This window comes from Prochlorococcus marinus str. MIT 1214 (assembly GCF_027359355.1).
Taxonomy (GTDB): Bacteria; Cyanobacteriota; Cyanobacteriia; order PCC-6307; family Cyanobiaceae; genus Prochlorococcus_B; species Prochlorococcus_B marinus_F.
In genome coordinates, this window is sequence record NZ_CP114777.1 from 1,016,832 (window position 1) to 1,073,540 (window position 56,709).

A 56,709-nucleotide genomic window follows, 5' to 3' on the forward strand; every position below is an offset into this window, starting at 1 on the left:
TGCAAAAAAGTTCTTGATCGCAAGTGTCTTTTGAAAGTTACTAAAGATTTTCAGAATGGAGTAGTTCTCTCAGGAGGAATGGGAAGATCAGCCTATCTATGTCCAACTGAATCATGTTTTGAAGAGGCTTTGAAACGTAAACGATTACAAAAAGCTTTGAGAAGTGATATTCACTCAAGCGTTTTCAAAATGCTCCAAAAACAACTTAATGCCTGCATTGATTCAGATACTGAGGCATGATGTTAATAAAGAGAACTCAGTCAACTCAAAAACCAAATCTAAAGTTCAAGCACAACATTAATGACCAGCAGCGGCAAAATCAGAATTTATGAATTGTCCAAGGACTTAAGCCTTGACAATAAAGATGTGCTAGACGCAGCTCGAAAACTTGCCATAGCAGCAAAGAGCCATAGCAGTTCTATTAGCAGTCTTGAGGCAAATCAAATTAAAGATTTTCTAAAAAAAGACAATAACGGAAGAACGGCCAGCAAGCCCAGTAAAAAATTAGACAAGGAAATTCTTTCAGTTAAAAAAAGCGCTGGTAAAACTCAAAAAAATCAGAGACCTGAACTTAAGCAAAACTCTCCTGATCCTTCAGAGCTCTCCAAGGCGAAGTTAAATGTACCTTTACAGCCAAGTCAAACATTAGTTAAAACTCAACAATCTACTCAAGCAAATAAGCAAAAAACTTTAAAAAATACATTTCCTGCACAACAACAAATAAAAGAACCCTCTAAACCAAATAAACCCCTGCCTCCTAAGCGAAGAGAAGAAGTAAAACCAACTATATCTAAACCCTTGATTCAAGCTGAGAAAGGAATTCCTCTTGGCGAACCAAAAAAAGATAAGAAATTCATAAATCAACCAAAAAGTTCTGAATCAGAAAAATCAGTTAATAAACCGCAACCAACTTATCGTCAAGAGCCTAAGAGACCACTAGCGCCTCCAAGTAGACCAAAAATAAATATTCAAGATAAAAAACACCCTAATAACCAAAAACAAAAAGGAAGGATTAATCAAGGTGGTATTTCTTCTCAGAAGATTAGTTCAGGGAATTTTCAAAAAATCAAAAGTCAAAACAAACAAAATTATCCTTCAAGAACACCTCAGCCCCCAACAAAAGGAAACACCCTTGAACTTGTAGGTGCCCCTATAAGGAGAGAGAAACCTATAAATAAACCACAGACTAATGAAGCAAAAAACAAACCATTAACTCCAGCGAGACCTGGAGCGCCAAACCCGCCAGCATCTGCAAATCGTCAAAGATTATCTAATCGACCTGTTCCTAATAACAGAGCAGGAGTAGGAGCAAGTCGCCCTGGGGCGCCAAATCGGCAAGGTCCTAGTCGAGGTGGAGTAGCCAATCGACCTATTCAAGTTCAAAATCGTCCAGGGTCTAATAATCGAGCTGGAGCACCAGTTCGTTCTGGATCTCTAAATCGAGGCGGTGGACAAAATAGGCCTGGAGTCCCTAGCAGAGCAGCTGGTGGGCCAAGTCGTGCAAATAATCGTCCAGGTGTTCCATCTGGCATGAGAAAACCAGTTGCACCAAGCGAATTGATGCAACTGCAAAAGCCACAAGCCAGGCCTAGTGCTCCTCAAAGAAAGTCGGATTCTCCAACGAGTCCTAGACCCAAAAGAGAAAACTCAACTGGAGGAGCAAGGCCACCTGTTAATAGGCCAACTCCAGCAGCTCCTAAAAAGCCAGCTCATAGGCCCGGTGGTTCCGCCGCTGCTCCAAGAAGGACAGGCAGACCTGATTGGGATGACAGTGCAAAACTCGATGCTTTAAGAAATAAATCGCCTCAAAAGCAACGTCAAAAAGTCCACATCATTGGGGAAAATGATGATGCACTAACTGCAGAGACGAGTGGATTTGCAGGAGAACAACAAGCAGTCGTTCTTTCAGCAAGCTTGGCTCGACCATCGAAGCCTAAATCTGGGAAAAGAAACAATGGCAAGCCTTTAACCGCTCTAAAAAAACGTAAGAAAGAAACAACTCGTCAAAGACAACGTAGACGTGCCATGGAATTAAGGGCCGCAAGAGAAGCAAAACTTGTAAGACCTGAGATGATTGTTGTTCCTGAAGACAATCTCACAGTTCAAGAACTTGCTGACATGTTGAGTGTTGAAAGCTCTGAGATTATAAAATCCTTATTTTTTAAAGGTATTACTGCCACTGTCACTCAATCACTAGATCTAGCAACAATCGAAACAGTTGCTGAGGAATTCGGTGTGCCCGTACTGCAAGACGATGTTGAAGAGGCTGCGAAGAAGACTGGTGAGATGATTGAAGAGGGAGACTTGAAACATTTAATCAGAAGGCCTCCCGTAGTTACTGTGATGGGTCACGTAGACCATGGGAAAACATCTTTACTAGATGCGATTAGAAAAGCAAGGGTCGCAGCAGGAGAAGCTGGAGGTATCACTCAACACATTGGTGCTTATCAAATTGAGACTGAACATGATGGATCAACTAAGAAACTAACTTTTCTTGATACTCCTGGCCATGAAGCCTTCACAGCAATGAGAGCTAGAGGGACAAGGGTTACAGATGTTGCGATTTTAGTGGTAGCTGCTGATGACGGTGTTAGGCCTCAAACCCTTGAAGCTATTAGCCATGCAAGAGCAGCAAAAGTCCCCATTGTCGTAGCAATTAATAAAATAGATAAAGAAGGCTCTTCGCCCGACCGTGTAAAACAAGAGTTATCAGAACAGGATTTACTATCTGAAGAGTGGGGAGGAGACGTAGTAATGGTTCCCGTTAGTGCCATCAAAGGTGAAAACATAGATAAACTTTTAGAAATGGTTTTGCTTGTAACTGAAGTAGAAGATTTACAAGCCAACCCAGATAGATTGGCAAAAGGTACGGTTATAGAGGCACACTTAGATAAAGCGAAAGGACCAGTTGCAACATTACTGGTGCAAAACGGTACTCTTAACTCAGGAGATGTAGTTGCAGCTGGACCAGTGCTGGGAAAAGTAAGGGCTATGGTAGATGAAAATGGATCACGAATCAAAGAGGCAGGTCCATCATGTCCAGTAGAAGCACTTGGATTTAGTGAAGTCCCAACAGCTGGTGATGAGTTCGAGGTTTACCCAGATGAAAAGGCTGCCAGAGCAGTTGTTGGAGAACGTGCATCAGATGCTCGGGCAGTAAGACTTGCTCAGCAAATGGCATCCAGACGAGTATCACTTTCTTCGATTTCCGGCCAGGCAAGTGAGGGAGAATTGAAAGAATTAAATATCATCCTCAAAGCTGATGTGCAAGGAAGCTTAGAAGCAATACTTGGTTCTTTAGAGCAGCTTCCTAAAGACGAAGTCCAAGTAAGGGTATTGCTATCAGCTCCTGGTGAAATTACTGAAACTGATGTTGACTTAGCAGCGGCCTCTGGTGCAGTCATCGTTGGATTCAATACTTCAATGGCATCGGGTGCCAAGCGCGCTGCTGATGCGAATGGTGTTGACGTAAGAGATTACGAGGTTATTTATAAGCTTTTAGAAGATATCCAATTAGCCATGGAGGGTCTTCTAGAACCAGAAATGATAGAAGAAGCCTTAGGTGTTGCTGAAGTTAGAGCAATATTCTCAATTGGCAAAAGTGCCGTTGCTGGTTGCTATGTAACAAATGGAAAAATACAAAGGAATTGTCGAGCCAGAGTCAAACGAGGAAAACAAATCGTTTTTGAAGGCGATCTAGATTCACTGAAAAGAAATAAAGATGATGTGAAAGATGTATCAACAGGCTTCGAATGTGGAATTGGATGTGATCGCTTCGCTAACTGGGAAGAAGGTGATCAAATAGAAGCCTTTAAGCTTGTAACTCAAAGAAGAAAATTGACTAATTAACTTAGCTACTTAGTTCAATAAAAATCTGAATCACTTTAATCATTTAAATCAAAAAACTAATCATCATCTTGTTTATTTCTATCTTTAAATAATAAAAAACCAAGAATTAATAGTGCTGAGGTTTGGATTGCAAGATCATTAATAGAGACAGTATCTCCCCCAATAATATTAGTAACCATAATAAAAAATCCTAGAGCAGCTGACCCGAAAAGCGCTATCCAAACAGCTCTTCTTAATCCCCGATAAGGATTTTTTGACTCTTTCAAAAGTCGATCTCTTAAATTTGGATCCAAGCTAGATCCAGGCTTATTAGGATAATTCAAAAAACAAATCAAAAGATGATAATTTAATTCTAATGCCGGTGTAGCTCAGGGGGAGAGCAACTGATTCGTAACCAGTAGGTCGGTGGTTCAATTCCACTCATCGGCATAAAGTTATTAAATGGCTTTAGAGAGAAGTTTCCTGTAAGTAGATCAGCTCAAAAACCACTTTTTAAGATATTTCTTCATTAATGAAAACAAAGATAACTACTGAAATAACTGAGACTTTTCCCCTAGAAAATAACTGTGACCAATGATTCAAAGAAAAGCGCCTAGGTATTCTGTTCATAACGAAAGTGATCTCGATATGTTAGGGTCTTAGCGCTCTAAATGTATGTCACCGGTTTTTACCCTTACAAATAAAGGTTATGACTTCTACCGCTCCTAATGAGAATGTTAAGGATAATTTAAAAGATCAAATTTCTTGCAAATTAGTCTCAGAAATAATTCGCGAACGTATACAAGCAAATGGAGCCAGATTCCACGCAAATGATAATATTTCCGATTTCATTCAGCCTGGTGAACTAGAAACTCTTGAGAGAGAAGTTGCCACAAGAGTTAGAGAATTACTGAAAACTTTATTGATTGATGTTGATAATGACCACAATACTCAAGAAACTGCAGAACGCGTTTCGAGAATGTATCTAAATGAAGTATTTAAAGGCAGATATCACCCTCAACCCAAGGTTACTAATTTCCCTAATGACAGAAATTTAGATGAAATTTATACACTTGGACCAATTACTGTACGATCTGCATGTTCTCATCACTTTGTTCCAATTCTTGGTGATTGCTGGATAGGAATAAAACCTGGAGAAAAAGTTATTGGAATCTCTAAGTTTGCAAGAGTAGCTGATTGGGTCTTTTCTAGACCACATATTCAAGAAGAAGCCGTAATGATTCTTGCTGATGAAATAGAACGATTATGCGAACCCAAAGGTCTAGCAATTCTAGTTAAAGCGCAACATTATTGTATGAAATGGCGAGGAGTAAAAGAACCCGAAACAAGCATGATCAACTCAATCGTTAGGGGTGATTTTCGCCACGATACAAGTTTGAAGCAGGAGTTCTTCGAACTCGTGAAACAGCAGTCAAACTTCGGTAAAAACTACTAAACCAACGTATAGAGTGTTTAGTTATTACAACTTTTGAAAAATCTCTCTTAGAGAAAAGAGGGGTCTAATAAAGATGGAGGATAAGTAAGCAAAAATAGCCTGTTATTGCTCTTAACTGCGACAAACACACCCTCCATGGTGTGCTGTAACCATTGTTCTTGATAAGAAATCTCTGCAAAATCAACATTTGTTCCAACTGGAGGGCAAAACCGATACATGAGTCCTGATAAGACTTATCTCATGTTGTTGTCGATTTCATAAGCAAGTTGACTTAATCCCATCCTTTTTTTCAATTCGAACTCTATGAGCCTCTACATGTAAACCAAATTATTGAATATTTTTCACTGTAAACAAATTCTGATTTGATTTTTCCTTAATAGGCATCAAAGATGTACCGATATGACTCTCGACGTTCGAAAGATCCATTCCCCATTCCAAGCCTTCAACATATGCAAAAACTTATTGAGAAACAACTTGAACCACAAAAGCACAAACTAGAATTAAAATATGTTTAGGAGCCTTAGACATTGATAAGATTTCAACCCTTTTTAAATTTGTTAATAGAAATCTATGTATGAAAATTCATTGTTTTAGCACTTCATTAGTTCAATCTCTGTAATTTAGCAATTTTTATATTGACTACTCAATTAGCTTAATCGAGGGAAAAACAAAAATTAGTATCAGAACTTGAAAGTAGTTTTTACAAAAGCTCCGTTAATGTCTTCACAACCATCTTTCTCTATAACAAAGATAGCTGGAGTAACTGTGACGCTATCGTTCACCATGAAATCATAAAAAGCTTCCCAAGCCAAAGGATCATCATAACCAGTGTCATCTCTATGAGTTTCGGCTGTTCCAATGCCAAATCCAAACTTATTCCCCTCAATAAACGCATCATTCCATAGGAAGCCAACAGACCATGTATTGCCATCCTCCACCTTATTCATTGCAGTATCAGGACTATCCTCGTTTTCAGGATTCTTCCAACCAATACCAGCACTCAAGCTGTAGTCGTCTCCAAATTTATAGCTACCACTAATTCCATAAGAAGAGTAATCATTAGCGTCAGGAGAATCATCAGTATTCCCATTATCCGCTTGGGTATAGGCAGCCGCAAGAGTAAATTTCTCATCAACCCAGGCCAACTGAGTTGTTAGGTGGTCTTTGGCTACATCAGTTAAAAACCCAATAGAAGAATTTGATGCGTCTTCTGAAACGAAGAGTGCAGAAGCAACTAATTTGTCATGGGACCAAGTAATGCCAGCACCAGCTCCCATTTTTTTGGAATAAGTATCATTCGCTCCTGCCTGGTTTAGGACAAATAAAACCCCATCGCCTGGGTAAGCACTTGGCCACACACCAAGTAAATCATCTTGACGAAGCTTGGGGCCAAAAGTTACTTGAATATCGTCTCCAACAGGGAATTGGTAATAAGCCTTGTGAAGTTCTAACGAATCACTACTACTAAAAGCAGTCTCTAATCTTGCCTCACCCATCATTCCGAAGGGCTCCATCATCCCAAAATTACCTACGCGAACAGCAGTCTTAAGCATGTCTTGGCCAGTAAAACTGGTCATAAACATCAGCTTTGTATCGTAATGAAAAACTGTCCCATCCTTTTCCTCAGAAGTAGACATTCCACCCATTCCACCCATTCCACCCATTCCAGAATCGCTCACGCCATCTACTCCACCCAAAACAAAGGTCGTCTTACCCATAAACATAGTTGAGGGGTATGAATCTCCCATATTCATATGACTACTATGGTGATCATGATGACCTTTATGATCGCCACCTCCTGCTTCAACAGCCATTGGAGCCATTAAGCCTAACGCAGCAGGAACCAAGAGTAATCGCGAAAAGAGCTTCATAGATCTCACAAATACTAGTTAAACTAGTAAAACTATATATAGATGCAAATATAACCTCAAACACTTGCGAGAGCGATAGCATATGTGCTTTTCGCTACAAAGATTATGTGTGTTTTGCTACAAATATTCAAGGTCTTTTGCTGACAACGTTCACTATTTAATTAACCTAAAGCTAGACGAACTAGATGAACCTAGAAAGATGAGCAATCTCAAGCCTATTTTCACCGCCATCATAATTTTCATGTCGTTTTCACTGATGGGATGCTCAGGTAATTCCCAAACAAACGGAACTCCTGCACTTTTTGAAACGAAAGCAGAAGCTGAAAAAGCAGCAAAAAATTTCAATTGCACTGGAGCTCATAAGATGGGAGATAAATGGATGCCTTGCAAAAGGCATACAGATCATGAATCTCATGATGGGCATCACCATCATCACTAAAATTGTTAAATAATGACAAATTCAAATAGTACCGATCAGAACAATTCCGAAAGTCCTTCTCATTGCGGAAGTAAACCAAAAAAAATTGCATTTGGGATAGCACCACTCGGATTTATATCCATTGGAATTGTTCCCATGGGAATTGTTACCATTGGGATTGTTCCCATGGGCGTCGTTTCTATAGGCGTAGTAGCTATGGGAGTCGTGAATGCCTCAATAGTAGGAATGGGAATATTTTCTGCAGGAATAACAACTATGGGTCTAAAGGTGTGGAGTCCGGACAATAATGCTATTCACGAGTCAATCAATCGTTCACATTCTCCTTCTTCAAAAAATATATATGCATATCCAACTAAAGCTCAGGCAGAGATCGAAGCCAAAAAGATCGGATGCAATGGTGTCCATAAGATGGGTGCATTATGGATGCCTTGTGCAATCCATATCAACCCTAACTAATATTGAAGTAATTAAGAATTTTAAAGTTGTGAGATAAATTTCTTGGAAATATATTTACAAAAGACTCAATCAACCTCCCTGTTTTTTAACAAATTAGGATTTAATTAACTTTCAAAAATTGATCTTAATTGGTCTAAGAATATATATCTTCAACTAACTTTGAACCCTTTTCGCAAATTTGCTCCTGTGAAGGGAACTCTTTATCGGAGCAACAACATTCTCCTCTATCTGAATTGTTGATCCAATTAATAATCCCTGTTCGGATTGGTTGAGGACATACGTCTCCTTCTTTGAGGTGATTAATTTCTTCGCTTGTTAAAGGATCAGCATGTTCAATAAAAAGAGACTCTTTAAGTCTAAAAGAACATGTCTCATCCCATTGTTCAAAACAATTTATATGGTTTATAAAATCATTCCATGCCTCTTTCATTGATCTATATCCCTTTCTTTGTAATTCTTTTCTAAAAACAGCTTTGATAAATTCATTAAAATTTTCTAATTCTTGAGATGTAAAAGGTTGAGTTCTTTGAGCTTTAAGTGCTGGCAATTGAAGATTATTTTCAATTAATTGAAGCCTTTGTTCAATTTTTTGAAATCTAGAATCTATCGATTCAGCCGGAAGGTTCTCTATTTGATTAACAAAACAATCAGAGACAAAACCAACCAATGATTTACCAGAAATCCTGGCATTCTCTTTAATCTTTTCTAAGAGTTTTGGATCAATACTTACATTAAGTTGCGTTCTCTTCATGATTCAATCAATAAAAGGACGAATTAGAAATCAACTTGTTCTATTTTATTCAAACTAAAATCAAATCGTTGTTATTTTCAGATTTCTTGATCTAATCCTAGATTCTTAGAGTCTCATCAAATATAGCCAAAAAAATTATGAAAATTTTGTATTCAATTCTAATTATTCCTTGGAAGCAAGATCAATGAAATTACACAAAGAACACTAATAAGTGGGCCTGGAGGCAAATTCATAAACATAGCGAACGAAAAACCAACGATCGATAAAACTAATCCAAATATGGAAGATCTAATCATCGCAACCCATAGAGAGCTAGCTTTCTGTAAACCCAACAAAGTTGGAGTTGAGAGTAACGCAATCACAAGGATGACCCCGACTGCTGACATTGAGCTCACAATGACAAGTGCAGTGGTAAATCCCAGAGCTAAATTTAAAAAAGACACATTAACGCCACTTGAGGCAGCTCCTTCTGGGTCTAAACCAATATGAACAAGCTTGTCGTACCCAAAAAGCATTAGGCAAATGAATGCCGAGAACGCAATCAAAGTTCTTAATAAATCGCTCAAATTTGCAGTTAATAAATCTCCAAACAAAACAGCCTCTAAATCAATCCTGATTCCAAGTAAAGGTATAAGCAAAACTCCAAGTCCCATCGAACCAGCAAGAATTGTATTCATTACAGCTTCATAATTTTGATTTTTCTTATTTGTCAAACTCTCTGCTGCAATAGCTCCCACTAATCCGCTTAAGACACCTCCAATAGATGGGTCAATGCCAAGCGCCATAGCCAAGGCAAGTCCTGGCAAAACACAATGTGAAATTAAATTGACTTGAAGAAGCCTTTTATGAGTTATCAATACTGTCCCCATGGCAGGACAAAGCACTCCTGAAAAGGAAGTTATCAGAAGAGGAATTATCCACCAATTTGTATTGATAAAAGACATTAAGCAAATGATTCAGTATGTTCAGTAAAGAGATCAAATTAAGATCTTGCTAATGAATACAAGCAAGCCTGACATCACTAAGAGACAGCAACAGCTTCTCAATGAACTCAAAAAATGTACTGATGAATTGAGTGGACAAGAACTGCATAGAAAACTTCATAATGGTGAAAAGGCAATGGGTTTAACGACTGTATACAGGAACTTGCAAGCGTTAGTAAAGCAAGGCTTGATACGCTCGAGGCATCTCCCGAACGGTGAGGTCTTTTATGCCCCAGTTGAAAGAGATATTCATCATTTAACTTGCGTAAGCTGCGGAGAAACCACTCAATTGCAGGGATGCCCCGTCAAAACAATGCACGCACCCCCTAAAGCCTCTAAAAAATTTGAGCTGTTGTTTCATACTCTTGAATACTTTGGTCTCTGCCAAAATTGTTCCCAAGAATTGAATGCTTGATTGAAATGCATAAAGATAAATCAGAACTATATTTTCCATCTCAGATAATTAATTGAACTAAGTTTTTCCTGCACCTCTTCGGGGTTGCCAGAAGCTAAAATAATCTTATCTAGAACAACAACCTTGTCATAAGCATTTAAGGACGTCCCCCAATCGTGACTACTAACGAAAACCGTCAGCCCCGAATCAGCTAACTGACGGATGATTAATAGGAAGTCTTCTTTTGCAGGAGGATCAAAGGCGGAACACGGTTCATCAAGAAGAAAAATTTTGGCAGGATTCATCAAGGTTTTGGCGAGTAATGCTCTTTGTTGCTGACCACCAGATAAAGCATCAAGTCGCCTTTTTGCCAAATGAGATATTCCAACACGTTGAAGAGCCGCTTCTAATTCACAACAAGTGGATTTAGAATGATTTACTCGGCCCAAAGCAACTAATCCTTCAACAGTAATTGGAAAATTCCAATTCAGCTTTCCCCTCTGAGGCATTAAAGCCACTTGAGATCGATTATTATTCAAAGGCTTTCCGTCAACAGTAATTTCTCCTTGATCCGGCTTGCTACTACCTTGCAGCAAGCTTAATAATGTAGACTTACCAGCGCCATTCGGACCAACAAGAGCAGTCAAAGTACCTTGCTCAAGCTTTAGAGAAACCTTGCTTAAAGCAGGTTTGATATTACTCGAATAGGAATATGTCACATTTTCAGCAATCAAACTAGACATCAATTAGAGGATTTGCTGACAAGAAACATAATATACTTGCCAAGACCAAATGAAAATGATTATCGTTTTAGATACGCTTAATATTTTTGATGTCGAATTTTTCTAATCAGTCCAAAAAGGCTAAGCCCATAATCAATAAAACAGTTCTCAAAAGTTCTCTTGTTGCTGGAGCATTTTTATTTTCTGGAATTAATCAAAGTGCACAGGCAAATTCAAAACCAATTGTTGCCGTAGAGCCATTAGTCTGCGATGTCGTTTCTGCGATTGCACCACCTTCAACACCTATAACCTGCTTAATTGATAGAAAACAAGATGTTCATGATGTCAAAATCACTCCAAGGCAAGCTCAAACACTAAAAAGTGCAAACCAAGTATTTACTCTTGGTTCAGAGATGACCCCTGCAATGAAAAAATGGTTAGATAATCCTTTAACTGTTGTTGTAGGCGTAAGTGCAATAGAAATAGACGATCATCATGACGATCACGATGATCATTCAGCTGCTAAGGATGATGACCACGACGATCATTCAGCTGCTAAGCATGACGATCATGACGACCACGATGATCATGGCGATGCCCATGGAGAGGGAGCTTTTGAATGGGCTGGTGTTTTTGATCTTTCAGCAGGAACATACAAATGGTCTTTTGCCAAAGTCGATGGAGACTATGCTGATCCTGCAATGAAAATGGTTATTCTCAACTCTGGTGATATTGAAGCATCAGAAGAGCTTGCTAAAGAATTATTAGGGTCTCAGAATTCAGAAACTAAACGCAATAATGACAAACTTGTTGCGCAGGAAAAAGCATATTTTCTCTCATTTAATGAGAAGAAAGACATCACAACATTTACTGTAGAAATCAAAAAAGCTGGTAAATATGCATTCTTTACTGAGCATATGCCTTTTGAATTTGAAGCCGACGAACATTTCTTTAAGGATATTTCAGGCGACGATGTTGAACCGATTGCTCAAGTCCCAGATGAAGGCGATCACCATCATCACCATGACCATGGTGGGCTAGATCCTCATATCTGGCATGACCCTCATAACATCATCAAGATGGGAAATGTCATTTCTAAAAATATCAATAAGAAAATTTCCTTCTTTGACAGAGAAACAAAAAAAGTTTTAAAAGAGAGGACTCAAGCCGTTAATTCTATTTTGGAAGATCTCGATTTATGGACTCAAAAACAAGTTGCCACAATTCCTACTGATCGAAGGACAATCGTTTCTAAGCACAAAGCGATGGAATATTACGGTGATGCATTTGGCTTGAAGACTTTAAGTCTATTAGATTACGTTGGTGATTCTTCCAGCCTCAGACCAGAGACTATTTCAACGGTAATAGCTGAGCTGAAAGAAGAAAACGTAAAAGTATTATTCGCTGAGCAAAAGCCTCCTTCCAAGCTATTGAAAAACCTGAGCAGACAAACTTCCACCCCTATTGCAAGAAATCAGATCTTTGTTGATGGTCTAATGCTAGAAGGGAATACTGTTTCAGTAGCAGTACACAACACATGTACAATTGTTGATTCGCTTGGTGGAGAATGTGACGAGAAAGAGGGTGATGAACTTGAGAGTAAATGGAGTGATTTAACTAACCCTTAACTTTTACAGATGCAATCCTGTCTACATTGATAAAATGCAGACCAGGATTGCAACAACAATGTTTCCATCTAAAGGGTTTAACGCCTACAGACAACACTGGGAAGATCAGGCAAGTTTTATGGATCAAGCCCCATGGGATAGAGATAAAATCTTAAAACTTACTATCTCAACTGACTTCGATGACAATTTAAAAGAACTTCAATTTTCAAATCATTCGCTTAAGAAAGAAAATGGAAAAAATACAGTAAAATTAAAAGTTCCTTACAATTATTTTGAGCTAGATGATTTTGAATCAAAGTCACTAGATTTATTGGGAATACAAGAGAATTGGCTAACTGATATTTCTCTTGACAACTCTCATTGTTCACATTATTAGTTAAAGGAAATGAGCATTAAGGAAAAAGTACCGGTGACCATATTGACTGGTTTCCTAGGATCTGGCAAAACTACTCTACTTAATCGAATCCTGAGCGAAGAACATGGTAAAAAAATAGCTGTTATTGAAAATGAATATGGTGAAGTTGGTATTGATCAAGGATTAGTAATCAATGCTGACGAAGAGGTCTTCGAGATGTCCAATGGTTGCATTTGCTGCACCGTTCGGGGTGATCTTATTCGTGTACTTGGAAACCTCATGAAGAGGCGAGACAAATTTGACTATGTATTAGTTGAAACTACTGGCCTTGCTGATCCTGGTCCTGTCGCTCAGACATTCTTTATGGACGATGAAATCCGTGAGGAGTTTTCACTTGATGGAATAGTCACACTTGTTGATGCAGCCCATATAGAGCAACAACTTGGTCGAAGTGATGAGAGTTCGGAGCAAGTTGCCTTTGCTGACGTCCTTGTTCTAAATAAAACCGATCTAGTTTCAGATGAATCACTCGACAACTTAGAATCACGGCTACGCGACATGAATCGTATGGCTCGTGTCATACGCAGTAAACAAGCAGACGTCTCAATTGATACTGTGCTAAATCTAAGTGCTTTTGATCTAGATCAAGTACTTCAGCGTCGTCCAACTTTTCTTGAACCAGAATACCCATTTGAGTGGACAGGTGTTTTTTCACTTGAAAAAGGTCGCTATGAGCTTACGCTCGAAGAAGGTCCAGACCCCACAATGTCTCTTGTCCAGTTATTAGACCAAGGTAAAGACGAGACAGCTCTTAACACAGGTGCTGAATCATGCGTGAGACTCTACGCAGAACAAGAACAACTTATGAATCCAGGGGATTTGGTTCCAGTCGGCAAGCATGTGAGCCTTCAACTTCAATCCGAAGGGACTAAGTCCTTCTTCATAGATGTTGATAAGGCAAGGGATATAGGTCTATTCACGCAACATACAGCCGAAGAATTTAATATGAAATTAACGAAAGTAAATACTCCTTCTACAGACGAGATAGATAATGATCAGAACATCTCTACAATTTCTCCAATAGCTGAGAGGGTTTGGGTAGCTGAACACGAACACGATGACGAAGTAGGTTCATTCGCTATCGAGCGAGAGGGTAATGTAGATCCGGAGAAACTCAATAGATGGCTAAGTCGACTTTTGTCTGTGAAAGGTGTGGATATATTTCGCACTAAAGGTTTCATTAGTTATGCGGGTGAATCTAAGCGAATAGTTTTTCAAGGAGTACACATGCTCTTCACAGCACAACCTGATAAAGAATGGGGCAATGAACCTCGCCGTAACCAACTCGTCTTTATCGGTAGAAATCTTGATGAAGCAGAAATGATCAAGGAGTTTGATAAATGCCTGGTATAGAAGCATTTAGTCCCAAGGGAATGCTTCATGAAAGTTGGTCTGCTCAAGCTAACGACTACGCGATTGTCTGCGGCTGGGCACTACAAGGTAAAACTTTTTTAGTAGGTGATGTCGCTGGTGGGCTTTATGCATTTGAGGGAATATCTGGAAAGCTCATTTGGCAAATAAAAGACATACATAAAGGTGGCTTACTCGCAATGTCTATACATCCAAATGGAAAGACTTTTGCAACTGCTGGGCAAGATGGACATGTAAATATATGGGAAAGCCAAAAGGGTACGTCAACTAAAACTTTGGAACTTGGGAAAGGATGGGTTGAGCACATCAAGTGGTCCCCAGACGGAAAATTTTTAGCTGTAGTTTTTACTAAATACGTCTATGTTTTTGATGATAAAGGTCAAGAACATTGGCGATCAGATGAGCATCCCAGCACTGTCAGCGCGATTGCTTGGTCTAATTCAAATGAATTAGCAACAGCATGCTATGGCCAAGTCACTTTTTTTGATGTAGTAAACGACAAGATCAATCAAAAGTTGGAATGGCGAGGCTCACTAGTATCGATGGTGCTTAGTCCAGATGGAGACATAGTGGCATGCGGCAGCCAAGATAATTCTGTTCATTTCTGGCGTCGTTCAACTGATCAAGATTCAGAGATGACAGGCTACCCAGGTAAACCAAGCCACCTAGCTTTTGATCAAACCGGCACAGTCCTTGCTACTGGGGGTAGTGATCGCGTGACGGTTTGGAGTTTTCAAGGCGATGGTCCTGAGGGAACTGTACCAGGAGAGTTATTGCTTCATACGGAACCCATTTCATGTCTTGCTTTCTCACACAGCGGGATGCTTTTAGCTTCTGGCGCGAGAGATGGTTCAGTTTTTTCTTGGTTTCTCCAAAAAGATGGTCAGGGTGATCCAGTTGGTGGTGCATTTGCCGGTGACCTTGTAAGCCAAATCGCTTGGCACCCTGATGACACTGCCTTGGCTGCAATAAATGCAAACGGAGGAATTACTGTTTGGGAGTTTAAGGTTCGGACGAAAACGTCAGCTCAAGGATTCGGATAAGGTCAAAATTTCTTATTTCCAATAGATTCTCGAGAGCTACTCGATTGCTATTGGCTAGAAAATTAAAAACCCAACAAGAGGAGTTTTTACTGATGTATAAATATTCCACATAAATTATATATGGTTATATCCCACTAGAGGACTCAATGAAAAAAACAATTCTTTGGCTTCAAGAATTACTCATTTCGATGGGAAATGCTCTATTTCATCCCTATAAAGATAACTCACCTCCAAGTTTTGAGGCACAGCCTTTCAGAGATGACCCTTATAAGAACCGAGGAATTGCATAGTTAAGGTCAAAATTGTTTTAAATTTCAAAGAGAGGTTCAACTGGGCCTCTTTTTTATTATCTATTTACGAGAAGAGAAAGTAACGACCGAACCATAAAGAATTAGAGAATGTGCTTTAATAAGCGCATGAAAACACAGATTAAGAAGAAGTTAAGCACAAGTAATTCTGGCGTTAACTTAAAAAAAACCGACAAAAAACAACCTACTTGGCATTTTGAAGTTGAAGGTAGCGGTCAAAGAAAGAGATATTTAAGATCTCTGAAAGACAAAGCTGTAGCTTAATTTATAGCCTTTTAAGAAAACAACTTCATCTAAATCAAACACAACCCCTAGCCAACTAAAAGAGGGTAAAAGTCCCTATATGATTTTTATTGAATTAGTACTTTCACGGGATTTAAAGTATCCAGAGATCGAAAAACCCTTAAAAAAAATCCTATGAATTTAATAGCTAGTTATAGAAATAAAGGTTTTGAATCTGTTGCAGATGGTGTGATGTCATTTTTCGATCGTCGCACAGACTTGCATCGCAATGGAATCGCCTTCAGCAATGGATCAAATAATGATTCAGATCCTGCAAAAATTTCTACTGATATCAGCCTTGTAGCCATAGATCGTAGCGACCCAGAAGCATTTGCACTCTCTGAGGTCATTGTAAGAGGCGTCGATGCTGGGCTTCAAAAATACCTTCAAGATCGTCCTCTTTTTAGTAAATGCTCCCCAGAACAATCACTATTTATCAATCCAATTTTCAACATACAACGTTACGCCCCTGGAGAAGGATTTAAAAAATGGCATTGTGACTGGACGATTAGCGAAGAAGCAACCGAACCGGTTCATAGAGTTTTAGCCTGGATTCTCTATTGCAATGATGTCGAATCTGGAGGTACAGAATTTCACTGGCAGGAATATCATGAAACAGCTGAACGAGGAAAATTAGTTATTTTCCCTGCTGGTCTTACACATATTCATAGAGGTCGAGTTAATAAGACTCATCCAAAAACGATCGCGACCGGATGGATCAATGCGGGTTCAAGAGATTCATATATTTCTAGACTAGCTCGATAGTTAATGACTAATTTCATTCATTTAATAAGACCTCTCATTAGGAATATTCAATCTAATTGCCACTAATTCTTTAATGAATCACGAGTTCAGATCTAGATTAATAATAATTTTTGAAGAAACTTCAACAGATTGGGAATGTATTGTGTATCATCAAACGACGTTCAGCTCAATTTGAGTCGCAGTTAGATTCAAGCCATGGAACGGGGACTTGAACATTGAAAATCATTCCAATGGCTGAGCTAACTTACAGAGGACTTAAGTACACTCAAAACAAATCTGCTAAAGGGTCACAAGAAGTGCACTTGCAATATTGTGGTCATGAAATCATGAGTAAAAGAATCCATGAAGCAATGAAAGCAGAGATGGGTTAATAAATAAAGTCCAAAAACTGAATTTCTAAAACATATTAGAATTTTTAATTATATATTATTAATTTATAATTTTTTAAAAATAAATAACCAAGTAGATTTAATTATTTGAATCAACATATACAGATTTAATTATTTGATTCCTTTATTTATATATTCTTTAATTTCCAACATGCAATACGAGCCAGGAACGATAGATTGTCATATTTTCTTAGAATGCAAAGAGCAAATAGAGAAAATGCTCCTCAGATTAAACAAAGTAGAAAATACTGAACATATTTGCGATCAACTACAGTCTATTTACAAACAAATAGAAGGTATGCACGAGTTGAAAAAAGTCAAACGAAAAAAAATGCTATCTAATAAAGAATTGATTAAATAAATTCAGAAGATATAAAAATTGTTCATAAATTTCTGATTTTGTATCAATTAGTTCTTAACTTATTCAACTAAATTCCTATAACTATTTTATCAGAAAACCCGTTCCAAAGTTTTCTGTAGGGAGGTCACCACTACTGGGAAGGGTGTTGACCTCCCTCCCAAATCCACTAGAAAAACAAGTTTATCTAGTGGATTTACTAATTAAATCCTAGTTTCAAAGTTCCCCAAAGATCAAATGCGCCAAATAAGAAAGCTATAAAAACCAAGTCCCATGCTTTCTGCTTAATAGCCCATGGGGCAAAAAAGACCTCACCAATCCCATGAAGCGCTGCTCCTACTCCTAGATGATTTAAAACCAAAAGGCCATGTGATAATAAAAATAATCCGCTAGCGAAGTATCTCAAAAATATATCGCAAGTTATGAGTTTAATTTTTTTTTATGTTCGAAAAAGTTATCGCTGTTGCGGGGATAGATTTAAAGGTTTTAATCATTTCATCAACCAAAAGTTTTTTATTTTTAATAGGTGATTTAGCCATGACTTAATAATATTTTACATGATCTAACTTATTAATATTTTTCATAATCTTTTGTATCATTAATTGCTTTGTGAGCTAACTAGAACAAATCATATTTGATGCCTTTTAGTAAAATTAAATACTCTTCTTCTTGCCCAAAAGATAATTAATTCGCTAAAAGTGAATTAATTAATACAGTTAGATATATTTATTCCAGTAATGTTTGAAAAAAATAAATTTTTTGATGAAACTCAATTTTGTGCCGGTTAATATTTTTCGAGAGACTCCTGAAGTAACTTTTTTAGATGCCAGTGTTGAAGGTTCAAATGGTAGTGATGTCGTTATTCATAGAGGAGGAGCAACTTCACCTCCTGATTTAAATGGCTTTGAGCAATATTATGTACACCATCATCAAATAGATAATAATCTTGTAGTTGAGGGAGATAGAACCTTCACACTATTAAATCCTCTTTGGGATGAACCCCATCACATAATTTATCTTCATAGATTCATGGGTGCACTTCAAATACCTATCGGTACATTTCATAGATCAATATCAGGAAAAGATGGAAGTATTGTTATCAATCAGGCAATTAGAGACAAACAATTTGAATCGAATACAGAATTTAATCCTATAAGTATTGAAAACAGAATTGATCTAAAACAAGCAAAATCTACAGAGCCTATTATCTGGTTATGGAAAGATGGAGAAATTAAAAGAATAAAATATTCTCTATTTTTAAAAGTAGCTTAATTTAAGTAGGTTTTATTAAAACCTACTTAAATTCATATATATAATATCTAAGCAATACTTAACTTAGATACTATTTCAAGTAATAAAATAACTAATACACCTGACATTGCAATTCTGCCATTAACTATCTCAGTTTTGCTTAATCTTTCGAAGGACATGCAATAGACGCGCTTGATCCACTTATAACAAACTAAATAAATAGAGCAAGTATCAAAAAATGCTTTTTAATGTTAATTAAATAAATTAGTATTATCTTTAAAAATCAAAGTCTACAGCCCAAAAAATCTTGTATCTATCAAGACAGAATGAAAATAGTATGATAAATAACTATATAAAAAAGATTCAGTAATAAATGAGTCCGCTCTTCAAATGCCTTGGCTGTGGACAAAATATCGAAAGGTCAACAAAGACTTTTTGGAAAAAAAAAGGTCATATTCTTTGCTCTACTTGCCAAGACAAAATAGAGCAAGAAACTGCTTTTACTCAAACAAAATAGACTTAAACACTAAGGAATTTCTCTACCACAGCTTTACTTAATTCACTAGTTGGTCCATTTGCAACTATGCCTCCGCGTTGCATTGCATAATAACGATCTGCTTGCCTCACAAAATGCAGATGTTGCTCTACCAATAAAACCCCAACACCAGTCTCACTAATGATCCTTTTAACTGCAGACTCAATATCTTGAACGATATTCGGTTGTATTCCTTCAGTTGGTTCATCAAGTAAAAGCAACTTTGGTTTCCCAAGTAATGCTCGAGCAATTGCAAGTTGTTGCTGCTGCCCTCCGCTTAAGTCACCTCCTTTACGAGATAGAAATTGTTTTAAGACAGGGAAAAGTTCATATACCAATTCATCAATCTGTTTATGCTTTGCTAAACCTCCTGGTAAAGCTTCCAATCCAAGTTGAAGATTTTCCTCGACAGTCAAATAAGGTATTATTTCTCGTCCTTGGGGAACATACGCAATTCCGGAACGAGCCCTTTGATGAGGTGGCTTTCTATTAACCAAATCTCCATTAAAAACAATCTCTCCACGCCGTGGAGTTAATAATCCTATTAAAGATTTAAGCAAAGTTGTTTTACCTACTCCATTTCGACCTATAAGACAAATCATCTCAGCTTGGTTGATATGCATATCAACATCTCGAAGAATATGACTTTCGCCATAGTAGGTATTCAAGCCTTTTATCTGAAGCATAGTCATTGTTCTTCCTCATCAGTTTTTCCAAGATAAACCTCTATCACTAAAGGGTCTTTTTGTATGTCACTCATGGAACCCTCTTTCAATACATGACCTTGGTGTAAAACACTAACAGGGCAATCAAGTCTACGAATAAATTCCATATCATGATCAATGACTAAAACTGTATGATCACCCGCTAAAGATTTAAGAAGATCAGCAGTTAAATCTGTTTCTTCATCAGTCAAACCAGCAACAGGTTCATCAACAAGTAAAAGATCAGGGTCTTGTCCCACTAGCATCGCAATCTCAAGCCATTGTTTTTGACCATGAGAAAGCGCTCCGGCCCTTATATTGGCTTTTGATTGAAGGTTAACAATACTCATCAAATGTTGAATTTGATCTAAATGCTTAACCCTTAAACTATTCATCAACAAAGACAAAGGAGTTTTAGGTCTACTCACTGCTAGAGCTAGGTTTTCTTGCACAGATAAATTCTCAAATATCCTAGGACTTTGAAATTTTCTTCCAATCCCTTTACGCGCTATGCGAAACTCTTTTTGACCAATCAACGATTTTTCTTTAAAAATCACGTCACCCTTTGTAGGTGCTACTTTCCCTGTAATGACATCTAAGAATGTTGTTTTACCTGCACCGTTGGGACCAATAACTGCTCTAAGATCACCCTGATTCAAAACCAGATTAAGATCTCTGAGAGCAAGGAATCCTTCAAAACTAACTGAAATTTGTTTTAGCTCTAGCAATGGAGAAGTCATGATTTCACCTCACCTTGTTCATTGACTTCAAGACTTGGATATGTTTCTAATTTTTTATTAATCCCAAGTAAAAACAATAATTTCTTTGGACCGTCTTTCCTAATCCATCCTAGTACCCCCTCTGGAAGCGCTGTTACAACAAGAATAAATAATCCACCTTGAATAAACATCCAGCTTGCTGGTAATGCTTCACTTACCAAACTTTTTGCATAATTAATTAAAACAGCTCCAAGTATTGCGCCTAGCAAAGTTCCTCTACCACCCACGGCAACCCAAACAACCATTTCTATAGAGAAAGGGACAGTCATAAACTGTGGAGAAACTATTCCAGATTGAACTGTATACAAAGCCCCTGAAATCCCAGCTAATCCTCCTGCTATTGAAAATATTATTGTTTTAAAAATTACTGGATTATATCCAGTGAAACGAACTCGAGCTTCATCGTCTCTAATTCCAATAAGGATATTTCCAAATCTATCTCGAACAATCCACCGAGCAAAAAACCAGGCAAGTATTACTAAAACAGCTGATATCCAAAAGAACCATCTTTGCATTATTTCTGAACCTACCATTTGTCCAAAAAGTTGAGTTACATCTGTTTTCAAACCATTTGTTCCATTAATCAATTTCTGCTGTCCATTAAAGAAATTGAAAAAAACCAAAAGAGCCGCTTGTGTAAGGATTGAAAAATAAACACCTTTTATTCTATTTCTAAACACTAAATACCCAAGAAGACCAGCAATAAGAGCCGGTATCAGCCAAATGGAAATAAGAGTAAAAATTGAACTTTTAAAAGGTTCCCAGAAAAATGGAAGCTTTTCGACTCCATATAAACCAAAAAACTCAGGGATACCATTTGGGAATTCTCCTGCACTATTCAATTGGAGGAACATCGCAGCACAATATCCACCAAGTGCAAAGAAAATTCCTTGACCTAAACTCAACATTCCTGTGAATCCCCAAATCAAATCCACTCCTAATGCGACTATTGCAAGCGATAAATATCTTCCTAATAGATTTAATCTAAAAACAGGAAGCACTGAGGGTGCAGCAATAATTAGGGCAATAAGTAATACCCAAATAGTTAAGTTAATCCAACTTTTTTTTGTAGAAAGGATACTCATCAATCAAGACTCCACCATTCTTCCTTTTTGTGGGAACATCCCAGTTGGTTTAAATTGGAGGAATATTACTATCAGAGCAAATATCATTACTCTAGCCATGCTTGTTGTCGCAAAAAAATCTATTGTTGAATAAAGAGGAGAAGGCATATCTGGCCAAATAGTAAGTAGTCTTCCTGCTCCTATCAAATCAGTCATTATTCCAATAGAGAAAGAAGCAAGGATTGTTCCTAATAAATTGCCCACTCCACCAAGAACAACAACCATAAAACATCCCACAATGTAATTTCCACCAACATTTGGTCCGACTGAGCCAAGGAGTGAAACTGCAACTCCTGCGACACCAGCGAGACCAGAACCTATTCCAAAAGTAATAATATCTACTGTTTCAGTGGATATACCTAAACAATCACTCATTGGTCTATTTTGAGTTACTGCTCTAATTCTCATTCCCCAAGCTGTTTTATCAAGAAAGAAAATTACTACTAAAACAGATATTAAGGTAATGAGGATTATTAAAAGACGCGTTTTAGGAAAAGTAATTCCAACAAAATCAATTCCACCTCTCATCCAAGAGGGAGCTGTAACATCAACATTCCTTGCACTAGCGCGACTAAGTTTACTTACTAAAGACGATAAAACACCTCCTGTTGCTACACCTAATAAAGCTGAGAAACCCCAAGTACATGCCCTTATTAATTTACCTTTTGCACCATGAAGTATGTCATCAGAAATAAATAGCGGTGTAAATAGGCCAAAGAAAAGTGCTATTACCAAACCACTGGCATAGGCCAGCGGAACACTTCTAACAAATTGTTGGAGGATTAGGCTCACTCCCCATGTGGCTAAAAGTGTTTCAAGAGGACTTCCATAGAGACGTCTAATAACTGTTCGCTCTAAAAGAATTCCAACTGTTCCACTAACTAAAAAAGCAATACCAATCGCAACTATGACATACGAATCATAAAAAGGTTTTAAAAAAGAAACTTGTTTGAAAATTAATTGGGTTATGTATGTTGAATAAGCACCAAGCATCATCAATTCCCCATGAGCAAGATTGATGACACCCATTAAACCGAATACAATTGCTAGTCCCAGTGCTGCGACGAGCAAGACTGAGCCAATAGCAACGCCATTAAAAAGGCTTTCAAGAATAAGTTGCACTAGCTTGGTTGATTTTTTTAAAGAAATAAGGAGCCCGAAGGCTCCTTATTAGAATCTATTTATAAGTCAGAAATTGAATCACATCCTATATTTTTCACCTTTCTTAGGATCAGTCCAATCACAAGCGTAACCTTTTGAACTTGGATGTTTTTGGTTCCATGCTTGTGGCTCAACTACTCCAGTTTCTTCAAGGATTGTAAATCCACCCTCTGCATTGATTTCACCGATTCTCACTGTTTGAGATAGGTGATGATTTGCCATAACTTCTACTGGACCCTGAGGAGCATCGAATGTCTGACCAACCAATGCTTCTCTAACCGCGTTGTCATCAAATGTACCTGCTTCTTCAACTGCCTGCTTCCAAAGATAAACCATGTTATAAGCAGATTCTTGAGGATCAGCCACAACACGATCACTACCCCATCTCTTCTTAAAGCTCTTAGCAAATTTCTTAGAAGCTGGCGTATCAATAGACATCATGTAGTTCCAAGCACCATAGTGGCCCTCAAGGAACTCAGGTCCAATCGTACTAATCTCTTCTTCCGCAATGGAGTAGTTCATTACGTAATAACCATTAGAAGGAGTGATTCCTGCGTCCTGGATTTGTTTGAAGAAAGCAACGTTTTGGTCACCATTCAAAGTGTTAACTATGATTCCACCATCAGGAAGAGCAACTTTTATCTTCGAGATAATAGGTGCTACCTCAGTATTACCTAAAGGAAGATAATCTTCTCCAACAACTTTTCCACCAAGTTGTTTTACTTGAGCTTTAGTAATTGTGTTAGAAGTTCTTGGGAAAACATAATCAGAACCAACTAAGAAGAAATCTCCTCCAGCAGCTGGAGAGCGCTTATACATGAAATCAGTGGCAGGCTCAGACTGCTGATTTGGAGTCGCTCCTGTATAGAAAATGTTGTTGGAGCACTCTTGTGCTTCATATTGAATTGGGTAATAAAGGAATGCATCTTTTGATTCATAAACTGGAAGCATTGCCTTTCTACTTGCAGAAGTCCAGCCGCCAAAGACTACTGGTACTCCATCCTGGTCGATTAACTTCTTAGATTTCTCTGCAAAGGTAGGCCAATCTGAGGCACCATCTTCAACGATGTATTCAATTTTATAGCTTTTACCGTCGACTGTTACACCGCCAGCTGCATTGATTTCCTCAATAGCCATTTTCTCTGTATCAACAAGAGTTGATTCCGAGATTGCCATTGTCCCTGAAAGAGAATGGAGAATTCCAACAGTTACGGTGTCGTCAAAGTTGCCAGAGGAATCTGATCCACCACAAGCAGTAACAGTTACGGCTAAAGAAGCAGTGGCTAAACCTGCAAAAATGCGCTTTGAAAGCTTCATGAATTACTAACTAAATTAGTTGTTTGCCCACCTTGGGGTTTAGGAAAAGTATCCAACTGAACACCCCACTTTTTGTAGCAAATAAGACTGTTTTAGCTATTTCAGTAAACGAAGATACGTTTCCGTATTTGTTTATACCATCTTCTGCGCAGAGGGTATCTGATTACACAAAAACTCTTCAATTATTTTTATCCCCTCCCCTGTTTTGGTATTGGTAAAGCACCAGGGAAGATTTTTCCTCATAAGCAGAGTATCTCTCTCCATTATTTTCAGGCTTGCTCCAACCATTTCAGCAAGGTCAATCTTATTGATCACTAATAAATCAGAACGTGTTATTCCTGGCCCTCCTTTCCTAGGGATCTTATCTCCCGCTGCGACATCAATTATGTATATACATACATCTACTAACTCAGGGCTAAAACTCGCAGCTAGATTATCGCCACCACTTTCAACAAATACTAAATCTAAAGTTGTAAATTTATGCTCCAGCTCTTCAACCGCAATACGATTAATTGAACAATCTTCCCTTATCGCTGTATGCGGGCAACCTCCAGTTTCAACTCCTTTGATACGTTCAGGTTCTAAAGCCTTTGAATTCGTTAAAAATTTTGCATCTTCTTGCGTATAAATATCATTTGTTACTACTGCAATATCTAATCGATCTTTAAGATTTTCACATAGTCTCTGAATAATAGCCGTTTTACCAGATCCTACTGGACCGGCTATGCCAACTCTTAATTTACTTTCCATTAGCTTCGAAATAATCTTGAATAAAGTTCAATATGCGATTGTTGTGCCATAATCGCGCCCACATCACCAACCCATATTTCTTTAGGATTCTGCTGCAATAAGCAACTTGCTTGAGACTTTATCAGTCTTAGGGATTTCATTTGAAGCTGTTGAGCTTTTGTTGGTCCTAATGACAATAGTCTTAACGCTGCACTCAATTGATTAGCCACCCAACTATATAAAAATCCTTCCACTAAATCAATTTGGGGTATATCCCAGCAAACTCCTGCCCAAGCCCAAGCTATCGGCCAAATAAATTTTTTTTCATTACCAGGAAGAGGATGATCTAGATCAATGAGAAGCTGTAATAGAGATTCACCCATTTGTATTTGTTGAGATCTGATATCTGGCGAATCTCTTAATGAACCAAGCCAAGAATTCCACTCTTCAATAATTAATTTATGTTGAACATCTTTATGATCATTCCAATGCTCTAAATCTCTCATAATGTGAGCAATTGAGCTTGCCTCAATTGTTATCTGGCCTCGAGAGAGTTCACTTTCAATCCAATTAAAAAGTGTTGTCTCGTCATATACTTTTTGATTTTGAACAAGCCACTCCAATCCTTCAGAGTAACTAAAAGCACCAACTGGTAATGATGGGCTGATTAATTGTAAAAACTCAAGTTTCATAAACGGAATCAATCAAATCCCTACTCATAAGCGCCTATCTCAGGAGAAAAAGGTCTTTGTAAACTTTCTATTTCAAAACCATGGCCTTCTAACATTTTTCTCATTACTACATCATTGAGTAAATATAACTCTTTATCGTGCAACTCAATCTCAACATGCCTATTACCTAAATGATAAGCAGCTTTTAACAATTTCAATCTATTTTCTGAGCTAATTCTTATTACATCTTCGTGAGCGGCCACTATGCTTACAAAAACTTTTGAATTCTCACTTTTCAACACCTCTCCAGGAATCAAACGACCTCCTCCTCGAGGCAAATTTAAAATGACATCAATTCCATCTAAAGTTGATCGTTTACCTCGAAGCTGAGTCCTCTCTTTTGCAGACAAGGGAAGTAAAAGGTTATTTTTTATCACTTGAGCACTAATTCTCTCGGTGAGATAGATTAATTCCTGAGACAAACTTAAATTCTTTGTAGGTCTAAATTTTATAGGTTATTTCTACCAGATCAGACATTTATTATTTTCTCAAAACTAAATGAGCAAAAACGATAAAGCTATTCAATGAAATCTCAATGGCATGGAACTTGTGATCTAAGGCTTTTCAAGAGCTCAAGTTCTAACAATAAAGATATTGTCAAAACAATTCATCAAGCGAAATGTACTGCTCCATTAAAAGTAATGAGAGTATTCAATAATAAAAAAGATGGGAGATGTGAAATACCAATTCTCCATAGTGCGGGAGGAATTGTTGGAGGTGATCAACTAACAATAAATGTAAACGCCGAAGAAGATAGCATTGCTATATGTTCTTCGGTAGCAGCTCAAAAAGTTTATGGAAGTAGAGGCAGATCAAAAGTAAATCCGCAAGGGAGCTGGGCAAATCAAAAATGTTTTTTTCAAATTAAACAAAATTCTGACTTTGAGTGGATGCCTCAAGAATTAATTGTTTATCAGGGAGGTCTTTTTGAACAAAATATGACTGTTAATCTTGATCCGTCATCAAGCTTTTTATGTGTTGATTTGGTTCGTTTGGGACGAACTGCTGCAGAGGAACAGCTTGGTAGTGGAGTATGGAGATCATCTTTGGAAATCTTTAGGGATAATAATCAAGGAAAACATTATGAATTTAGTGATCGCTTAGAACTATCTGGAGAAGCTCTAAAATCCATTCATGGCTTAGAACAGAAACCAGTATTTGGATCTTTAACTTGGATAACACCTAAAAAAATAATGCAAAAAGATTTGTCTGATTTGCTAGTCGAATGCCGACAACAAAGAGCTGGACTTGAGGGATTTATGACTTGTAGTCTTCTTGAAAATGGCATATCAGCAAGATACACTGGATCATCAACACAATCAGCTCGATTTTGGTTTTATAGAATTTGGAGTCTTACTAGAGTTTTAAGAAAATTAAGCATGCCTGAATACATGAGAATTTGGCCGATGCAAGAAAATCCATCAAGAGATATAAAATGTCCATTGTGAACTTTTAAGCATTTTTTTGCTAGTAAAATCAGGTTCTAATTATTAAACAATGTACTTAAGCCCTCAAGAAAAAGACAAATTACTGGTAGTCACTGCTGCTCTTTTGGCAGAGCGAAGATTAAATAGAGGTTTGAAATTAAATCATCCTGAAGCCGTCGCTTGGCTTAGCTTTCAAGTACTTGAAGGTGCCAGAGATGGGAAGAGTGTCTCAACCTTAATGAACGAGGGAACCACATGGTTAACAAAAGAACAAGTCATGGAAGGCGTGCCAGAGCTCATCCAAGAAGTTCAAATAGAAGCTGTTTTTCCAGATGGAACGAAGCTAGTAACACTTCACAATCCAATTAGCTAACTACAATTATGTCCTATTTAATTCCTGGAGAACTTATTCCCGAAGATGGTTTTATTGAACTAAACAAAGGAAGAGAAACCACAACTCTAAAAGTCGCTAACACCTCTGATCGACCTATACAAATTGGCTCTCATTATCATTTCTTTGAGTCCAATAAAGGTCTAGAATTTGATCGCAAAAAATCTCTCGGGAAAAGGTTAGACATCCCAGCCGGTACTGCTATCAGATTTGAGCCAGGTGACCAAAGAGAAGTTAATCTTGTTCCTTATGCTGGAGACCGTAAAATTTTTGGGTTCAACGGACTTATAAACAATTCACTTCAACAATAAAATGCCTTTCAAAATTTCTCGCCAAGCCTATGCAGAGACTTATGGTCCGACAAAAGGGGATCGCATTAGACTTGCAGATACGGACTTAATACTCGAAGTTGAACAGGATCATACTCACTATGGAGACGAAGTTAAATTCGGTGGAGGAAAAGTTATTCGTGATGGGATGGGACAATCACAACAAAGTAGAGACAATGGGGTAGTAGATACAGTTATCACAAATGCGCTAATTTTGGATTGGTGGGGAATTGTTAAAGCTGATATTGGCATCAAAGACGGAAAAATCTCAGGTATTGGAAAAGCTGGAAATCCGGATACTCAAGAAGGTGTCAACATTATTGTAGGCGCCAGTACAGAAGCAATCGCAGGAGAAGGAAGCATTATTACTGCAGGAGCTATTGATAGTCACATTCACTTTATCTGTCCGCAACAAATAGAAACTGCTTTAGCTAGTGGGGTTACCACAATGCTCGGAGGAGGGACAGGCCCAGCAACAGGTACTAATGCAACGACATGTACACCTGGAGCATTTCACATCTCAAGAATGCTGCAATCTGCAGAGGGATTTCCTGTTAATTTGGGATTCTTTGGAAAAGGCAATGCAACTAACAAAGCAGCATTAGAAGAACAAGTAAGAGCAGGTGCTTGTGGGTTAAAACTGCATGAAGACTGGGGAACAACACCGGCCTGTATTGATTCCTGCCTAAGTGTTGCAGATCAACTAGACGTACAAGTTTGTATTCATACAGATACCCTAAATGAAGCTGGTTTTGTTGAAGATACAATTAAGGCAATAAGAGGGAGAACAATTCATACCTTCCATACAGAAGGAGCTGGAGGTGGTCACGCTCCCGACATTATCAAAATTTGTGGAGAATCAAATGTGATTCCCAGCAGTACAAATCCAACTAGGCCTTTCACTCTAAATACTCTTGAAGAGCATTTAGACATGTTGATGGTTTGTCATCATTTAGATCCCAAAATTCCAGAGGATGTTGCATTTGCTGAGTCAAGAATACGTCGTGAAACTATTGCTGCTGAGGACATACTCCACGACTTAGGAGCCTTTTCTATTATTGCTAGTGACTCCCAGGCTATGGGTAGAGTTGGGGAGGTGATTAGCCGGACTTTTCAAACTGCTCATAAAATGAAAGTTCAAAGAGGAGCCTTACCTGAGGATAATCAAAGGAATGATAATCATCGTCTGAAAAGATATATCTCAAAGGTCACTATTAATCCTGCGATAGCTCATGGAATCAGTGCTCATGTTGGTTCGGTAGAAGTTGGAAAACTAGCAGACTTAGTACTTTGGAAGCCAGGTTTTTTTGGAATTAAACCTGACTTAGTAGTCAAAGGAGGATGTATCGCATGGGCTCAAATGGGAGATGCAAATGCCTCAATTCCTACTCCACAACCAGTTCATGGTCGTCCAATGTTTTCTTCCTTTGGAAAGGCAATAAATCCTACATGTCTGACTTTCTTAAGCGAGAGTGCAATAGACGCTGGTGTCCCTGAACGACTCAAATTGGAACGTTCTTATGCTCCCGTTAAAGACACAAGAAAAATATCTAAACAATCAATGAAACTTAATGATGCAAGACCAAAAATCGAAGTAGACCCCCAAACATATGAAGTTTTTGCAAACGGAGAGCTATTGACTTGTGAACCTGCTGAATCACTACCACTTGCACAAAGATATCTATTACTTTAGTTGATATTAAATTTCAAAAAATCTTAGGCTACGAGTGAGTCTTCTTTATTAAAAGCCGTTACTCGGAGTCGTTGTTCTAAATTTGGTCCATATGACTCTATTCCCCAAATTTCCAATTGCGAACCTTCTGGTGCCACAGACGAGAATACTTCTTGAGGAAAAATAGCTCGTTCTAAAAAAAATCTATCCGGTCCAATGCATTTCAATATGACCATGCTAGAAGTGATGTTTCTATAAGAGAAATCGACCATAACCCACAATTATTTGTTGAAATTAAAACAAATAAATAAAAAAGTATTTGTAATTTTTTATACAAAAGATATTAATAAAAAAATAAAATTTTTATTAATATGTCCAAATCGAACGCCCCCTTTAAGACCAATTAGTTATAAAAAATGTAAAAATTCATGATCTCTACAGCAACACGAATAAGAATAAAAAATATACTAAATCGACTAGAAAGCAATCAATTAGTCACACTAGAAGAAAGAATTTTCCTCAATAAATTATCCAATGTTTCTCCCTTGATATCGGAATGGGTTGCTTCTGCATTAGGGGCAGAGGCTAGTTCTATAGACAATGAATAGTTATTAAAATCATAAAACTCAATTTCCAATGAGATAATTAAAAATCAATCAAAGCTATCCTTAATCAAAGAATATTTAAACAAGGAAAATTTACTCAAAATAATAACTGGGAATAATTCCAGGATGTATCCAAACATACAAAATAATTTCTAATAATGTAACAACTAATACGTCGAATCTATTTACCAAATATAAGAATAAAGTGCTCTAAATTTGTGTGAGGACACAATGAAGTTTTTTCAGCGTTTGCTGGTAGCTCCTGCTGCATTGGGCCTAATGGCTCCAGTTGCAGTTAATGCAGATACTGCATTTTCATCAACCACATCTCTTTCTGGTGGTGCTGTTTTTACTATCGGTTCTGTTGCCGATGGAGGAACAACTGATACGGAAGAAGAACTCTATATGCAATATGGATATGGACTTGACGTAACTTCCAGTTTTACTGGTGAAGACATGCTCTACATGGGTATGGAAACTGGTAATGCTAGTGGACCATTAGCAAGCATGGATAGCTCAGTTGGTGGCACTGGTGCTATTACATTGCATTCTTTATATTATGCTTTCCCTGTTGGCGATCTTTCAGTAACTGCTGGTCCTTTGGTTGATCAGGATGATGTTGTTGCTGCAACAACATCTGCTTATTCAGATGCTTTCAGACTAGGCAGCATGCCTTATTCTTTGGCTGGTAACGAAACTGGGCCTGGAGTTGGTGTTGCTTACTCTAACGACAATGGCGTAGTTGCTTCTGTTAGCTTCGTTTCTGTTGGTGGTGCTGATTCCACAGTAGGTATCGGAGCTGATGATGGTGATGATGTTTCAACTTTCACTCTTGGCTATGACGGCGACGGCTTTGGTGGCGGTCTTGTAATCGCTTCTAACGACGGTGAAGGCGGAACAACTGGATACGACACATTCGGTGGTGGTATCTATTACAGTCCTGAATCAGTTCCTGCAACAATCAGCGTTGCTTACGACACAACAGATCCAGAAACAGGTGCTGATGCAACTGACTTGTTCGTTGGTGTTGACTACGAAGTAGGACCTGGAACACTAAGTGCTGCCTACAATTCGACTGATATTGATGGCAGTGATTCTGAAGATTCAACAGGATTTGAAGTTTCTTACAGCTATGGACTTAATGACTATGTATCTGTCACAGCTGGATTCTTCACTGTAGAAGATACAAGTACTGGTGATGACGACACTGGTGTAGTTGCTGAAACTTATTTCAGCTTCTAATCCTGAAAAGTTAAGCCCTAAAAAAGCCTCCTGATGAAACAGGAGGCTTTTTTATAAGTGGAAAAATTATTTCAAGATATGATTTATTATTTTCTTTTTAAAAAAAAATTTGATTTGATTTGAGCTTCATAAGCATCAAGCTTATCTAATCTAATCATATCTTCATAGAGATCAGGACTACTTTTTTGATTTTCCTTTGTTTTTTTCATTTCTTTTTTCTATTTAAATGATTAATTTTTATTTTTATGCTGCGATATCAGACCTCAAACCCCTATCACTAATACATTTAAGCCATCTCATTTGATGAGTCATACGATGTCCATGAGGATATAAGTAATTAAGGTTTTCATTTGAAATAACCTTTTCATTTCTATTAACTATTTCTTGTAAGTTATCAGTGCCATTTTGATTGAATTCCATAAGACATAATTTATATATACTATTTAAAACATTTAATTCTTAGATTGATGTCCATGATGAACAAAGTGACGATTCCAAAACTAAGTAGTCCAAAGAAAATATTAACCATCAAAATTACTAAACAAATTAGTTATTAATTTAAGTTAATTTCTTAATACATAAAAAAAGCAGCTCATATAGCTGCTTTTTTTAATAAAATTGATTTTTTTATCTTAAAAATATTTAAAAGGGAAAAAGATCTTATCAGGGCCTGCAAGCATCACTGAGGCTGCAATAAGAGCAGTAACCACTTGAACACCAATAAATTGTTTTTGAAGGTACCTATAAGAACCTGTCTCAGAAAGCTCAACTGTTGGTTCATTTTCAGGTAATCCATAATAATAAATTTGAGAAATCTGAAAAAAGATCACTAAACCAGCAATTGCAGCTAAAGGATTAAATCCACCAAACGTGATTGTAGAGAATGGAATTGTTGAGTAAAGCATTAAAAAGGCATCGCTCTTAACTTCTAATCATTACAGCATTAATTTTAGATAATGCTTTAATCGCTAATAGACTGAAACCTAAAATTAATTGTTTTTTGGTCTAGCCTTGGTAACCCTGATAGCCCTGCCCATCCACTCAACATCTTGAAGATCATCGATTGCTTTTTGTTCTTGAGCATCGTCGCCCATGTCAACGAAAGCGAAACCTCTTTTTCTTCCAGTTTCCCTTTCTAATGGCAACTTACAATTAGTGACTTCACCATAACTGCTAAAAACACCAACAATATCTTCAACCTCAGCATCAAACGAGAGATTCCCGATGTAAATAGTCATTGGATAACGGACCTATGAAGTAATAATGAATGGTCCGAAAAGGGAAAAACCTCAATGATTTGGCTAATAAGCAAAACTTGAAGAAAGCTATTTGGATAATTCATAAATATTCTAGATCTTTTTCCCCAAAAAAGGTCAAAACAAAAATTTGCTTTATCGTCCTGTAAAATTATCAAATAATATTTTTTTATCTTTTTGACTCAAGTAACTGTTGGAGAAAACGAAGGCATTGAATCAGCACTTCGCCGTTTTAAGCGTCAAGTTTCCAAAGCTGGCATCTTTGGAGAATTAAAGCGCCTGCGTCATCATGAAACTCCTGTTGAAAAATATAAGAGAAAATTACAACAAAGACGCAGAAGCAGAAGAAGGTAATTTAACCAGTGAAAAACTGAAGAAATTAAAATTTTAATACTCTTTTTTACCTTGTTTAATGGAAAAAGAAAACTGCTGGGTTTGGTTCAAAAGATCAGTGAAAGAAAGAGGTATATGGAAGGGAGGGTTTACATACAAAAAAGATGGGAATCCTGGTGTTCTGATTCAAAACCCAGGATATATTCAATGTCGGGTCCCTGAATGGCGAATAAGCACGAAAGAACCATTAGACAAGTACAAGGGGCCGAAAATACCCGAAAACTCTCCTTGGAAATTTATATAAAGTTATCAAGCTTTGTTGAACCATGTTTTGACTTTTAATTACTAAATTTCTAATTCACATTCACACGAAACAAAGGAGCTAAATATTTAACCACAGCAGGAGTAATTAATAAAACAGATATCAATCTAAATGCATGAATTGCCGCCACTGCAGCTCCTACTCCAAGCTCTGCTCCTACTAAGCTCATACCAAGAGTTCCCCCTGGAGCAGAGCCTAACAAGGCTATCAAAGGATCAATTCCAAATAAACGAACTACTAGAAACCCAAGAAAGAGACCTGTGAAAATCAAAGTGATCGTGATTAAAATTGCCGGCTTCCAAAGCGATTGCAGCTCTGAAATAGTATCTCGATTAATACCCGTGCCAATAACAGTCCCAACACCAATTCCAAGCAAAGTTTTGGTTCCCATAGGCCAATGAGCAGGTTCAAATTGCCCACTTATGCTTAAGCATCCAGCAGCCAAAATAGAACCTAGAAGAGGAGCAGCCGGAATACCACTAAGCAGCATCAAACTTCCCAGAGCAGCACCACTGAGGATGTATATGATCAAAGTCATTGGAGGATTCATAATCCAATAATCAAATCTATACAGTTAGTCTGATCTATTTTGTGTTTTTTAAATCAATTGATCAAAATCAATTAAAAAAAGAAAAACAACTTTGCCTTTGAATTTAATTATTATCTTAATGCTTGCAGAATAGTAGCAAAACCATCTCTGCAACTAAGTTTTAGCCAAGTCTGAGATGAAATTGTATCTTCTTCCCTTTTACTATTAATCTAATTTTCGATCAAAAAGGTCAACAAATTGTTAGTGTTTATCTCTCAATGATGATTTTTGTTATCAACAGATGTCCTGATGAAAGCAAATTTGACTTCTGAAATAAAACTTCTTGGGCCTAAATCAAAGGTTAAAGTCTTGTATATCAGACTGCCTTGCAACCCAATTTTCCCAATTGGACCGATTTATTTAGCTGATCATGTTCATAAATGCTTCCCAGAAATTCAACAATTAATTGTAGATTTAGCTTCCTTACCGATCTTAGATGTCGAGAGAATTTTAATAAACAATATAGAAAGTTTTAAACCCACACTACTAGTTTTTTCATGGAGAGATATACAAATTTATGCCCCTGTAGATGGTAGAGGAGGAAATCCATTACAAAATTCATTTGAAGTTTTTTATGCTCGCAATCCTCTCAAAAAAATTCGAGGTGCTTTAGGTGGTTTTCAACTACTAAGAAGTCATTATGGCGAAATATGGAGAAACCAAAGATTAATTAGAAAGGGATTACAATATGCAAAGAAATATAATCCAAGTGCATCAGCCATATTGGGAGGTGGTGCTGTTAGTGTTTTTTATAATCAATTAAAAAAATCACTTCCAAAAGGTACTATTATTTCCTTAGGGGAAGGAGAGCTGTTAATAGAAAAATTAATAAAAAAGGAACCTATTACTGATGAAAGATGTTTTGTGGTTGGTGAATCTCCCAGAGATGAACTAATTCATGAAAAACCAAATAATGTAATTAAAACTGCATGCAATTATAATTACATTCAATCTATCTGGCCTGAATTCAAATGGTATTTAGATGGTGGAGACTTCTATATTGGAGTACAAACCAAGAGAGGTTGTCCACATAACTGTTGTTACTGTATTTATACTGTCATTGAAGGCAAGAAAGTAAGAATCAACCCAGTAAATGAAGTTATTAAAGAAATCAAACAATTATACAATCTTGGCGTTCGGGGATTTTGGTTTACGGATGCCCAATTCATCCCTTCTAGAGGACATATTCAGAATGCTAAGGATATTCTGCAAGCTATCTTTGATGAAGGATTGCATGACATTCATTGGGCAGCATACATACGAGCTGACAATTTAGATGAAGAGTTAACTGAGTTAATGGTTCAAACAGGTATGAGCTATTTCGAAATTGGAATAACTTCTGGCTCCCAAGAACTTGTCCGAAAAATGAAAATGGGATACAACTTAAAAACAGTTCTGAAAAACTGTGAACTTCTAGCCAAAGCAGGATTTAAAGCTCAGGTTTCAGTAAACTACTCATTCAATGTCATAGATGAGCGTCCAGAGACAATAAGACAAACCGTTGCTTACCATAGAGAATTAGAGAAGATTTTTGGTGCTGATATTGTTGAACCTTCTATATTTTTCATAGGACTCCAACCTCATACTCTGCTAGAAAAATATGGACTAAAAAAAGGTTTATTAAAACCTGGTTATAACCCTATGAGTTTAATGCCTTGGACAGCCAGAAAACTCCTATGGAATCCTGAGCCTATGGGGAAGGAATTTGGAAGGGTATGTTTAGAAGCCTTTGATACAAATCCAAATGATTTCGGTAGAACAGTTATGAACTTATTAGAAAGAGATTATGGGATTTCATCTTTAACAGATGCATTAACTGTTGAGGCTAAAAATCGTCCCGTTCTTGCAAAAAACCTTCGTTGACAAACTATCGTAATTAATAAAATTATTATCCCAATAATGCCACCAATGGGATTCACCATATTTTTGCTAGGTCCTAATAAAAAATAAGGAGTATTACTAGAAAAAATAAGCATTCCCGAATCAAAAAGATACCAAATACCAACCAATCCACCATGCAAACCAATACATCCCCACAACGACCCTTTATCAATAGTTCGTCTTAAAGTTAGAACCAATCCTAAAAGAAACAGTCCAGTAAAAAAAGGAATCAAATGTAATAAACCAATATCAGGTCTGTAATGGAAAAAACTAAAAATTGCAGATTGAAAAATCATTCCTCTTTTCAATCCAAACAACAGGACCATTTCCTCCATTAACCAACCTCGAAAGACTATCTCCTCAGCAGAAACAAAACCCACTATCAACAATATTGCGTTTAATAATTCAGTAAATTTGATATAATTAACCTTATCCACCCAACCGCATAAGATAAAAAACAAACAAAGGATAACTAGAAGGAAAACAGAAAAAATAAACCCACTAAAAAATATTTTTAGTGCTATCAATTTATTATTAAAATCTAATCCTATAGATACCCATAGATTATCAGTTCTCCATCTAACCCTTCCCCAACTAGGCAGAACACATAGGAACAATATATATGTTATTGTGATGGCTATTATACTTAAATTATTGGAACTAATATCTTGATTAAATAAGTAAAAAAAATAACTTGAAGACCATCCAGCAGGATATAAAAATAAAAAAAGAGTAAGTGTTGGTATCCATTGCATCTTTTGATACAACCATCTGTTCCAAAGCTTGTAAATTGTTAATTTCAGCTTTCTAATTCAATGGTACTTGTTAAACCCTTTGCCTTTAGAGATTCAGAGTAAAATTCAGCGGGTTCCAAGTCACAAGTAATAACAAGTCCGACACCATTATTATGTGTTTCTAGCATAATATTTAAAGCATCCTGTTCACTTAATTGTGGAACGACCTGCCTTAAAGTTTCAACTACATAATCCATCGTATTAACTGGATCATTATGAAGTAAAACCTTATACTTTGGAGATATTTTTCTAACTCGTTGAACTTCCCGATCAATAACAGCAGTGTCTCCATCAGTTTGATTTGTCGAATCAACCATAATTAAACTGCCAAGATAATTAGCACCTTTTAACAAAGAATTTACCATGAGATTACGCATTAAAGTTTTACGATCCTTTGCATAGCTTTTTCGACATTTTCTCTGCTATTAAAAGCAGACAATCGAAAATAACCTTCTCCCGCAGCCCCAAATCCACTTCCTGGTGTGCCCACTACATTTGCTTTTTCAAGCAAGAAATCAAAGAAATCCCATGAGTTCATGTTTTTCGGTGTTTTTATCCATGCATAAGGGGCATTGATTGCTCCATAAACTTCAAATCCCGCAGAAGTCAAATTTGCTTTAATTATTTGGGCATTATCCATATAAAAACTTACTAATTTTTTGATTTGTATTTTCCCTTCTTTGGAGTAAACAGCTTCCGCCCCTCTCTGAACAACATAACTTACGCCATTGAATTTAGTGCTTTGTCGACGATTCCATAAAGACCACAAATCAACTTCTTCTCCGCCTGCTTTACCTTTTAAAGATTTGGGAATAACTGTAAAAGCACATCTTGTGCCAGTGAAGCCGGCATTTTTTGAAAAAGATCGAAACTCAATTGCACAATCTCTAGATCCCTCAATTTCAAAAATCGAATGAGGGATCGAGTCATCTTTGATGAAAGCTTCATAAGCAGCATCAAAAAGAATCAAAGAATTATTTTCTTTTGCATATTTCACCCAAGAAACTAATTGATCTCTAGTTGCTACTGCACCAGTGGGATTATTAGGAAAGCACAGATAAATTAAATCAAATCTATCTTCTGGAATTGGCGCCTCAAATCCATTCTCTGAATTAATTGGAATATAACTTAAACCTTTATATTCCCCTGCAAAGTTAGATTCTCCTGTCCTACCTGTCATCACATTCGTGTCGACATATACAGGATATACAGGATCAGTTACAGCTATCTTATTTTCCTTCCCAAGAATATCTAAAATATTACTGCTATCGCATTTGGAGCCATCTGAAACAAAGATTTCTTCCGCTGATATTTCACAACCACGAGAAACATAATCATTTTCAGCAATGCTTTCTCGCAGCCACTGATACCCCTGTTCTGGGCCATAGCCCCTAAAGCCATCTCGAGTTCCCATCTCCTCAATGGCCGCTTTCATGGCTTCACGACAAGCTAAAGGCAGAGGTTCAGTAACATCACCAATTCCTAGGCGGATCAAATCAGCATTAGGATTCTTAGTGCTAAAATCTTTAATTCTTCTAGAAATTTCTGGAAAAAGATAGCCTGCTTTTAATTTCAGGTAATTAGCATTAACTTGTACCACTTGAAAATCGCCAACATTAAATTTAAGTTCAGGATAATCCCTGAAACGCCTTCAAATCTTGAAACAAAGATGATTCCAGATTTAAAAACTAATTTTTTAACAGGGGCTAGAACTTAAAGCAATTAAATTAAATTAAAAGTGATCCTGTGTTAGTATTATTTTTGAGATCTATGAAAAGGGTTTAAGCCCCTAAGGTTCTCAATTAACGTCAGTTTTTCTTAAAGGGACACCTAGATTAAACGTTGGCAACTCCAGCGACTTCAACCGAATTATAATTAATTCCCACACCGAACAGTATTCAAAAATCTCTTTAAGTTTGTTAGGCGTTAAAAATTTCCAACAATTCTATTTGCAGTTTTTCTGCTAATCAATTTTTAATAGCTTAAAAAGCTCAAAATCTTATATGCCCCAGCAAATTATTATTGCTGAGCATTTGCGGATTGCCGCTCTGCTCACGGATGAAAGAATAGATGAATTAATCGTAGCTCAAGGTAGCTACCAAATCGGAGATATTTTCTTAGGAACCGTTGAAAATGTTCTTCCAGGGATTGATGCTGCTTTTGTCAATATTGGAGAAAGTGAAAAAAATGGTTTTATTCATGTCAATGATTTAGGTCCCCTTAGATTAAAAAACACAACTGCAGGAATAACAGAGTTACTCGAACCAAGGCAAAAGGTATTGGTTCAAGTAATGAAAGAGCCCACTGGGTCAAAAGGACCAAGATTAACTGGAAATATAGCTCTTCCTGGTAGATATTTAGTACTCCAACCTTATGGACAAGGTGTAAATATTTCGAGAAGAATAAACAAAGAAAGTGAAAGAAATCGTCTTAGAGCATTAGGAGTACTAGTCAAGCCCCCAAGTACTGGTCTTTTAATCAGAACAGAAGCAGAGGATATTTCTGAAGAATTTTTAATTGATGATCTTGAAAATCTTCTCAAACAATGGGAGCTTATTCAACAAGCATCTGAGAGTTGTAGTCCGCCAATTCTCTTAAATAGAGATGAAGACTTTATTCATAGAATTCTGAGAGATCATACAGGTCAAAACGTTACTCAGATTGTTGTAGATAATACGGAAGCGATTGATCGTGTTAAAAGTTTTATTGGCAAAGATAGTAAAGAACTAGCAATAGAATTACATTGCGATTCTAAAAATATCTTAGAAAAATATAGAGTCATATCTTCAATTAATGAAGCATTAAAGCCCAGAGTAGATCTTCCCTCTGGTGGATATATAATAATAGAGCCAACAGAAGCATTGACAGTTATTGATGTCAACTCAGGCTCGTTTACACGATCTGCGAATTCCAGAGAAACAGTTTTATGGACTAATTGTGAAGCAGCTATTGAGATAGCAAGACAATTAAAATTAAGGAATATAGGTGGAGTAATCATCATTGATTTTATAGATATGGATACAAAAAGAGACCAACTTCAATTATTAGAACATTTCACATCTGCTATTAATGGAGACTCAGCGCGGCCACAAATAGCTTCACTTACAGAACTTGGACTTGTTGAGCTTACAAGAAAAAGACAAGGTCAAAATATATATGAATTATTTGGGAAAACTTCTCCCAACTCCCAAGTAGATGGTCGTATTCAAAACATTACTATTCAAGATATTAATTTAACAAGCTCGCCAGAAGCTGGTGTCATAAATTCATCTTCAATCGCAGGTGAAGATTTACAATCTATACAAGAAAATAATACCAAAAAGAAGCGTATTAATAAAGGGAAAGAGATAGAAACAAACTTAATAAATGAAGATCATAAACAAGCAACTAATACTTTAATGCCTACATCCTCAGATATAATTAGAGACGATATTAGTTTAGACAATAATAAAAAGAAAGAGAATACTATCCTAAATATAAAGATGAATAGCAATGAAGAGCTAGTTTATAGTTTGATGGGTTTAGATCCTATCCTTCTTTTAGAACAGACCCCAATATCTGAAAACTATACTGTTAACATTATTAGACCTGGGGAAGAGACAGGAGTAGAAGAAAAAAATAACATACTTGAGAAAACTGAACAAAGCACATTTAATAATTCCAATGTCAAGCGTCAAAAAAATAATAAGGATCTTATTCGTCTCAAGACAGATAGCTCTAGTCAACAAAAATCAACTAATTCTAAAGAAGAAGAGAAAATCAATATAGAGTTAGATCAACATACTAATGAATTAATTGGTGCTGATAATCTTTCAGTAAATGATAACAATGAATTAATTTCCACGGAATCACAAGAGGTCAATGAGGATCCAAGACGAAAAAGAAGGAGATCTTCAGCTTCTTCTTAAACATGAAAGATAAGAAATCACTGACTGCAGGAGTTGATGAGGTAGGGAAAGGTTGTTTATTTGGTCCTGTTTTCGCAGGAGCGGTAATATTAAGCAAAGCGCACGAAGAAAATCTCTTAAATCAAGGCTTACAAGACAGTAAAAAATTAAGCCCCCGACAAAGACATAACTTGGTTCCTTTAATAAAAAAAAACTCATTAGCTTGGTCGATAGGTCAGGCCTCAGCAAGAGAAATTGACAGTATCGGTATTCGAGAGGCTACTGAAAAAGCGATGCTTAGAGCATTAGAAAAATTTCTATCCCCACCAGAATTAATTCTTGTGGATGGAATGTTACCCATTCGCCTGTGGCCAGGGAAGCAAAAAACACAGATTCGAGGTGAAAGTCATTTCGCATCAATTGCGGCTGCCAGTGTTCTAGCTAAAGAAGCCCGAGATGAATTAATTAAACGACTAGCCCGCAAATACAGTCTTTATGGACTTGAAAAAAACAAAGGGTATGGAACTGAAATACATAGAAAAAACTTAATTAAAGAAGGTGCAACAAAACTCCACCGAAAAAGTTTTCTCTCCAAATTGAAAATAGATAGACATTAATTTTGTAACTAATTTTCTTTACACCAATTATTAAAGTCAACAATTAACTGCTTCTCTACCCTAGCCTTTATTCCTAACAAAATTCCATTTAATATTGTTTGCCCAGTTGACTCGAGCATTTTGGGAGGAATTAATCTCAATAGCTGAGGTTGACTGACTGTCACACCTAAAAGCGCTTCACCTCCAAGGCCTGATGGTTTTGCTTCCAGAATTGCATCTAAAGTTAAATCGAAATCATCAACTAATCCCAAGCCATCCAAGTGACTTTCGGTAACAAACATTCTGATTTTCCTATCAGTATTTTCTACACCTATTGATACGACTGGATTTATTTGCAGTTGAAAAACCTGAAAACTTGTGACTTCGTATCTAAAGCTACCTGGCCCCAAAGGAGTCAATTTCTTAGGATCAAGCATTGCTCCTACAACTCTTTCCTGTTGTAAGAGATAATCAGGTAGTTGCTCCTCATTATCTTGAACAACTAGATCAATTTTTTGTCGTGCTTTAAAGGCAAGAGACATTATCAAAAACTTGTTCAGCTTGATCTTATCGGCATTTACCCCATTTTTTTTATCTAATGTCAACTCGAGTGGCCTACCTTGGACCTAAAGGAACATACGCAGAGAAGGCAGCAAAAGCGCTAGCAGCCTTAGAAAGGCTTGAATCCCCACAGTTCTCGCCATACAAAGGCTTAAGGTCTGTGGTTGATAATCTTGCAAACAATCTTTGTGAAGCAGCCGTAGTACCAATTGAAAATTCAGTAGAAGGTGGCGTTACAACAACATTAGATTCTCTATGGAGACATGAAAATCTATTTATTCACAGAGCACTAGTACTTCCTATCAAGCACTCCTTAATGAGCAGCGGATCAATATCAACTATTTCAGAGGTACTTTCCCATCCTCAGGCAATTGCTCAATGCAGCCAGTGGTTAAACGACAATATTCCAAATGCAGTTCATCTACCAACCAATTCCACGGCAGAGGCGATAAGAATGGTTAAAGGTAGCTCATTTAGAGCCGCGATAGGATCCAAAGATGCAAATGAAGAACTAAATGTTCTGGCTTATCCAATTAATGATATCGAAGGTAATTGCACTAGGTTCGTTCTTCTGAGTAAGAAGAACATAAAAGTAGATGGCAACAAAGCAAGTATGGCTTTTTCTCTTAAGTCAAATAGTCCAGGTGCATTACTAAAGGCGTTGAATTGTATCGCAAATCTTGGCCTGAATATGAGTAGAATTGAATCTCGTCCCTCTAAAAGAGAATTAGGCGAGTATGTTTTTTTCATAGATCTTGATTTAAATCATTCTAATAAAAAAGACTTTGGGAGAATTACTGAGGAGTTATCTCCACTTTGCAATCAAATAATTAATTTTGGATGTTATTTCGGATCAGAAGGTGAGTAATTTATCCTCTTGATTTGAACACTCCAAATTTCATCAAACCTGTTGAAAAAGCCCATCTCATCATCAGTATCGTTGGAATTTCTCTAAATGCTTTCAGGATTGATCTGAGCCCTAATTTTAATATGGATGAAGGTCTTCTAAAACCTTCATATATAGATTCATTCCAAGATTGAATTGTGTATTTTGTCCAATTAGAAGACTCAACAGAACATCCACAATAAGGACTATTTAATAAATTGTTTTTAAATCCTTCAATACTTGAAAATTCAGGGTGGGTCCATTGAATTAATAATTGATTCATAATGAACTTTTCAAATGAATTTAAAGGATGCTTTTTTGAATCTCTTTGATTCCAATCTGCAATTGCCAAAACACCCCCCGGCCTAAGAACCCTGAGCATCTCATCTGCAAAGGTTTGCTTATCAAGCATGTGAGGACCAGCTTCAACGCTCCAAACGCCGTCAAAGCTACCTTTGTCAAACTTTAAGTCAAGTGCATTCATTACCTCAAAACGACAAAAATCCTTATTATCTGTTAATTCATTTGCTCTTTTAATTTGTTCTTGACTTATGGAAATACCAATAACATCAAATCCATAGTGGTTAGATAATATTCTTGAACTTCCGCCAATTCCACATCCTACATCTAAAACCCTTGAGCCTTTTGGTAATTTATGCAAACCGCTCCAACGAACTAATTCATGAACAAAATCAACCTTAGCTTTCCTAAAGTCTTTTTTTATTCTTCGTTTTTCGTAAAAGCCAAGATGAATATGTTCGCCCCAGAGATTTTCTAATAATCGATCATTAGTCCATGAATCATATGACGATGCAACACTGCTAACAGAATCATATCTACGACTTTTCTTGAGCCATTGAGTACTTAAGGTGAGTAGCAAAAAAGCACTAAATAAAAAAATTAATATCCATTGCATGATTAATTATTGGCTTGATCAGCATTTGAAAAAGTATCTTTTAAAGCAGTTCTTGCAGCAAGTTGTCTTCTTGTGTGATCAAGAAGTTCGTATTCTCTCTCTAAACGTTGCGCGGTATTTGTTAATTCTAATAAATTTTGCTGTTCACTCGCTACTGGGCCTCCAAGATGAGCAGCTATCCAAAAAGACAATTCTCTGGGGATATCAGGCAAAGAATCAGGGAGTTCCTTCTCAGATTCAGTTAATTTCGAAGTCAGCGAAACTACATCCCTGAGAGCAATAGCAACGGAGTCCTTTAGTTCTATTAGTTTTTTTTGATCTGATATTTTATCATCATCAACCCAACTAACTAAAGCGTTAATAAAAGGAGTTTCGCTAATAATTTCTAGAATTCTAAATCTTTGCTGTCCAATAGTAACAATATTGCTTCTACCATCTTGTGAGGTTTGATGCTTGATGATCTCAGCACAACAACCAACATCTGCCATTTTTTTTGCTATTGGATCCCATCTAACAACTCCAAAACGGCTATCGGATTTCAATACAGACTGAAGCATCACCCTGTAACGCGTCTCAAAAATATGAAGTGGCAAGTACTCCTGAGGAAAAAGCACAACCTCAGGCAATGGGAAAAGTGGTAACTCCCTAACTGAAAGTTCGCTCAAATGGGTTTTCCTAATTAAATCTATCCTAGGTAATCAATCTCTGGTTTGAGAGAAAAAGCTCTAGAGCTTAACTTCTATATCAACTCCACTAGGAAGATCTAACTTCATTAAAGCATCTATAGTCTTTGCTGAAGGGCTGTAAATATCGATAATTCGTCTATGTGTTCTTGTTTCAAAATGCTCTCTTGAATCTTTATCAACATGAGGCGAACGAAGAACACAATAAATTTTTCTCTTTGTTGGAAGAGGAATAGGCCCTATTGCTGAAGCTGCTGTAGTGTCTGCAGTCTCAATAATCTTCTCGCAAGACAAATCAAGCATTCTCCTATCAAAAGCCTTTAGGCGTATGCGTATTTTTTGCTGTGCAATTGCAGTTGACATAATGGTATTACCAAAAGGTAATTAGGTTTTCTAGGTTCTTTTAAAAATGAACCAATTAGCTCATTTGTTTATTTAATTTAAAGGATGACCTGAATAAATTACAAGTCATCCTCTTAATCATTACTCAATAATTTTGGAAACTACTCCAGCTCCAATGGTACGTCCACCCTCGCGAATTGCGAATCTCATTCCTTGCTCAATAGCAACAGGAGCTATTAATTCTCCAGTCATTTTTATTCTGTCACCGGGCATAACCATTTCAACGTTACTGCCATCATCAGATGTGAATGCAGTAATTTGACCTGTTACATCAGTAGTACGAATGTAAAACTGAGGACGATATCCAGCAAAGAAAGGGGTATGACGACCACCCTCTTCTTTTTTCAATACATAAACCTCACCTTCAAATTTAGTGTGAGGAGTAATAGATCCTTTTTTAACAAGAACCATTCCTCTTTCAATATCTTCCTTCTGGATACCTCGTAATAGAAGTCCAACGTTGTCTCCAGCCATACCTTCATCAAGAAGTTTTCTAAACATCTCGACACCGGTAACAGTTGTAAGTCTTGTATCTCTAATTCCTACAATTTCGACCTCCTCTCCGACTGTTACTTTTCCTCTTTCAATTCGTCCAGTAGCAACTGTTCCACGACCAGTAATTGAGAACACGTCTTCTACAGCCATTAAGAAAGGCTTATCAATTTCACGTTCTGGTTCTGGAATGGAAGAATCAACAGCAGTCATCAATTCATCTATTTTTGTCTCCCAATCTGCTTCTCCTTCAATAGCTTTTAATCCTGAAACTTGAACAACAGGGATGTCATCGCCAGGGAAGTCATAACTTGTGAGAAGTTCACGTATCTCCATTTCTACAAGTTCGATCATTTCTTCATCATCGACCATGTCACATTTGTTTAGTGCAACAACCAATGCAGGTACACCAACCTGCTTGGCCAAAAGAATATGCTCTTTTGTTTGTGCCATTGCTCCATCTGTAGCTGCTACAACAAGAATTGCACCATCCATCTGAGCAGCACCTGTGATCATGTTTTTTACATAATCAGCGTGACCTGGGCAATCAACATGAGCATAATGCCTACCATCAGTTTCATATTCAACGTGAGCAGTGTTGATTGTGATCCCGCGTTCACGCTCTTCTGGAGCTCCATCAATTTCAGCGTAATCTTGCGCTTCGGCTTGACCTTTTTTGGCTAAAACCTTTGTGATTGCAGCAGTAAGTGTTGTTTTGCCATGGTCAACGTGGCCAATAGTACCTATGTTGACGTGAGGTTTGTTCCTCTCAAACTTCTCGCGAGCCATTTTTTTTAAAGAATCGGGGGTTGGTTAGTAAATTTTAGAGATCAGGAATTGCCCTGATTCTTGGAGATAATTGCTTCAGCAACATTACGAGGGACTTCCTCGTAGGTGCTGAACTCCATTGAGAAAATACCCCGACCTTGAGTCATTGATCGGAGTTGAGTGGCATAGCCAAACATTTCGGCTAATGGCACTTTTGCCTGGACTTTGGATTGTCCATCATCGATGGATTGACCTTCAACCTGACCTCGTCTAGAGGACAGATCTCCAATTATAGAGCCTAGGAAGTCCTCAGGCACTTCTACCTCAACTTTCATCATAGGTTCTAGAAGGACAGGATTGCACTTCTTGATTCCATCTTTGAAAGCCATTGAGCCAGCAATTTTGAAAGCCATCTCTGATGAGTCAACATCATGATAAGAGCCATCAACCAATGTAACTTTTACATCAATTAAAGGATAGCCAGCAATCACACCAGACTCACACGTTTCTTTCATTCCTGATTCAGCAGGTTTTATATATTCTTTTGGAACAGAACCACCTACGATTTTATTTACGAACTCGAAACCAGTCCCTGGATCACCTGGCTCAACTTCAATAACAACATGACCATACTGCCCTTTACCTCCTGTTTGTCTTGCAAATTTTCCTTCACCTGAGGAGCTGGCTCTAATTGTTTCTCTATAAGAAACTTGAGGTGCTCCAATATTTGCCTCTACCTTAAATTCTCTCAACATACGATCCACCAAAATCTCTAGGTGAAGTTCACCCATTCCTGCAATGACAGTTTGATTTGTCTCTTGATCGGTACTGACTCTGAACGTTGGATCCTCCTCAGAGAGAGATGTCAGCGCTTTCCCTAGCTTTTCCATATCACTCTTTGTCTTGGGTTCTACCGCAACTGAAATAACTGGCTCAGGGATATAAAGAGTTTCGAGAACAATTGCCTCTTCGGAAGCACATAAAGTATCTCCAGTTGTTGTATTTTTCAGACCAAGCACAGCCCCAAGATCCCCAGCTCTTAATTCATCGACTTCCTCACGATCATCAGCTTTTAAAATGATCAACCTAGATATTCTCTCTTTTGCATCCTTAGTTGAGTTAAGAACATAACTTCCTTTTTCAAGGACACCGGAATACATACGAACAAAAGTCAATTTGCCATATGGATCAGCCATTACCTTGAATGCAAGCGCGCTAAATGGAGCGCTATCATCGGAAGGTCTAACAGCTTCTTTCCCATTAGGAAGCAAACCCTGTATAGGAGGGACATCAACAGGTGCAGGGAGATAATTAACTACTGCATCCAGCAATAATTGAACCCCTTTATTTTTAAAAGCTGAACCACATAACATTGGAACCAAACCATGCTTAAGAACACCTTCCCTAATTCCAGTTTTGAGTTGTTCAATTGTTAACTCACCATTTTCTAGAAAAGCTTCAAGCAATTCTTCCTCAGTTTCTGCTATTGACTCCATTAATTTGGCTCGCCAGTCAGAGACTAAATCAACCATATCTGATGGAACATCAGTCTGCTCAATATCTTTGCCAAGATCATCTTTATAGATATATGCCTTATTTTCTACTAGATCAATGATGCCCTTCAAGTCATTTTCGGCTCCAATAGGTAACTGAATTGGAACTGCATTAGCTTTTAATCTATCTTTAATTTGGCCATGTACTTTAAGGAAATCTGCTCCAGTTCTATCCATTTTATTGACAAATACCATTCTTGGGACTGAATACCTATCGGCTTGACGCCAAACTGTTTCAGATTGAGGCTGTACTCCACCCACCGCGCAAAAGACAGCTATTACACCGTCAAGAACCCTCATCGAGCGCTCAACTTCAATAGTGAAGTCAACGTGTCCAGGGGTATCAATGATATTTATACGGTGATCGTCCCATGTAGTCGAAATTGCCGCAGCTGTAATGGTAATTCCTCTTTCTCTTTCTTGGGCCATCCAATCGGTGACTGCGGCACCATCATGGACCTCTCCCATTTTGTGAACAACACCTGAATAGAAAAGAATTCTTTCAGTACAAGTGGTTTTACCAGCATCAATATGTGCAGCAATCCCGATATTTCTAATTCGTTCTAAAGGAAAGGCGCGTGCCACAGAAAATACTCCGACTAAAGGGCTTTAAAATGCGCATGGACTCTACAACTAAGCATGCTAAAAAAGAAATATTTTGAGAATTTAAATAGAAAAATTTGACCTAAATCAATAGCGATAATGAGCAAAAGCTTTATTTGCTTCGGCCATCTTATGGGTCTCTTCCCTCTTCCTCACTGCATTTCCAGCTTCATTAGCTGCATCCATAAGCTCCCCAGCAAGTTTTTGAGCCATGCTTCTTCCATTTCTTGATCTTGAGAAATTTACCAACCACCTGAGTGCCATTGCTGTCCCTCTTTCTTGACGGACTTCCATTGGAACCTGATATGTAGCTCCACCAACTCTTCTAGCTCTAACTTCAACAAGAGGTGTGACATTTTTCACTGCTGTTTCAAATAATTCAATGGGGTCTGAACCAGTTCGTTCGTTAATCAACCCAAAGGCATCGGAAAGAATTTTTTGAGCTGTTGATTTCTTCCCGTGCTTCATCAATCGATGGACCATCATACTTGCCAATCGATTATTGAACTGAGGATCAGGGAGAACAGGTCTTTTTTCAGCTGCGTTTCTTCTTGACATGAAATAAAAATGTATGGGGGAAATTCAATAAATCAAAATAATTTTTTATTCTTTAGGAGATTTAGCTCCATATTTTGATCTTGACTGTCTACGGTCTTTAACGCCAGCAGTATCAAGAGTTCCTCTGACTATGTGATATCTAACTCCTGGTAGATCTTTAACTCTGCCACCTCTGAGCAAAACGACAGAGTGTTCCTGAAGATTGTGACCAATACCACCAATGTAAGCAGTTACCTCAAAACCTGAGGTTAATCTGACACGAGCTACTTTCCTAAGAGCCGAGTTAGGTTTTTTGGGAGTTGAGGTATAAACCCTTGTACATACTCCTCGCCTTTCTGGACAACCTCGCAAAGCAGGAGATTTTGTCTTTGTTTTAAGAGTCTTTCGCTCTGTTCTTATCAACTGTTGAATGGTTGGCATTAATTTAATATTTGGTCTAGGTTCGACCAGATTCAACAATTCTTCAGATTACTTGGTCAACCACCCAAATTCATAGTTTTTTTCAATTAATATTTTATTTTTATTCAGGTTTAAGCATAAGTACAAAATATTTTCAAGAAAGTATTGAATAAAAAACTTCTTAGTAGACAAAGATGTTTAAGATGTAACCCTAGGATCTATCAAATTATTCTAATCAGCTTTTTCAAGCTTACCGATAGCACTTTTGTAAGAAAAGAAAAAATAGTAAGTTAAAAACATGCACCAACGAACATCAAGATCAAATTGGCCCTATTGCGATAGCACCTATCCTGATGCCTTTTCTGGGGAAAAAGATTCTTGTGGTGTTGGCTTCATAGCTAGCGTTGAAGGCAAACAAAATCATTGGGTCTTATCTCAGGCAGTCCGTGGTCTCAGCTGTATGGAGCACAGAGGTGGTTGCGGCGGAGATGGCGACTCGGGTGATGGTGCAGGGATTTTATGTGAAATTCCATGGTCATATTTAAAGCAAGTTTGGGCCACGGCTAAACAATGCGATCCCCAACGATCAGGGATAGGTATGATTTTCATGCCTAAAGATCCAAATAATAGAGAAATAGCGAAGAAGATATGTGAGAGGGAAGCTGAGTCTTTAGGGTTAACTTCCAAAGGGTGGAGAGATGTTCCTGTTCATGAAGAAGTTTTAGGCAAACTTGCAAGAGAAAATGAACCATTTATTACACAATGGATAGTTGATATTGAGGATAAAGAAATTAATCTTGAGGCTTTACTTTTTAGATTAAAACAAAGGATTTCAAATAGAGCTAATATAGAATTAAAGGGAGATAAATTAGGACTCTATATATGCTCTTTAAGTAGCAAAACAATTGTATATAAAGGGATGGTCAGATCAGAAATATTGGCGCCTTTTTATAAAGATTTAAAGGATGATAGATTCGAAGTTTCATATGCTGTATACCATAGAAGATTTAGTACAAACACTTTACCAAAATGGCCATTGGCGCAACCCATGAGACTTTTAGGTCATAATGGAGAAATAAATACCTTGCTTGGAAATATAAATTGGGCAAAAGCATCAGAAACAGATATAAGTTCAGTATGGAAAGAAAATGCAAATGATCTAAAACCAATTGTAAATAATGTATTTAGTGATTCAGCTAATCTAGATTTAAATCTTGAATTATTAGTTCGAAGTGGACGACCAATAACTGATAGTTTATTAACACTTATCCCTGAAGCTTTCAGAGACCAACCTGAATTAATAGATAAACCTGAAATAACTGCTTTTTATGAATACGCAGCAGGAACTCAGGAGCCATGGGATGGGCCAGCATTAATAGTCTTTACTGATGGAAGAAATGTAGGGGCCACACTTGATAGAAATGGTTTAAGACCAGCTCGCTATTGCATCACCAAAAATGGATATGTTGTAATGGGATCTGAAACAGGTGTTGTTGAATTAGATGAACATCAAATCCAAGAAAAAGGTCGGCTTGGTCCAGGACAAATGCTAGCAGTAGACTTAGAAAAAAAGAGGATTTTACGTAACTGGGATGTCAAAGAAGAGTCAGCAAACAGATATCCATACTTAGACTGGTTAAAAGCAAATCGAATCAATCTTAACAACCAAAATTGGGAAGTAAATCATAAATTCGATAAACAAGAGTTACTGCAGCAACAAATTGCATTTGGATTTAGTGCAGAAGATTTTGATTACATAATTAATAGCATGGCAGCAAATGCAAAAGAACCAACTTATTGCATGGGAGATGATATTCCACTAGCCATACTTTCTAATAAATCACATATTCTTTATGACTATTTCAAGCAAAGATTTGCACAAGTTACTAATCCACCCATTGATCCTCTTAGAGAAAAACTTGTTACTAGCTTAGAAATGCATCTTGGAGTTAGGAAAGCACCACTAAGTCCTAAAGCAGAATCCGCAAGACTAATTCATATTAAATCACCAATAATTAATGAAAAAGAATTAAATTCAATAAAAAAATTAGGGCTTAATTACAAGGAAATATCCATATTAATTCCTATTAATAATGATAAACTAAACTTAGAAAAAGGTCTGAAAAATCTATGCCAAGAAGCAGAAGATAGTGTCATTAATGGTGGAGAAATACTCATCCTCTCAGATAGAAATGTTAATAGAGAGAATTCCTACATTCCCCCTCTTCTTGCTGTCGGAGCAGTACATCATCACTTGCTTAGAAAGGGGCTGAGGCTAAAAACCTCGATAATCATAGATACAGCTCAATGCTGGAGTACTCATCACATAGCCTGTCTGATTGGATTTGGGGCAAGTGCAATTTGTCCTTGGCTGACTTGGGAAACTACACGCCATTGGTGGCAATTACCTAAAACTCAAAAACTTATTTCCGATGGGAAGTTGTCTAATTTATCTATAGAAATTGCTCAAGAAAATGTTAAGAAAGCAATGGAAGATGGATTAAGAAAAATACTTTCAAAAATAGGAATCTCTGTCCTAGCAAGTTATCACGGAGCACAAATCTTTGAAGCCATCGGTATCGGTGCAGACTTAATTGATTTAGCTTTCAAGGGAACTACCAGTCGTATAGCAGGACTAACGCTGAGTGAATTATCAATCGAGACAATTTCATTTCATAAAAAAGCTTTCCCAGAACTAGAGCAAAAAAAACTTGATTTTAATGGATTTGTTCAATATCGAAATAGTGGAGAATTTCATTTAAATAATCCAGAAATGTCAAAAATTCTTCATGCTGCAGTGAAAGCTGGACCTGGATATGACCACTTCAAAACTTATCAACAACTTCTAGAAAATCGTCCCGCTACTACCCTCAGAGATCTCATTACATTTAAGACAGCTAGTCAGCCTTTACCTCTTGATCAAATAGAGAGTGTTGAGAGTATTTGTCAAAGATTTTGCACCGGTGGAATGAGTTTAGGTGCCCTATCTAGGGAAGCGCATGAAGTTCTTGCAATAGCAATGAATAGAATTGGAGGAAAAAGTAATAGTGGTGAAGGAGGGGAAGATCCTGCGAGATTCAATGTCCTCCAGGATGTTGATGAAAATAATCAATCAAAAACATTACCCAATCTAAAAGGACTGAAAAATGGAGATACCGCATGTTCTGCAATTAAACAAATTGCGTCTGGCCGATTTGGTGTAACTCCTGAATATCTAACTAGCGGAAAACAATTAGAAATCAAAGTAGCTCAAGGTGCAAAGCCTGGAGAAGGTGGCCAATTACCTGGACCAAAGGTTGATGAATATATAGCCAAGCTGCGTAATAGCAAACCAGGAGTATCTCTTATTTCTCCTCCTCCTCATCATGATATCTATTCCATAGAAGATCTTGCCCAACTTATTCATGACTTACATCAAATAAATCCAACTGCAAAAGTCAGTGTGAAATTAGTTGCTGAAATAGGGATTGGCACAATTGCAGGCGGAGTAGCAAAAGCCAATGCTGATGTCATCCAAATTTCAGGACATGATGGTGGTACAGGTGCATCTCCACTTAGTTCAATTAAACATGCTGGTTTGCCATGGGAACTTGGATTAACGGAAGTTCATCGCTCTTTATTAGAAAATGGTCTTCGCGAAAGGGTTTTATTAAGAGCAGATGGAGGTTTAAAGACAGGATGGGATGTCCTGATTGCAGCTTTACTTGGAGCAGAAGAATATGGTTTTGGAACAATCGCAATGATTGCCGAAGGTTGCATAATGGCGAGGATTTGCCATACAAATAAATGTCCAGTGGGTGTAGCAACTCAACAAGAAGGCTTAAGAAAAAGATTCCCTGGATTACCAGAACATGTTGTTAACTTTTTTATCTTCGTAGCTGAGGAAGTCAGACAATTGATGAGTCAAGTTGGAGTAGCAAAAGTCGAGGATCTTATTGGAAGAACAGAGCTATTAATTCCTAGGAATCTAGACTTAACAAAAACAAAACGAGTGGACCTATCTAGCCTGCTCAAACCATTAGAAAACTCAACCGATCGTTCATGGTTAAACCATGAAATTCAAGCTCACAGCAATGGAGAAGTTCTTGAGAATTCTCTACTCAAAGATGAAAAAATTTGCAATACAATTCAAACTCAGGGAAACATCACTAAAGAAATTTCAATTGTCAATACAGACAGAAGTGTTTGTGCGCGAATCTCTGGAGAAATAGCCAAAAAATACGGAAATAAAGGTTTTAATGGGAATTTAAATTTGATATTTAAAGGTTCAGCTGGGCAAAGTTTTGGTGCGTTTATTTTAAGAGGAATGAATATTTCTTTAATAGGAGAGGCTAATGATTATGTAGGCAAAGGTATTAACGGAGGTTCCATTACCATTGTTCCAGAAATCATCAATAACACATCTAACACTCAAGTTATAATTGGCAACACGTGTCTATATGGAGCAACTGGTGGAAAATTATTCGCACTTGGAATAGCAGGTGAGCGTTTTGGAGTTCGCAATAGCGGTGCTCATGCTGTTATTGAAGGAGCAGGAGACCATTGTTGCGAATATATGACTGGAGGAGTAGTTGTTGTGCTCGGAAAAACTGGAAGAAATATTGGAGCAGGAATGACTGGAGGCATAGCATTTATTCTTGATCAAAAAAATGAACTTGACTTAAGAATGAATAAAGAAATTGTTGAAGTTCATCATCTAACTTCAACTAATCAAGAAAAATTCTTAAAAGAACTCATTATTGAATATCATCAGAAAACTAAAAGTCCTAAGGCAAACAAGATTCTCTCAGGTTGGTCTTCTTGGAAAAATTTATTTAAAATAATAGTTCCTCCAAGCGAAAAAAATAAATTAGGTATTGAGGAAGCTCTTGAAAAAGCAACAATATAGACAGAGAGAATGCCTATATTTATTAAGACAGAAAAATTCAAGAAGGAAACTTTAGAATTATCAAATAGTGAAAGAAAAAACTTCTTGTTAATGCATAAAGAATGGGTGAAAAAGATTAGTCAATTAGGCCATTACATCCATAGCGGATATTTAATAAATGAAAAAAAAATTCCAGGCGGTGGAGGTTTATTAATTCTTGAAGCAAAGGATTACTTAACAGCAAAAAAGATCATAGAAAATGATCCCATGATTAAAAATAATTTAGTTATCTGGGATCTTCAAGAATGGATATCAGTTGATGGAAGTCAACCAAAGTTTTCAAATCACCTTGGATGAGACATCATTAATTTTTTAACTTCTCCTGCGTGATAACTACTTCTAGTTAATGGTGAACTGATGACCTGCAAAAATCCTAATTTATTTTCTCCCTCAATACGGTAACTATCAAATTGAGAAGGAGATACAAATCTATTAACAGGTAAATGTTTTGGGCCTGGTGATAAATATTGGCCAATAGTTACGATATCAACTTTATTTAGATGCAGATCAGAAAGAACACTCAAAATCTCTTCATCTGTTTCCCCTAATCCAGCCATTAAGCCAGATTTCGTATACACTCTTGGCCAACCTTCACGAACTCTTTTTAATAATTCCAAAGACCTTTCATATATTCCTTGAGGTCTGACTCTTGGATATAGCCTTGGAACAGTCTCGATATTGTGATTTAGTACATTTGGAGCGGCATCCAAAATAACTTTTAAAGCATCCCAATTACCGCAAAGATCTGGAATTAAAACTTCAATAGAGGTAAACGGGGATCTGCTTTGAACAGCCTTAATACATTTCAAAAATTGACTAGCGCCACCATCTTCTAAGTCATCACGATTGACGGAAGTTATAACGACATGAGTCAAGCGCATCCTGAAAACAGCTTCACCTAAACGATCAGGTTCTGATGGGTCTAAAAGCCTTTTCGAATTATCAAATGAAATATCGCAATAAGGGCATTTCCGAGTGCATGCAGGTCCCATTATTAAAAAAGTAGCAGTTCCTCCTGCAAAACATTCTCCAATATTTGGACAACTTGCTTCCTGACAAACTGTATTGAGTTTTAAATCAACTAATAGATCAGCAACATTGCCAATCCTCTCTTGCTGTGGTGCCTTAACACGTAACCAGTCTGGTTTAAGCAAAGCTCTTTTAATAACAAACTAACTTTAGAAAGAATTTACAGATTGACTTGATTTTTTAACTTCTTCTCAATTTGATAACTAAAAATAAGATTAAAACTAAATATTCGATTTTCTGGTTCGTAGTAATCAAAAACAATTAATTAGAGAAATAGCCTCTTGGAGTCAAAAATCTATTGTTTTTAAGAACACTCTGACTATTACCAATGACCAAAATAGTAAGCATATCGACCTGATCAAATGGCAAGGTTGCGAGTGTATGAATTTCAATACTTTCATCTGGCCTCCCAAGCTCTCTAGCGATAGCAACAGGTGTGCACGGTTTCCGAAATTCGAGTAGCAAATCAACTGTCTTTTTTAGCTGCCAATTACGTTTTTTTGATTTTGGATTAAATATTGCAATAACAAAGTCACCTATCGCTGCACTTTTAATTCTCCTCTCAATTTGATCCCACGGAGTCAAAAGATCACTTAAGGAGATAGAACAAAAATCATGCATAAAAGGAGCTCCTAGCCTTGCGGCAGCCATCTGAAAAGAGCTAATGCCTGGATGCACTTGAAATAAAGGCCTTGAATCAATCTTTTCATGTAGCCAAAGTTCAAGAGCCAACCCTGCCATTCCATAAATTCCACTGTCGCCAGATGAAATAAGCGCAACTTTTACCCCCTCTTTTGCAAGATCAAGAGCGTATTGACATCGATCTTTTTCAAAAGTTAATTCAGAATCAATACGAACCTGTTCAGGACGGCGAATTGAATCCAAATAATTTAAGTAAGGGGTATAACCGATCCAAGCAGAGCATCTAGTTAAAGCTCGACGAGAGTCAGAGGTAAGCATTTCCAAGTCTCCAGGGCCACTGCCAATTAAATGCAATTCTCCTTTATGAGGTGCAAAGGGAATTGATAACTCGACCAATGCAATTGTTACGGCACCACACTCATCCTCATTGGAATAATAGATTTTTTTTTCTTGTATTAATCTTCCAGACTGACCTCCTAACAAAATTGCCGCAGCTTCAGCGACTGAGGCAGTTCCCATTTCCTTCAAAACTACATTTGAAGGAGTTGGCACGTTGACTTGTGAAAGTTCAGGGGCACTAAAAAAATAAATTGGCCATTCGTTTTTTTTTGACAAATTCAATAATCCTATTTCATCATTTTTTTTATCAATCGTTGCTAAACAAGAGATTGAAAGAAGTGATAAGCCATTTTGATTCAAAGACTTATCAATTGCTCTTTGAATGACAATTTCATCTGTATTTCTCTCACAGCCAATTCCAATGATTATTGTCGGTGGATGCCATGAACATATATTGGAATTTTCTTGACCTATATATAAGTTGATATTTTCAAAAGAGATTGGATCGTTTTTCGCTAAAAAAGAACAATTGGCACAACCTTTTAATTGTTGCCATAGTTTTGAACCTTGTGATTGAAAAACTATATTTTTTTGCTCTTTAGACTGTCTAATCATTAATTTTCGCCAATCGACATCTGAACCACCTCTCTCCCAACCCCATCCTTCACCAAAACAATCCAAAGGAATTCTTCTTTCAGTAAATGAATCTGAGGTGCAAATTACTTCTGCCTCTAAAGCAGCTGCCAACTCATTAGCAAATGCGTCTCCTCCTTGCTTATGGCCTCCTAAAAGAGTAAGAACATTTTTAGCTTTTGAATCCATTACCAGTATTGCTGG

63 protein-coding genes and 1 tRNA gene (2 of these 64 running past the window's edge) are annotated in these 56,709 nt (G+C 37.2%); 31 read left to right on the forward strand and 33 right to left on the reverse strand.

The window, feature by feature from the left end; all coding sequences use genetic code 11:
• Together O5639_RS05885 and infB are read left to right on the forward strand one after the other, a co-directional pair.
• Positions 1-240, forward strand: partial view of a YlxR family protein gene (locus tag O5639_RS05885; RefSeq protein ID WP_269623649.1) — the 3' portion only. 36 nt of this gene lie to the left of the window's left edge; the window shows 240 of its 276 coding nt (coding positions 37-276); its start codon lies beyond the left edge, outside the window; it ends in the stop codon at positions 238-240.
• A gap of 60 nt (positions 241-300) precedes the next feature.
• Positions 301-3,849 carry a translation initiation factor IF-2 gene (gene infB, locus O5639_RS05890; RefSeq protein ID WP_269623650.1) on the forward strand — a complete coding sequence of 1,183 codons (3,549 nt, stop codon included), beginning with the start codon at positions 301-303 and terminating at the stop codon, positions 3,847-3,849.
• A 56-nt stretch (positions 3,850-3,905) separates the two neighbouring features.
• Here the strand turns inward: infB and O5639_RS05895 are convergent, their stop codons facing one another.
• Entirely contained in the window at positions 3,906-4,172 is a 267-nt protein-coding gene (locus O5639_RS05895) for a DUF3493 domain-containing protein (protein ID WP_269623651.1), read from the reverse strand.
• A gap of 34 nt (positions 4,173-4,206) precedes the next feature.
• Between O5639_RS05895 and O5639_RS05900 the strand changes: the two genes are divergently transcribed.
• Together O5639_RS05900 and folE are read left to right on the forward strand one after the other, a co-directional pair.
• Positions 4,207-4,278 (forward strand) — tRNA-Thr (locus O5639_RS05900).
• Positions 4,279-4,537: 259 nt separating this feature from the next.
• Complete coding sequence (gene folE, locus O5639_RS05905) at positions 4,538-5,284, forward strand: GTP cyclohydrolase I (RefSeq protein ID WP_269623652.1); 747 nt, start codon at positions 4,538-4,540, stop codon at positions 5,282-5,284.
• Between the two features lie 680 nt (positions 5,285-5,964).
• On the opposite strand, the gene O5639_RS05910 is transcribed toward folE, so the two are convergent.
• Positions 5,965-7,155 (reverse strand): hypothetical protein, encoded by a 1,191-nt coding sequence (locus O5639_RS05910; protein ID WP_269623653.1) that lies wholly within the window; start codon positions 7,153-7,155, stop codon positions 5,965-5,967.
• A 241-nt stretch (positions 7,156-7,396) separates the two neighbouring features.
• Here O5639_RS05910 and O5639_RS05915 point away from each other — a divergent pair, with 241 nt between their 5' ends.
• On the forward strand, positions 7,397-7,594 hold the full coding sequence (locus tag O5639_RS05915; protein WP_269623654.1) for a DUF3721 domain-containing protein: 198 nt from the start codon (positions 7,397-7,399) through the stop codon (positions 7,592-7,594).
• Between the two features lie 12 nt (positions 7,595-7,606).
• Complete coding sequence (locus O5639_RS05920) at positions 7,607-8,050, forward strand: hypothetical protein (RefSeq protein ID WP_269623655.1); 444 nt, start codon at positions 7,607-7,609, stop codon at positions 8,048-8,050.
• A gap of 133 nt (positions 8,051-8,183) precedes the next feature.
• On the opposite strand, the gene O5639_RS05925 is transcribed toward O5639_RS05920, so the two are convergent.
• Both O5639_RS05925 and O5639_RS05930 read right to left on the reverse strand, forming a co-directional pair.
• Positions 8,184-8,801 carry a hypothetical protein gene (locus O5639_RS05925; RefSeq protein ID WP_269623656.1) on the reverse strand — a complete coding sequence of 206 codons (618 nt, stop codon included), beginning with the start codon at positions 8,799-8,801 and terminating at the stop codon, positions 8,184-8,186.
• 158 nt (positions 8,802-8,959) lie between these two features.
• A complete protein-coding gene (locus O5639_RS05930; protein ID WP_269623657.1) occupies positions 8,960-9,745 on the reverse strand; it encodes a metal ABC transporter permease in 786 nt (261 codons plus the stop codon).
• Positions 9,746-9,797: 52 nt separating this feature from the next.
• Here O5639_RS05930 and O5639_RS05935 point away from each other — a divergent pair, with 52 nt between their 5' ends.
• Entirely contained in the window at positions 9,798-10,199 is a 402-nt protein-coding gene (locus O5639_RS05935) for a Fur family transcriptional regulator (RefSeq protein WP_269623658.1), read from the forward strand.
• Between the two features lie 26 nt (positions 10,200-10,225).
• On the opposite strand, the gene O5639_RS05940 is transcribed toward O5639_RS05935, so the two are convergent.
• Positions 10,226-10,921 (reverse strand): ABC transporter ATP-binding protein, encoded by a 696-nt coding sequence (locus tag O5639_RS05940; RefSeq protein WP_269623659.1) that lies wholly within the window; start codon positions 10,919-10,921, stop codon positions 10,226-10,228.
• An 89-nt stretch (positions 10,922-11,010) separates the two neighbouring features.
• Here O5639_RS05940 and O5639_RS05945 point away from each other — a divergent pair, with 89 nt between their 5' ends.
• From O5639_RS05945 to O5639_RS05980, 8 genes are all read left to right on the forward strand, one after another.
• Positions 11,011-12,528: a metal ABC transporter solute-binding protein, Zn/Mn family gene (locus O5639_RS05945; protein ID WP_269623660.1), complete on the forward strand. Its 1,518-nt coding sequence runs from the start codon at positions 11,011-11,013 to the stop codon at positions 12,526-12,528.
• Positions 12,529-12,562: 34 nt separating this feature from the next.
• A complete protein-coding gene (locus O5639_RS05950) occupies positions 12,563-12,904 on the forward strand; it encodes a hypothetical protein (protein ID WP_269623661.1) in 342 nt (113 codons plus the stop codon).
• Positions 12,905-12,913: 9 nt separating this feature from the next.
• Positions 12,914-14,296: a CobW family GTP-binding protein gene (locus tag O5639_RS05955; RefSeq protein ID WP_269623662.1), complete on the forward strand. Its 1,383-nt coding sequence runs from the start codon at positions 12,914-12,916 to the stop codon at positions 14,294-14,296.
• The gene (locus O5639_RS05960) at positions 14,284-15,357 is read left to right on the forward strand and encodes a WD40 repeat domain-containing protein (RefSeq protein WP_269623663.1); all 1,074 of its coding nucleotides are present in this window, start codon (positions 14,284-14,286) and stop codon (positions 15,355-15,357) included. The genes O5639_RS05955 and O5639_RS05960 overlap by 13 nt, the downstream gene beginning before the upstream one ends.
• Positions 15,358-15,503: 146 nt before the next feature.
• Entirely contained in the window at positions 15,504-15,647 is a 144-nt protein-coding gene (locus O5639_RS05965) for a hypothetical protein (RefSeq protein ID WP_011295192.1), read from the forward strand.
• 126 nt (positions 15,648-15,773) lie between these two features.
• Positions 15,774-15,929: a hypothetical protein gene (locus O5639_RS05970; protein ID WP_155105439.1), complete on the forward strand. Its 156-nt coding sequence runs from the start codon at positions 15,774-15,776 to the stop codon at positions 15,927-15,929.
• Positions 15,930-16,082: 153 nt separating this feature from the next.
• Positions 16,083-16,712 (forward strand): 2OG-Fe(II) oxygenase, encoded by a 630-nt coding sequence (locus tag O5639_RS05975; RefSeq protein WP_269623664.1) that lies wholly within the window; start codon positions 16,083-16,085, stop codon positions 16,710-16,712.
• 215 nt (positions 16,713-16,927) lie between these two features.
• Positions 16,928-17,083, forward strand: coding sequence for a hypothetical protein (locus tag O5639_RS05980; protein WP_269623665.1), 156 nt, complete (start codon positions 16,928-16,930; stop codon positions 17,081-17,083).
• A 575-nt stretch (positions 17,084-17,658) separates the two neighbouring features.
• Here O5639_RS05980 and O5639_RS05985 read toward each other — a convergent pair.
• Positions 17,659-17,865: a hypothetical protein gene (locus O5639_RS05985; protein WP_269623666.1), complete on the reverse strand. Its 207-nt coding sequence runs from the start codon at positions 17,863-17,865 to the stop codon at positions 17,659-17,661.
• Positions 17,866-18,221: 356 nt separating this feature from the next.
• On the opposite strand from O5639_RS05985, the gene O5639_RS05990 reads away from it, so the two are divergent.
• On the forward strand, positions 18,222-18,731 hold the full coding sequence (locus O5639_RS05990; RefSeq protein WP_269623667.1) for a hemagglutinin: 510 nt from the start codon (positions 18,222-18,224) through the stop codon (positions 18,729-18,731).
• A 47-nt stretch (positions 18,732-18,778) separates the two neighbouring features.
• On the opposite strand, the gene O5639_RS05995 is transcribed toward O5639_RS05990, so the two are convergent.
• Positions 18,779-18,889 carry a chlorophyll a/b-binding protein gene (locus O5639_RS05995; protein ID WP_269623668.1) on the reverse strand — a complete coding sequence of 37 codons (111 nt, stop codon included), beginning with the start codon at positions 18,887-18,889 and terminating at the stop codon, positions 18,779-18,781.
• 194 nt (positions 18,890-19,083) lie between these two features.
• Between O5639_RS05995 and O5639_RS06000 the strand changes: the two genes are divergently transcribed.
• Positions 19,084-19,227 (forward strand): hypothetical protein, encoded by a 144-nt coding sequence (locus O5639_RS06000; protein ID WP_269623669.1) that lies wholly within the window; start codon positions 19,084-19,086, stop codon positions 19,225-19,227.
• Positions 19,228-19,229: 2 nt separating this feature from the next.
• Here O5639_RS06000 and urtE read toward each other — a convergent pair whose 3' ends face one another.
• The 8 genes from urtE to ureE all read right to left on the reverse strand — a co-directional run bounded on the left by urtE (position 19,230) and on the right by ureE (position 26,212).
• The gene (gene urtE, locus O5639_RS06005; protein ID WP_269623670.1) at positions 19,230-19,937 is read right to left on the reverse strand and encodes an urea ABC transporter ATP-binding subunit UrtE; all 708 of its coding nucleotides are present in this window, start codon (positions 19,935-19,937) and stop codon (positions 19,230-19,232) included.
• Positions 19,934-20,689, reverse strand: a complete 756-nt coding sequence (urtD, locus tag O5639_RS06010) for an urea ABC transporter ATP-binding protein UrtD (RefSeq protein ID WP_269623671.1) — start codon at positions 20,687-20,689, stop codon at positions 19,934-19,936. Before urtD ends, urtE begins: the two co-directional genes overlap by 4 nt.
• Complete coding sequence (gene urtC / locus O5639_RS06015) at positions 20,686-21,813, reverse strand: urea ABC transporter permease subunit UrtC (protein ID WP_269623672.1); 1,128 nt, start codon at positions 21,811-21,813, stop codon at positions 20,686-20,688. The genes urtD and urtC overlap by 4 nt, the downstream gene beginning before the upstream one ends.
• A 3-nt stretch (positions 21,814-21,816) precedes the next feature.
• Entirely contained in the window at positions 21,817-22,974 is a 1,158-nt protein-coding gene (gene urtB, locus O5639_RS06020; RefSeq protein WP_269623673.1) for an urea ABC transporter permease subunit UrtB, read from the reverse strand.
• Between the two features lie 78 nt (positions 22,975-23,052).
• Positions 23,053-24,330, reverse strand: a complete 1,278-nt coding sequence (gene urtA, locus O5639_RS06025; protein WP_269623674.1) for an urea ABC transporter substrate-binding protein — start codon at positions 24,328-24,330, stop codon at positions 23,053-23,055.
• Positions 24,331-24,462: 132 nt separating this feature from the next.
• Positions 24,463-25,080 (reverse strand): urease accessory protein UreG, encoded by a 618-nt coding sequence (gene ureG / locus O5639_RS06030; RefSeq protein WP_269623675.1) that lies wholly within the window; start codon positions 25,078-25,080, stop codon positions 24,463-24,465.
• Complete coding sequence (locus O5639_RS06035) at positions 25,080-25,751, reverse strand: urease accessory protein UreF (RefSeq protein ID WP_269623676.1); 672 nt, start codon at positions 25,749-25,751, stop codon at positions 25,080-25,082. Before O5639_RS06035 ends, ureG begins: the two co-directional genes overlap by 1 nt.
• 20 nt (positions 25,752-25,771) lie before the next feature.
• Positions 25,772-26,212: an urease accessory protein UreE gene (ureE, locus tag O5639_RS06040; RefSeq protein WP_269623677.1), complete on the reverse strand. Its 441-nt coding sequence runs from the start codon at positions 26,210-26,212 to the stop codon at positions 25,772-25,774.
• A gap of 102 nt (positions 26,213-26,314) precedes the next feature.
• Here ureE and O5639_RS06045 point away from each other — a divergent pair, with 102 nt between their 5' ends.
• Genes O5639_RS06045 through ureC form a run of 4 tightly spaced genes read left to right on the forward strand, consistent with a single transcriptional unit; the run spans position 26,315 to position 29,630 of the window.
• Entirely contained in the window at positions 26,315-27,238 is a 924-nt protein-coding gene (locus O5639_RS06045) for an urease accessory protein UreD (protein ID WP_269623678.1), read from the forward strand.
• A gap of 49 nt (positions 27,239-27,287) precedes the next feature.
• A complete protein-coding gene (locus tag O5639_RS06050; protein ID WP_269623679.1) occupies positions 27,288-27,590 on the forward strand; it encodes an urease subunit gamma in 303 nt (100 codons plus the stop codon).
• An 8-nt stretch (positions 27,591-27,598) separates the two neighbouring features.
• A complete protein-coding gene (locus tag O5639_RS06055; RefSeq protein WP_011295399.1) occupies positions 27,599-27,919 on the forward strand; it encodes an urease subunit beta in 321 nt (106 codons plus the stop codon).
• A gap of 1 nt (position 27,920) precedes the next feature.
• Positions 27,921-29,630 (forward strand): urease subunit alpha, encoded by a 1,710-nt coding sequence (gene ureC / locus O5639_RS06060; protein WP_269623680.1) that lies wholly within the window; start codon positions 27,921-27,923, stop codon positions 29,628-29,630.
• A gap of 23 nt (positions 29,631-29,653) precedes the next feature.
• On the opposite strand, the gene O5639_RS06065 is transcribed toward ureC, so the two are convergent.
• Entirely contained in the window at positions 29,654-29,881 is a 228-nt protein-coding gene (locus O5639_RS06065) for a DUF1830 domain-containing protein (protein ID WP_041711064.1), read from the reverse strand.
• A 156-nt stretch (positions 29,882-30,037) separates the two neighbouring features.
• Here O5639_RS06065 and O5639_RS06070 point away from each other — a divergent pair, with 156 nt between their 5' ends.
• Entirely contained in the window at positions 30,038-30,217 is a 180-nt protein-coding gene (locus tag O5639_RS06070; protein WP_269623681.1) for a hypothetical protein, read from the forward strand.
• Positions 30,218-30,445: 228 nt separating this feature from the next.
• Positions 30,446-31,456 (forward strand): porin, encoded by a 1,011-nt coding sequence (locus O5639_RS06075; protein ID WP_269623682.1) that lies wholly within the window; start codon positions 30,446-30,448, stop codon positions 31,454-31,456.
• A gap of 243 nt (positions 31,457-31,699) precedes the next feature.
• Here O5639_RS06075 and O5639_RS06080 read toward each other — a convergent pair whose 3' ends face one another.
• From O5639_RS06080 to O5639_RS06090, 3 genes are all read right to left on the reverse strand, one after another.
• Positions 31,700-31,876 (reverse strand): hypothetical protein, encoded by a 177-nt coding sequence (locus O5639_RS06080; protein WP_269623683.1) that lies wholly within the window; start codon positions 31,874-31,876, stop codon positions 31,700-31,702.
• A 212-nt stretch (positions 31,877-32,088) separates the two neighbouring features.
• Complete coding sequence (locus O5639_RS06085; protein ID WP_269623684.1) at positions 32,089-32,361, reverse strand: hypothetical protein; 273 nt, start codon at positions 32,359-32,361, stop codon at positions 32,089-32,091.
• Between the two features lie 84 nt (positions 32,362-32,445).
• Entirely contained in the window at positions 32,446-32,694 is a 249-nt protein-coding gene (locus O5639_RS06090) for an RNA recognition motif domain-containing protein (RefSeq protein ID WP_011295404.1), read from the reverse strand.
• A gap of 195 nt (positions 32,695-32,889) precedes the next feature.
• Between O5639_RS06090 and rpsU the strand changes: the two genes are divergently transcribed.
• Positions 32,890-33,066 carry a 30S ribosomal protein S21 gene (gene rpsU / locus O5639_RS06095; RefSeq protein ID WP_011295405.1) on the forward strand — a complete coding sequence of 59 codons (177 nt, stop codon included), beginning with the start codon at positions 32,890-32,892 and terminating at the stop codon, positions 33,064-33,066.
• 58 nt (positions 33,067-33,124) lie between these two features.
• Complete coding sequence (locus O5639_RS06100; RefSeq protein ID WP_269623685.1) at positions 33,125-33,349, forward strand: hypothetical protein; 225 nt, start codon at positions 33,125-33,127, stop codon at positions 33,347-33,349.
• A 49-nt stretch (positions 33,350-33,398) separates the two neighbouring features.
• Here O5639_RS06100 and O5639_RS06105 read toward each other — a convergent pair whose 3' ends face one another.
• Entirely contained in the window at positions 33,399-33,917 is a 519-nt protein-coding gene (locus tag O5639_RS06105) for an AbrB family transcriptional regulator (protein WP_269623686.1), read from the reverse strand.
• Between the two features lie 288 nt (positions 33,918-34,205).
• On the opposite strand from O5639_RS06105, the gene O5639_RS06110 reads away from it, so the two are divergent.
• Positions 34,206-35,819 carry a photosystem II high light acclimation radical SAM protein gene (locus O5639_RS06110; RefSeq protein ID WP_269623687.1) on the forward strand — a complete coding sequence of 538 codons (1,614 nt, stop codon included), beginning with the start codon at positions 34,206-34,208 and terminating at the stop codon, positions 35,817-35,819.
• Here O5639_RS06110 and O5639_RS06115 read toward each other — a convergent pair.
• The 3 genes from O5639_RS06115 to O5639_RS06125 are packed head-to-tail and all read right to left on the reverse strand — an operon-like array spanning position 35,741 to position 38,231.
• Complete coding sequence (locus O5639_RS06115; protein ID WP_269623688.1) at positions 35,741-36,592, reverse strand: type II CAAX prenyl endopeptidase Rce1 family protein; 852 nt, start codon at positions 36,590-36,592, stop codon at positions 35,741-35,743. The genes O5639_RS06110 and O5639_RS06115 overlap by 79 nt on opposite strands.
• A gap of 44 nt (positions 36,593-36,636) precedes the next feature.
• Positions 36,637-36,948 carry an ATP-dependent Clp protease adapter ClpS gene (clpS, locus tag O5639_RS06120; RefSeq protein ID WP_420063674.1) on the reverse strand — a complete coding sequence of 104 codons (312 nt, stop codon included), beginning with the start codon at positions 36,946-36,948 and terminating at the stop codon, positions 36,637-36,639.
• Between the two features lie 59 nt (positions 36,949-37,007).
• Positions 37,008-38,231 carry an LL-diaminopimelate aminotransferase gene (locus tag O5639_RS06125; RefSeq protein WP_269623690.1) on the reverse strand — a complete coding sequence of 408 codons (1,224 nt, stop codon included), beginning with the start codon at positions 38,229-38,231 and terminating at the stop codon, positions 37,008-37,010.
• Between the two features lie 403 nt (positions 38,232-38,634).
• On the opposite strand from O5639_RS06125, the gene O5639_RS06130 reads away from it, so the two are divergent.
• Entirely contained in the window at positions 38,635-40,539 is a 1,905-nt protein-coding gene (locus O5639_RS06130) for an Rne/Rng family ribonuclease (RefSeq protein WP_269623691.1), read from the forward strand.
• A gap of 2 nt (positions 40,540-40,541) precedes the next feature.
• A complete protein-coding gene (locus tag O5639_RS06135) occupies positions 40,542-41,135 on the forward strand; it encodes a ribonuclease HII (protein WP_269623692.1) in 594 nt (197 codons plus the stop codon).
• An 8-nt stretch (positions 41,136-41,143) separates the two neighbouring features.
• On the opposite strand, the gene O5639_RS06140 is transcribed toward O5639_RS06135, so the two are convergent.
• A complete protein-coding gene (locus O5639_RS06140; RefSeq protein WP_269623693.1) occupies positions 41,144-41,656 on the reverse strand; it encodes a DUF1997 domain-containing protein in 513 nt (170 codons plus the stop codon).
• A gap of 56 nt (positions 41,657-41,712) precedes the next feature.
• Between O5639_RS06140 and pheA the strand changes: the two genes are divergently transcribed.
• Positions 41,713-42,543, forward strand: coding sequence for a prephenate dehydratase (gene pheA, locus O5639_RS06145; RefSeq protein ID WP_269623694.1), 831 nt, complete (start codon positions 41,713-41,715; stop codon positions 42,541-42,543).
• A 1-nt stretch (position 42,544) separates the two neighbouring features.
• On the opposite strand, the gene O5639_RS06150 is transcribed toward pheA, so the two are convergent.
• The 7 genes from O5639_RS06150 to rpsL all read right to left on the reverse strand — a co-directional run bounded on the left by O5639_RS06150 (position 42,545) and on the right by rpsL (position 48,956).
• Positions 42,545-43,477, reverse strand: a complete 933-nt coding sequence (locus tag O5639_RS06150; RefSeq protein WP_269623695.1) for a methyltransferase domain-containing protein — start codon at positions 43,475-43,477, stop codon at positions 42,545-42,547.
• Between the two features lie 2 nt (positions 43,478-43,479).
• Positions 43,480-44,142 carry an LON peptidase substrate-binding domain-containing protein gene (locus O5639_RS06155; RefSeq protein WP_269623696.1) on the reverse strand — a complete coding sequence of 221 codons (663 nt, stop codon included), beginning with the start codon at positions 44,140-44,142 and terminating at the stop codon, positions 43,480-43,482.
• A 60-nt stretch (positions 44,143-44,202) separates the two neighbouring features.
• Positions 44,203-44,523 carry a 30S ribosomal protein S10 gene (gene rpsJ, locus O5639_RS06160; protein WP_269603446.1) on the reverse strand — a complete coding sequence of 107 codons (321 nt, stop codon included), beginning with the start codon at positions 44,521-44,523 and terminating at the stop codon, positions 44,203-44,205.
• A 120-nt stretch (positions 44,524-44,643) separates the two neighbouring features.
• A complete protein-coding gene (gene tuf / locus O5639_RS06165; protein WP_269623697.1) occupies positions 44,644-45,843 on the reverse strand; it encodes an elongation factor Tu in 1,200 nt (399 codons plus the stop codon).
• Between the two features lie 41 nt (positions 45,844-45,884).
• The gene (fusA, locus tag O5639_RS06170; RefSeq protein WP_269623698.1) at positions 45,885-47,960 is read right to left on the reverse strand and encodes an elongation factor G; all 2,076 of its coding nucleotides are present in this window, start codon (positions 47,958-47,960) and stop codon (positions 45,885-45,887) included.
• 105 nt (positions 47,961-48,065) lie between these two features.
• Entirely contained in the window at positions 48,066-48,536 is a 471-nt protein-coding gene (gene rpsG, locus O5639_RS06175; RefSeq protein ID WP_269608916.1) for a 30S ribosomal protein S7, read from the reverse strand.
• A 45-nt stretch (positions 48,537-48,581) separates the two neighbouring features.
• Positions 48,582-48,956: a 30S ribosomal protein S12 gene (gene rpsL, locus O5639_RS06180; protein ID WP_011824478.1), complete on the reverse strand. Its 375-nt coding sequence runs from the start codon at positions 48,954-48,956 to the stop codon at positions 48,582-48,584.
• A gap of 277 nt (positions 48,957-49,233) precedes the next feature.
• Between rpsL and gltB the strand changes: the two genes are divergently transcribed.
• Both gltB and O5639_RS06190 read left to right on the forward strand, forming a co-directional pair.
• Positions 49,234-53,823 (forward strand): glutamate synthase large subunit, encoded by a 4,590-nt coding sequence (gene gltB, locus O5639_RS06185; protein ID WP_269623699.1) that lies wholly within the window; start codon positions 49,234-49,236, stop codon positions 53,821-53,823.
• 9 nt (positions 53,824-53,832) lie between these two features.
• Positions 53,833-54,159, forward strand: a complete 327-nt coding sequence (locus O5639_RS06190) for a YciI family protein (RefSeq protein WP_269623700.1) — start codon at positions 53,833-53,835, stop codon at positions 54,157-54,159.
• Here the strand turns inward: O5639_RS06190 and lipA are convergent.
• Positions 54,147-55,016 (reverse strand): lipoyl synthase, encoded by an 870-nt coding sequence (lipA, locus tag O5639_RS06195; protein WP_269623701.1) that lies wholly within the window; start codon positions 55,014-55,016, stop codon positions 54,147-54,149. The genes O5639_RS06190 and lipA overlap by 13 nt on opposite strands.
• Before the next feature lie 136 nt (positions 55,017-55,152).
• On the reverse strand, positions 55,153-56,709 hold the 3' portion of the coding sequence (gene cobJ, locus O5639_RS06200; protein WP_269623702.1) for a precorrin-3B C(17)-methyltransferase. 225 nt of this gene lie beyond the right edge of the window; only the last 1,557 of its 1,782 coding nucleotides appear in the window; its start codon lies beyond the right edge, outside the window; its stop codon occupies positions 55,153-55,155.

What these genes read in the sequence shown, in the direction of transcription:
- O5639_RS05995 (WP_269623668.1), bottom strand. Translation starts at nt 18,889, where the DNA reads ATGTCCTTCGAAAGATTAAGCAAAACTGAGATAGTTAATGGCAGAATT.
- O5639_RS05960 (WP_269623663.1), top strand. Translation starts at nt 14,284, where the DNA reads ATGCCTGGTATAGAAGCATTTAGTCCCAAGGGAATGCTTCATGAAAGT.
- O5639_RS06130 (WP_269623691.1), top strand. Translation starts at nt 38,635, where the DNA reads ATGCCCCAGCAAATTATTATTGCTGAGCATTTGCGGATTGCCGCTCTG.
- O5639_RS05965 (WP_011295192.1), top strand. Translation starts at nt 15,504, where the DNA reads ATGAAAAAAACAATTCTTTGGCTTCAAGAATTACTCATTTCGATGGGA.
- O5639_RS06055 (WP_011295399.1), top strand. Translation starts at nt 27,599, where the DNA reads ATGTCCTATTTAATTCCTGGAGAACTTATTCCCGAAGATGGTTTTATT.
- O5639_RS06115 (WP_269623688.1), bottom strand. Translation starts at nt 36,592, where the DNA reads ATGCAATGGATACCAACACTTACTCTTTTTTTATTTTTATATCCTGCT.
- O5639_RS06000 (WP_269623669.1), top strand. Translation starts at nt 19,084, where the DNA reads ATGAGTCCGCTCTTCAAATGCCTTGGCTGTGGACAAAATATCGAAAGG.
- O5639_RS06100 (WP_269623685.1), top strand. Translation starts at nt 33,125, where the DNA reads ATGGAAAAAGAAAACTGCTGGGTTTGGTTCAAAAGATCAGTGAAAGAA.
- urtE (WP_269623670.1), bottom strand. Translation starts at nt 19,937, where the DNA reads ATGACTATGCTTCAGATAAAAGGCTTGAATACCTACTATGGCGAAAGT.
- tuf (WP_269623697.1), bottom strand. Translation starts at nt 45,843, where the DNA reads ATGGCTCGCGAGAAGTTTGAGAGGAACAAACCTCACGTCAACATAGGT.
- urtD (WP_269623671.1), bottom strand. Translation starts at nt 20,689, where the DNA reads ATGACTTCTCCATTGCTAGAGCTAAAACAAATTTCAGTTAGTTTTGAA.
- O5639_RS05950 (WP_269623661.1), top strand. Translation starts at nt 12,563, where the DNA reads ATGCAGACCAGGATTGCAACAACAATGTTTCCATCTAAAGGGTTTAAC.
- O5639_RS05970 (WP_155105439.1), top strand. Translation starts at nt 15,774, where the DNA reads ATGAAAACACAGATTAAGAAGAAGTTAAGCACAAGTAATTCTGGCGTT.
- rpsL (WP_011824478.1), bottom strand. Translation starts at nt 48,956, where the DNA reads ATGCCAACCATTCAACAGTTGATAAGAACAGAGCGAAAGACTCTTAAA.
- O5639_RS05945 (WP_269623660.1), top strand. Translation starts at nt 11,011, where the DNA reads ATGTCGAATTTTTCTAATCAGTCCAAAAAGGCTAAGCCCATAATCAAT.
- folE (WP_269623652.1), top strand. Translation starts at nt 4,538, where the DNA reads ATGACTTCTACCGCTCCTAATGAGAATGTTAAGGATAATTTAAAAGAT.
- O5639_RS06035 (WP_269623676.1), bottom strand. Translation starts at nt 25,751, where the DNA reads ATGAAACTTGAGTTTTTACAATTAATCAGCCCATCATTACCAGTTGGT.
- rpsJ (WP_269603446.1), bottom strand. Translation starts at nt 44,523, where the DNA reads ATGTCAACTGCAATTGCACAGCAAAAAATACGCATACGCCTAAAGGCT.
- O5639_RS05935 (WP_269623658.1), top strand. Translation starts at nt 9,798, where the DNA reads ATGAATACAAGCAAGCCTGACATCACTAAGAGACAGCAACAGCTTCTC.
- O5639_RS06085 (WP_269623684.1), bottom strand. Translation starts at nt 32,361, where the DNA reads ATGCTTTACTCAACAATTCCATTCTCTACAATCACGTTTGGTGGATTT.
- urtA (WP_269623674.1), bottom strand. Translation starts at nt 24,330, where the DNA reads ATGAAGCTTTCAAAGCGCATTTTTGCAGGTTTAGCCACTGCTTCTTTA.
- O5639_RS05955 (WP_269623662.1), top strand. Translation starts at nt 12,914, where the DNA reads ATGAGCATTAAGGAAAAAGTACCGGTGACCATATTGACTGGTTTCCTA.
- O5639_RS06070 (WP_269623681.1), top strand. Translation starts at nt 30,038, where the DNA reads ATGATCTCTACAGCAACACGAATAAGAATAAAAAATATACTAAATCGA.
- O5639_RS06110 (WP_269623687.1), top strand. Translation starts at nt 34,206, where the DNA reads ATGAAAGCAAATTTGACTTCTGAAATAAAACTTCTTGGGCCTAAATCA.
- O5639_RS06140 (WP_269623693.1), bottom strand. Translation starts at nt 41,656, where the DNA reads ATGTCTCTTGCCTTTAAAGCACGACAAAAAATTGATCTAGTTGTTCAA.
- O5639_RS06050 (WP_269623679.1), top strand. Translation starts at nt 27,288, where the DNA reads ATGTACTTAAGCCCTCAAGAAAAAGACAAATTACTGGTAGTCACTGCT.
- infB (WP_269623650.1), top strand. Translation starts at nt 301, where the DNA reads ATGACCAGCAGCGGCAAAATCAGAATTTATGAATTGTCCAAGGACTTA.
- O5639_RS05910 (WP_269623653.1), bottom strand. Translation starts at nt 7,155, where the DNA reads ATGAAGCTCTTTTCGCGATTACTCTTGGTTCCTGCTGCGTTAGGCTTA.
- O5639_RS06090 (WP_011295404.1), bottom strand. Translation starts at nt 32,694, where the DNA reads ATGACTATTTACATCGGGAATCTCTCGTTTGATGCTGAGGTTGAAGAT.
- O5639_RS05975 (WP_269623664.1), top strand. Translation starts at nt 16,083, where the DNA reads ATGAATTTAATAGCTAGTTATAGAAATAAAGGTTTTGAATCTGTTGCA.
- O5639_RS06150 (WP_269623695.1), bottom strand. Translation starts at nt 43,477, where the DNA reads ATGCAATGGATATTAATTTTTTTATTTAGTGCTTTTTTGCTACTCACC.
- O5639_RS06080 (WP_269623683.1), bottom strand. Translation starts at nt 31,876, where the DNA reads ATGGAATTCAATCAAAATGGCACTGATAACTTACAAGAAATAGTTAAT.
- O5639_RS05920 (WP_269623655.1), top strand. Translation starts at nt 7,607, where the DNA reads ATGACAAATTCAAATAGTACCGATCAGAACAATTCCGAAAGTCCTTCT.
- O5639_RS06045 (WP_269623678.1), top strand. Translation starts at nt 26,315, where the DNA reads ATGAAATCTCAATGGCATGGAACTTGTGATCTAAGGCTTTTCAAGAGC.
- O5639_RS06135 (WP_269623692.1), top strand. Translation starts at nt 40,542, where the DNA reads ATGAAAGATAAGAAATCACTGACTGCAGGAGTTGATGAGGTAGGGAAA.
- O5639_RS06065 (WP_041711064.1), bottom strand. Translation starts at nt 29,881, where the DNA reads ATGGTCGATTTCTCTTATAGAAACATCACTTCTAGCATGGTCATATTG.
- O5639_RS05990 (WP_269623667.1), top strand. Translation starts at nt 18,222, where the DNA reads ATGAAACTCAATTTTGTGCCGGTTAATATTTTTCGAGAGACTCCTGAA.
- O5639_RS05915 (WP_269623654.1), top strand. Translation starts at nt 7,397, where the DNA reads ATGTCGTTTTCACTGATGGGATGCTCAGGTAATTCCCAAACAAACGGA.
- O5639_RS05940 (WP_269623659.1), bottom strand. Translation starts at nt 10,921, where the DNA reads ATGTCTAGTTTGATTGCTGAAAATGTGACATATTCCTATTCGAGTAAT.
- rpsG (WP_269608916.1), bottom strand. Translation starts at nt 48,536, where the DNA reads ATGTCAAGAAGAAACGCAGCTGAAAAAAGACCTGTTCTCCCTGATCCT.
- O5639_RS06075 (WP_269623682.1), top strand. Translation starts at nt 30,446, where the DNA reads ATGAAGTTTTTTCAGCGTTTGCTGGTAGCTCCTGCTGCATTGGGCCTA.
- O5639_RS05930 (WP_269623657.1), bottom strand. Translation starts at nt 9,745, where the DNA reads ATGTCTTTTATCAATACAAATTGGTGGATAATTCCTCTTCTGATAACT.
- O5639_RS06105 (WP_269623686.1), bottom strand. Translation starts at nt 33,917, where the DNA reads ATGAATCCTCCAATGACTTTGATCATATACATCCTCAGTGGTGCTGCT.
- O5639_RS05925 (WP_269623656.1), bottom strand. Translation starts at nt 8,801, where the DNA reads ATGAAGAGAACGCAACTTAATGTAAGTATTGATCCAAAACTCTTAGAA.
- clpS (WP_420063674.1), bottom strand. Translation starts at nt 36,948, where the DNA reads ATGGTTGATTCGACAAATCAAACTGATGGAGACACTGCTGTTATTGAT.
- urtC (WP_269623672.1), bottom strand. Translation starts at nt 21,813, where the DNA reads ATGAGTATCCTTTCTACAAAAAAAAGTTGGATTAACTTAACTATTTGG.
- pheA (WP_269623694.1), top strand. Translation starts at nt 41,713, where the DNA reads ATGTCAACTCGAGTGGCCTACCTTGGACCTAAAGGAACATACGCAGAG.
- ureC (WP_269623680.1), top strand. Translation starts at nt 27,921, where the DNA reads ATGCCTTTCAAAATTTCTCGCCAAGCCTATGCAGAGACTTATGGTCCG.
- gltB (WP_269623699.1), top strand. Translation starts at nt 49,234, where the DNA reads ATGCACCAACGAACATCAAGATCAAATTGGCCCTATTGCGATAGCACC.
- O5639_RS06190 (WP_269623700.1), top strand. Translation starts at nt 53,833, where the DNA reads ATGCCTATATTTATTAAGACAGAAAAATTCAAGAAGGAAACTTTAGAA.
- ureG (WP_269623675.1), bottom strand. Translation starts at nt 25,080, where the DNA reads ATGGAAAGTAAATTAAGAGTTGGCATAGCCGGTCCAGTAGGATCTGGT.